General features: G+C 45.2%; 42 protein-coding genes. 24 read left to right on the top strand and 18 right to left on the bottom strand.

All coding sequences use genetic code 11. The annotated features are described in order from the left end of the window. Positions 1-72: 72 nt before the first annotated feature. Together A142_RS19510 and A142_RS19505 are read right to left on the bottom strand one after the other, a co-directional pair. Positions 73-555 carry a hypothetical protein gene (locus tag A142_RS19510; protein WP_019821303.1) on the bottom strand — a complete coding sequence of 161 codons (483 nt, stop codon included), beginning with the start codon at positions 553-555 and terminating at the stop codon, positions 73-75. A gap of 210 nt (positions 556-765) precedes the next feature. Further along, positions 766-1,110, bottom strand: a complete 345-nt coding sequence (locus A142_RS19505) for a DMT family transporter (RefSeq protein WP_017095108.1) — start codon at positions 1,108-1,110, stop codon at positions 766-768. 322 nt (positions 1,111-1,432) lie between these two features. Here A142_RS19505 and A142_RS19500 point away from each other — a divergent pair, with 322 nt between their 5' ends. The 4 genes from A142_RS19500 (at position 1,433) to A142_RS19485 (ending at position 5,316) form a co-directional block, all read left to right on the top strand. Continuing rightward, positions 1,433-2,581: an S-(hydroxymethyl)glutathione dehydrogenase/class III alcohol dehydrogenase gene (locus tag A142_RS19500; RefSeq protein WP_019821301.1), complete on the top strand. Its 1,149-nt coding sequence runs from the start codon at positions 1,433-1,435 to the stop codon at positions 2,579-2,581. Between the two features lie 316 nt (positions 2,582-2,897). Beyond that, positions 2,898-3,737, top strand: coding sequence for an S-formylglutathione hydrolase (fghA, locus tag A142_RS19495; protein WP_019821300.1), 840 nt, complete (start codon positions 2,898-2,900; stop codon positions 3,735-3,737). A gap of 222 nt (positions 3,738-3,959) precedes the next feature. Continuing rightward, positions 3,960-4,361 (top strand): hypothetical protein, encoded by a 402-nt coding sequence (locus A142_RS19490; protein WP_019821298.1) that lies wholly within the window; start codon positions 3,960-3,962, stop codon positions 4,359-4,361. A gap of 217 nt (positions 4,362-4,578) precedes the next feature. Continuing rightward, positions 4,579-5,316, top strand: a complete 738-nt coding sequence (locus A142_RS19485; RefSeq protein WP_019821296.1) for an NUDIX domain-containing protein — start codon at positions 4,579-4,581, stop codon at positions 5,314-5,316. A 160-nt stretch (positions 5,317-5,476) separates the two neighbouring features. Here the strand turns inward: A142_RS19485 and exaC are convergent, their stop codons facing one another. Next, a complete protein-coding gene (gene exaC, locus A142_RS19480) occupies positions 5,477-6,997 on the bottom strand; it encodes an acetaldehyde dehydrogenase ExaC (RefSeq protein ID WP_019821295.1) in 1,521 nt (506 codons plus the stop codon). A 355-nt stretch (positions 6,998-7,352) separates the two neighbouring features. Here exaC and A142_RS19475 point away from each other — a divergent pair, with 355 nt between their 5' ends. Together A142_RS19475 and A142_RS19470 are read left to right on the top strand one after the other, a co-directional pair. Next, positions 7,353-9,143, top strand: coding sequence for a sigma-54-dependent Fis family transcriptional regulator (locus A142_RS19475; protein ID WP_019821294.1), 1,791 nt, complete (start codon positions 7,353-7,355; stop codon positions 9,141-9,143). Positions 9,144-9,252: 109 nt separating this feature from the next. Further along, a complete protein-coding gene (locus A142_RS19470; protein WP_019821292.1) occupies positions 9,253-10,755 on the top strand; it encodes a cryptochrome/deoxyribodipyrimidine photo-lyase family protein in 1,503 nt (500 codons plus the stop codon). On the opposite strand, the gene A142_RS19465 is transcribed toward A142_RS19470, so the two are convergent. Then, complete coding sequence (locus A142_RS19465; RefSeq protein WP_019821290.1) at positions 10,724-11,575, bottom strand: LysR family transcriptional regulator; 852 nt, start codon at positions 11,573-11,575, stop codon at positions 10,724-10,726. The two genes, A142_RS19470 and A142_RS19465, sit on opposite strands and share 32 nt — an antisense overlap. A gap of 98 nt (positions 11,576-11,673) precedes the next feature. On the opposite strand from A142_RS19465, the gene A142_RS19460 reads away from it, so the two are divergent. Beyond that, positions 11,674-12,321 carry a glutathione S-transferase family protein gene (locus tag A142_RS19460; RefSeq protein WP_019821288.1) on the top strand — a complete coding sequence of 216 codons (648 nt, stop codon included), beginning with the start codon at positions 11,674-11,676 and terminating at the stop codon, positions 12,319-12,321. A 143-nt stretch (positions 12,322-12,464) separates the two neighbouring features. Beyond that, positions 12,465-13,907 carry an N-acylglucosamine 2-epimerase gene (locus tag A142_RS19455; protein ID WP_019821286.1) on the top strand — a complete coding sequence of 481 codons (1,443 nt, stop codon included), beginning with the start codon at positions 12,465-12,467 and terminating at the stop codon, positions 13,905-13,907. A 135-nt stretch (positions 13,908-14,042) separates the two neighbouring features. Here the strand turns inward: A142_RS19455 and A142_RS19450 are convergent, their stop codons facing one another. The 3 genes from A142_RS19450 to A142_RS19440 all read right to left on the bottom strand — a co-directional run bounded on the left by A142_RS19450 (position 14,043) and on the right by A142_RS19440 (position 18,080). Further along, on the bottom strand, positions 14,043-15,488 hold the full coding sequence (locus A142_RS19450; protein ID WP_019821284.1) for a sucrose-6-phosphate hydrolase: 1,446 nt from the start codon (positions 15,486-15,488) through the stop codon (positions 14,043-14,045). Next, entirely contained in the window at positions 15,485-16,444 is a 960-nt protein-coding gene (locus tag A142_RS19445) for an aminoimidazole riboside kinase (RefSeq protein ID WP_019821282.1), read from the bottom strand. The genes A142_RS19450 and A142_RS19445 overlap by 4 nt, the downstream gene beginning before the upstream one ends. 196 nt (positions 16,445-16,640) lie before the next feature. Next, positions 16,641-18,080, bottom strand: a complete 1,440-nt coding sequence (locus A142_RS19440; protein WP_010432806.1) for a sucrose-specific PTS transporter subunit IIBC — start codon at positions 18,078-18,080, stop codon at positions 16,641-16,643. Positions 18,081-18,314: 234 nt separating this feature from the next. Here A142_RS19440 and A142_RS19435 point away from each other — a divergent pair, with 234 nt between their 5' ends. Beyond that, entirely contained in the window at positions 18,315-19,301 is a 987-nt protein-coding gene (locus A142_RS19435; protein WP_019821278.1) for a LacI family DNA-binding transcriptional regulator, read from the top strand. A gap of 134 nt (positions 19,302-19,435) precedes the next feature. On the opposite strand, the gene A142_RS19430 is transcribed toward A142_RS19435, so the two are convergent. The 3 genes from A142_RS19430 to A142_RS19420 form a co-directional block, all read right to left on the bottom strand. Beyond that, entirely contained in the window at positions 19,436-20,809 is a 1,374-nt protein-coding gene (locus A142_RS19430; protein ID WP_019821277.1) for a carbohydrate porin, read from the bottom strand. 465 nt (positions 20,810-21,274) lie between these two features. Next, complete coding sequence (locus A142_RS19425) at positions 21,275-21,682, bottom strand: hypothetical protein (protein ID WP_017061620.1); 408 nt, start codon at positions 21,680-21,682, stop codon at positions 21,275-21,277. A gap of 139 nt (positions 21,683-21,821) precedes the next feature. Continuing rightward, on the bottom strand, positions 21,822-23,153 hold the full coding sequence (locus A142_RS19420; protein ID WP_019821276.1) for a ferredoxin reductase family protein: 1,332 nt from the start codon (positions 23,151-23,153) through the stop codon (positions 21,822-21,824). A 178-nt stretch (positions 23,154-23,331) separates the two neighbouring features. Between A142_RS19420 and A142_RS19415 the strand changes: the two genes are divergently transcribed. The 5 genes from A142_RS19415 (at position 23,332) to A142_RS19395 (ending at position 25,973) form a co-directional block, all read left to right on the top strand. After that, complete coding sequence (locus A142_RS19415; RefSeq protein ID WP_019821275.1) at positions 23,332-24,021, top strand: flavin reductase family protein; 690 nt, start codon at positions 23,332-23,334, stop codon at positions 24,019-24,021. Positions 24,022-24,126: 105 nt separating this feature from the next. Then, positions 24,127-24,918 carry a CLCA_X family protein gene (locus tag A142_RS19410; protein WP_019821274.1) on the top strand — a complete coding sequence of 264 codons (792 nt, stop codon included), beginning with the start codon at positions 24,127-24,129 and terminating at the stop codon, positions 24,916-24,918. Positions 24,919-25,104: 186 nt separating this feature from the next. Continuing rightward, a complete protein-coding gene (locus A142_RS19405; protein WP_017061616.1) occupies positions 25,105-25,362 on the top strand; it encodes a type II toxin-antitoxin system Phd/YefM family antitoxin in 258 nt (85 codons plus the stop codon). Further along, positions 25,352-25,618 carry a Txe/YoeB family addiction module toxin gene (locus A142_RS19400; protein WP_019821272.1) on the top strand — a complete coding sequence of 89 codons (267 nt, stop codon included), beginning with the start codon at positions 25,352-25,354 and terminating at the stop codon, positions 25,616-25,618. Before A142_RS19405 ends, A142_RS19400 begins: the two co-directional genes overlap by 11 nt. 31 nt (positions 25,619-25,649) lie before the next feature. Next, positions 25,650-25,973, top strand: coding sequence for a DUF4144 domain-containing protein (locus A142_RS19395; RefSeq protein ID WP_019821270.1), 324 nt, complete (start codon positions 25,650-25,652; stop codon positions 25,971-25,973). Positions 25,974-26,078: 105 nt separating this feature from the next. On the opposite strand, the gene A142_RS19390 is transcribed toward A142_RS19395, so the two are convergent. After that, positions 26,079-27,467 (bottom strand): MFS transporter, encoded by a 1,389-nt coding sequence (locus A142_RS19390; RefSeq protein ID WP_029405361.1) that lies wholly within the window; start codon positions 27,465-27,467, stop codon positions 26,079-26,081. Positions 27,468-27,537: 70 nt separating this feature from the next. Further along, the gene (locus A142_RS19385) at positions 27,538-28,608 is read right to left on the bottom strand and encodes a cellulase family glycosylhydrolase (protein ID WP_019821267.1); all 1,071 of its coding nucleotides are present in this window, start codon (positions 28,606-28,608) and stop codon (positions 27,538-27,540) included. Positions 28,609-28,820: 212 nt separating this feature from the next. On the opposite strand from A142_RS19385, the gene A142_RS19380 reads away from it, so the two are divergent. Next, entirely contained in the window at positions 28,821-29,846 is a 1,026-nt protein-coding gene (locus A142_RS19380) for a LacI family DNA-binding transcriptional regulator (protein WP_019821266.1), read from the top strand. Between the two features lie 18 nt (positions 29,847-29,864). Here the strand turns inward: A142_RS19380 and galM are convergent, their stop codons facing one another. Both galM and A142_RS19370 read right to left on the bottom strand, forming a co-directional pair. After that, positions 29,865-30,929: a galactose-1-epimerase gene (gene galM / locus A142_RS19375; RefSeq protein ID WP_019821265.1), complete on the bottom strand. Its 1,065-nt coding sequence runs from the start codon at positions 30,927-30,929 to the stop codon at positions 29,865-29,867. A gap of 180 nt (positions 30,930-31,109) precedes the next feature. Next, on the bottom strand, positions 31,110-32,438 hold the full coding sequence (locus tag A142_RS19370; RefSeq protein WP_029405360.1) for an anaerobic C4-dicarboxylate transporter: 1,329 nt from the start codon (positions 32,436-32,438) through the stop codon (positions 31,110-31,112). Between the two features lie 411 nt (positions 32,439-32,849). On the opposite strand from A142_RS19370, the gene A142_RS19365 reads away from it, so the two are divergent. From A142_RS19365 to A142_RS19325, 9 genes are all read left to right on the top strand, one after another. Beyond that, positions 32,850-33,509, top strand: coding sequence for an HAD family hydrolase (locus A142_RS19365; RefSeq protein ID WP_019821262.1), 660 nt, complete (start codon positions 32,850-32,852; stop codon positions 33,507-33,509). A 185-nt stretch (positions 33,510-33,694) separates the two neighbouring features. Beyond that, complete coding sequence (locus A142_RS19360; protein ID WP_019821261.1) at positions 33,695-34,321, top strand: HD domain-containing protein; 627 nt, start codon at positions 33,695-33,697, stop codon at positions 34,319-34,321. A gap of 63 nt (positions 34,322-34,384) precedes the next feature. After that, positions 34,385-35,071 carry a DNA-3-methyladenine glycosylase I gene (locus A142_RS19355; protein WP_019821260.1) on the top strand — a complete coding sequence of 229 codons (687 nt, stop codon included), beginning with the start codon at positions 34,385-34,387 and terminating at the stop codon, positions 35,069-35,071. A 194-nt stretch (positions 35,072-35,265) separates the two neighbouring features. Further along, complete coding sequence (locus A142_RS19350) at positions 35,266-36,000, top strand: GntR family transcriptional regulator (RefSeq protein WP_019821259.1); 735 nt, start codon at positions 35,266-35,268, stop codon at positions 35,998-36,000. A 454-nt stretch (positions 36,001-36,454) separates the two neighbouring features. Beyond that, positions 36,455-37,900, top strand: a complete 1,446-nt coding sequence (gene xdhA, locus A142_RS19345) for a xanthine dehydrogenase small subunit (RefSeq protein ID WP_032545372.1) — start codon at positions 36,455-36,457, stop codon at positions 37,898-37,900. Beyond that, positions 37,893-40,298 (top strand): xanthine dehydrogenase molybdopterin binding subunit, encoded by a 2,406-nt coding sequence (gene xdhB / locus A142_RS19340; RefSeq protein WP_019821256.1) that lies wholly within the window; start codon positions 37,893-37,895, stop codon positions 40,296-40,298. The genes xdhA and xdhB overlap by 8 nt, the downstream gene beginning before the upstream one ends. Positions 40,299-40,347: 49 nt before the next feature. After that, positions 40,348-41,229, top strand: coding sequence for a xanthine dehydrogenase accessory protein XdhC (gene xdhC / locus A142_RS19335; protein WP_019821255.1), 882 nt, complete (start codon positions 40,348-40,350; stop codon positions 41,227-41,229). A 59-nt stretch (positions 41,230-41,288) separates the two neighbouring features. Further along, on the top strand, positions 41,289-42,623 hold the full coding sequence (guaD, locus tag A142_RS19330; RefSeq protein ID WP_019821253.1) for a guanine deaminase: 1,335 nt from the start codon (positions 41,289-41,291) through the stop codon (positions 42,621-42,623). Between the two features lie 286 nt (positions 42,624-42,909). Then, entirely contained in the window at positions 42,910-43,791 is an 882-nt protein-coding gene (locus A142_RS19325) for an AEC family transporter (RefSeq protein WP_019821252.1), read from the top strand. On the opposite strand, the gene A142_RS19320 is transcribed toward A142_RS19325, so the two are convergent. From A142_RS19320 to A142_RS24530, 4 genes are all read right to left on the bottom strand, one after another. After that, positions 43,788-44,312 (bottom strand): hypothetical protein, encoded by a 525-nt coding sequence (locus tag A142_RS19320; protein ID WP_029405359.1) that lies wholly within the window; start codon positions 44,310-44,312, stop codon positions 43,788-43,790. The genes A142_RS19325 and A142_RS19320 overlap by 4 nt on opposite strands. Before the next feature lie 247 nt (positions 44,313-44,559). Beyond that, the gene (locus A142_RS19315) at positions 44,560-45,030 is read right to left on the bottom strand and encodes a GNAT family N-acetyltransferase (protein ID WP_019821249.1); all 471 of its coding nucleotides are present in this window, start codon (positions 45,028-45,030) and stop codon (positions 44,560-44,562) included. Positions 45,031-45,080: 50 nt separating this feature from the next. Beyond that, complete coding sequence (locus tag A142_RS19310) at positions 45,081-46,316, bottom strand: MFS transporter (RefSeq protein ID WP_019821248.1); 1,236 nt, start codon at positions 46,314-46,316, stop codon at positions 45,081-45,083. Between the two features lie 38 nt (positions 46,317-46,354). Beyond that, the coding region (locus tag A142_RS24530) for an RDD family protein (protein WP_050546517.1) at positions 46,355-47,372 on the bottom strand (1,018 nt) is incomplete at its 5' end.

Below are 47,372 nucleotides of genomic sequence, written 5' to 3'. Positions count from 1 at the left end.
TTAGTTCCATTGAATTACGCAACAAAGCCGTTTCCGAGTGTAAAAAATCGTATTGATGCAATTGTTGTTTGCTTAGCTCGCCTTCGGACTTGTAGGTGGAAGAAAGTCTAAAAACATAGCAAATACTCCAAATCCTAGAAGGATAATCCCCCACCCCCAAAAAAAGGTTTCACTTGAGAAATCTATTCCGTACTTAACGACCGTTGACGATACAATAACTACGGCACTACCAATAGAGTAGAAAATACCAGAAATGAGCTGAATTAATAGTAGAAAAACTTTAAAATTTGGAGCCTCTAGCAACCTTGCTTTAATTAATAAGAATGCCAGCATTGGAATAAGATAGAAGAAAGCAAAATACAAGCCATTAAAAGAGCTAAAAAAATTAATACCGAATTCGACTATCGTATTTTTAAATGTTCCATCGCTCTCTACTCCAAACAACAAAAGGCCAAATAGAATCAGAGGACCAAGAATAAGTGATATAATAAAGTTAAAAAACTCTTGCCTATAAACGGAGCCTGAAGATATATAAGCCCAACATTTTTTCAACACAACTAACGTACCTTTTATTATAAAAACCAGTAATTTACCACGAAACACTACTCAGTAGGTAGATGAATTACATATGACGTTTCCAGCATATAAACTGCGCCAGCGTGTTATTACTTTTTAATAATGCGTGTTATCCGAGATGGAGAGTCACACACATAGATTCTGTAGAATATTTAATCCAACTTACAGTGGGACAAAACGAGTTAGCCCCTAATGACTCACCGACGTTGAAAACAGGTTAATGATCACCACACCTGCCAAAATCAAAGCGATGCCGATGATCGCGAAGATATCGAGCTTTTGCCCGTAGACTAGCCAAGACAAAGCTGCGACGAGCACGATACCTGCCCCACACCAAATCGCATACGCCACACCTAAAGACATGGTTTGCACTGTGAGAGACAACAGATAAAAGGCACAGCCGTAGCTAGCCAATACCGCGACAGTGGCCGGTAAAGAAGTAAATTGTTGCGTTTTAGGTAATAGAGAAGTCGCGACAACTTCAAGCACGATGGCAAGTGATAGCATCACTGGAGGTGGAAGAGATAAAAGCATGTTTGAGTCTACAACGAGAAAATAGGCGGAAAGCTTACGTCCCATTTGTTTCTAATAAATGTCTTACCTACATAGTTCCTGTTTACAGTGTCCTTAGATTTTCTGAGTAACTAACCCTCCTTTCGGAACTCTTCTGAATACACCCATTATTACAAATACGTAATAATCATTTTCTATTTAAGGGGATTATCAAAACATGCACTCGCACCTATACTAGCTCCAACAAAACGAGAGAGCGGAAACAATTAAGCTCAACTACTCTTAACGGGTTGAAGCTAATTGCACAGTTATCCGCTGTACTGACATATATAGGAAGCATCCAATGACAATCGAAATTAAACCTGGTCAAACTCATATCAAATCAAAAGCAATGGTTGCATGGGCAGCTGGCGAGCCACTAAAAATGGAAGAAGTTGATGTACAACTTCCTAAAGCTGGTGAGGTTCTAGTTCGCATCGTTGCTACTGGTGTTTGTCACACTGACGCATTCACATTATCAGGTGACGATCCAGAAGGTATCTTCCCTTCTATTCTTGGTCACGAAGGTGGCGGTATCGTTGAGATGATCGGTGAAGGCGTTACCAGTGTTGAAGTTGGCGATCACGTAATCCCACTTTACACAGCAGAATGTGGCGAATGTAAGTTCTGTAAATCTGGTAAAACTAACCTGTGCCAAGCGGTTCGTGAAACGCAAGGTAAAGGCCTAATGCCAGACGGTACAAGCCGCTTCTCTATCAATGGCGAAACAATTTTCCATTACATGGGTTGCTCTACTTTCTCTGAGTACACAGTACTTCCAGAAATCTCTCTAGCGAAAGTAAGCAAAGAAGCACCACTTGAAGAAGTTTGTCTTCTAGGTTGTGGTGTAACAACAGGTATGGGCGCTGTACTAAATACAGCTAAAGTTGAAAAAGGCGACAACGTTGCTGTATTCGGCCTAGGCGGTATCGGCCTTTCTGCAATCATTGGTGCTCGCATGGCTGGTGCTGACCGCATCATCGGTGTTGATATCAACGAGAGTAAATTCGAGCTAGCAAAACAGCTTGGCGCGACTGACTGCATCAACCCAACTAAATTCGACAAGCCAATCCAAGACGTTATCGTTGAGATGACAGACGGCGGTGTTGAGTACTCTTTCGAGTGTATCGGTAACGTAAACGTGATGCGTCAAGCACTTGAGTGCTGCCACAAAGGTTGGGGCGAATCAGTAATCATTGGTGTTGCGGGTGCAGGTCAAGAGATCGCAACTCGTCCATTCCAACTAGTGACTGGTCGTGTATGGCGTGGTTCTGCTTTCGGTGGTGTTAAAGGCCGCTCTGAGCTTCCAGAAATCGTAAACCGTTACATGGCGGGTGAGTTTGGTCTTCAAGAGTTCATCACTCACACTATGGGTCTGCAAGACGTAAACGAAGCATTCGACCTAATGCACAAAGGTGAATCTATCCGTACTGTTCTACACATGGATAAATAATACCAATCGTAGTAAATAACTGGTCATTCTAGCTTGTTAAAACGCTCGATAACGGCGTTAGAAATTTTGATTGTAGAATAACTACTTATCGAAAAATTCTGCCTTGTTCTCAAGCATTTTTCCTGCGCTATTTATGACCATCTACTTACTGTGATTGGTATAACACCTCTTGGTCTCGGCACTTAGGTGTCGAGGCCAAAGTTATAAATGAAAAGCAACAAACTGTCTTCACCACCTCCTGCCCGGTGGGTGGTGAAACTTTAAATAACATAGACAAGTTACTCCCCAAAACCATCAACCTAACGGAGCACAATAGATGACAATCGAAAACATTAGCCAAGCAAAGGTTGCTGGTGGTTGGCACAAACAATACACCCACTTTTCTGCAACGCTTGACTGCAACATGCGTTTTGCGATTTTCTTGCCACCTAACGCAAGCAAAGAAAACCCAGTTCCTGTTTTGTATTGGTTATCAGGCTTAACCTGTACTGATGAAAACTTCATGCAAAAAGCCGGCGCGTTCAAAGCTGCGGCTGAGCAAGGCATCGCTATTGTTGCCCCAGATACAAGCCCGCGCGGCGAAGGCGTTGCAGACAATGAAAATTACGATCTCGGCCAAGGTGCAGGCTTCTATGTGAATGCCACTCAAGCACCATGGGACAGCCATTACCACATGTACGATTACGTGGTAACAGAGCTTCCAGCATTGATTGAATCTTTCTTCCCTGTGACTTCGGTGAAATCGATTTCTGGTCACAGCATGGGCGGACACGGTGCCCTAACGATTGGTATCAAAAACGAAGATAGCTACCGTTCTATCTCTGCATTCAGCCCAATCACCAACCCAATGCAATGCCCTTGGGGACAAAAAGCATTCAACCAATATCTAGGCTTAGATATTGAAGAGTGGAAACACTACGATGCCTCTGAGCTTCTAAAAACCAAAGGCACCAAGCTGCCAATGTTGGTTGACCAAGGTGAAGCCGATAACTTCCTGATTGAGCAGCTAAAGCCTGAGCAATTGGTAGAAGCGGCTAAGGTAACAAATGCCGATTTAGAGCTACGTATGCAGCCAGGTTACGACCATAGCTACTTCTTCATCTCTAGCTTTATTGATGAGCACATTGAGTTCCACGCGGCTTACTTAAACAAGTAGCCAGATGAATTTAGCCCGCACCTTGTAAACGCAAGGTGAACCTTTTTTATGCCTGTTCATTACTCGCACAGATCAATGTAAACCAAGGGTTGTGAACAGTGTGTCAATTCATTCAAACTTCCTAACAGACAGGTATCTCCTTCACTTATTCATACTCTTACAATCAGCAAATCAAACCTGTTATTATAGCAACCTTCAACATCACCTATTTTGAAGGTTGCTATGAAAGCAATTAAGACTCTTTTCTTCCTAATGGTTTTATTAAGCGGTCTATTTACCGCTTGGCTGTTTATCCCGATTCCAGCGACCATGGACAAACAAACGCTCGACGTTCCATTAACGGAACCATTCAAGCTTGTGGCGTATCGCAGCAATCCGAATGACGCGAGCAAGCCGCTGACTTACCACTACTATGTGATTTCTGATGTGGTTGGCGTGGACGACATGGACCCGTTTTTGATTACCACAGACCAGTTCGTGAAGCTTGGCGAATTCGACGAGAACACGTTCAATTTAACGGTTAACGGTAAGATCGAGAGCTACACCAACGATTTGTGGATCAAAAAATCTGACGGCAAGCTTCAGCACTGGTACGTAAGTGTTGATGCAAACTATATTCGTTAGTGTAAACCTTAGATAAGATTTATCTTCAGACTGCGCTTTGGCTTCCAAGCGCAGTTTTTGTTTCAAGCCGCCCGCTTTACACTCTCCCTCACTTTTTACCCACGACTGCCGTACTCTAAAAATGCTACAAGCAGAGCAGGTTTTATAAGCCCTTAAGATACGATAAGCTCCACCTATGCTCGACTCCCAATAAATCAAAAATAATAAAGGATCACCCGTGGAATTTACGCTCGACAAATTTAACGGCATCATCATTGACCCAGCAACAGCCCCTCACGATGCTGCCTCATTCAATGCCGAACTTAGCCAGATCACCGAATTTTCAAAGCAGAATAACAAAGGCATTATTTGGATTAGTTTGCCTATTTCGCTCTCGCACCTTATTCCGGTGGCGACTGAGCTTGGCTTCGTGTTTCACAACTGTCTAGAAGACGAGATTACGCTGATTCATAAATCCGAGATTGTAGAATTTGTGCCTTTCATTCCGACCCACACCTTGGGCGCTGGCGCGTTGATCACCAACGAACACAACCAAGTGCTGATGATTAAAGAACACGGCATGACAGGCTACAAATTACCTGGCGGCCACATTGAACTTGGCGAGGGTATTGAAGAGTCTGTGGTTCGAGAAACATTAGAAGAGACAGGCATCGAAGCCACGTTCGTTTCAGTGGTTGGCATGGCGACAAGGCACCCGTATCAATTTGGTAAATCAAACCTCTACTTTATTTGTCACCTTATCGCTCAAACTCAAGATATCGCGATTCAAGACACCGATGAAATTGCAGAAGCTAAATGGATTGACGTTGAAGAGTATATTAACAACCCTGACAGCTACCCATTTAACCGCCAATTAGTCGGTTCTCTGATAGGGAAGCAAGGCTTGGAACTCATTCAGCTAGAAGACAACTATGGCCCTGTCCACAAGCCAGAGATCTTCTTTTCACAAAGCTAGAACGATTCAGATATAAAAACGCCCAACTCAAATGAATTGGGCGTTTTGGTTTTGCTTTCACTTTTTATTTTTCTTGATTAAGCCGACTGCGTTGTTAGTTATTCTTCACTCCCTCAACTATCTAACACTTAAAGCTAATCCGTCTTAGAACAAACCTGTATTAGAAGAAGCCCAGCGGATTCGTATCGTAGCTGATCAACAGGTTCTTCGTATTTTGGTAGTGATCGAGCATCATCTTATGTGTCTCACGGCCAATGCCCGATTTCTTGTAACCACCAAACGCGGCATGTGCTGGGTACGCGTGGTAACAGTTCACCCAAATACGCCCCGCTTCAATGTTGCGCCCCATGCGATACGCTAGGTTTGCATCACGCGTCCAAACGCCAGCACCCAAGCCATACTCGGTATCATTAGCGATCTCTAGTGCTTCTGCTTCGTCTTTAAACGTCGTTACTGCGATAACTGGGCCGAAGATCTCTTCTTGGAACACACGCATCTTGTTGTGCCCTTCCAGCATGGTTGGCTGAATGTAGTAACCGTTGCCGAGATCATCTGGTTGCTGCGCGATTTCACCACCTGTTAGCACTTTCGCACCTTCTTGACGACCGATTTCTAGGTAGCTCAAGATCTTATCGAACTGCTCTTTAGAAGCTTGTGCACCAACCTGAGTATCGGTATCTAACGGGTTACCTTGTTTAATGGTTTGAGCACGCTCAACTACCTTGGCGATGAACTTGTCGTAGACCGATTCATGAATCAACACACGTGATGGACAGGTACACACTTCACCTTGGTTGAAGAACGCAAGCAGCATGCCTTCGACACACTTATCAAGGTATTCATCTTCATGGTTAAAGATATCTGGGAAGTAGATGTTTGGAGACTTACCGCCAAGTTCAACCGTTGATGGAATCAAGCTTTCTGCGGCACATTTCAGGATGTGGTGGCCGACTTCTGTTGAGCCAGTAAACGCCAACTTCGCCAAACGATCACTGGTTGCTAATGCTTGACCTGCTTCGCTACCAAAACCATTCACAATGTTGACTACGCCTGCAGGCAAAAGATCGGCGATCTTTTCCATCATCACTAAGATCGATGTCGGTGTTTGCTCGGCGGGTTTCATCACCACACAACATCCTGCTGCCAGTGCCGGTGCTAGTTTCCAAGCCGCCATTAAAATCGGGAAGTTCCAAGGAATGATCTGCCCTACGACACCAATCGGTTCAGGGAAGTGGTAGCTTGCTGTGTTTGAATCTAACTCTGCTGCACTGCCTTCTTGCGCTCGAATACAACCTGCAAAATAGCGAAAGTGGTCAACAACCAAAGGAATATCTGCCGCTAGCGTTTCACGAACTGGCTTGCCGTTTTCCCACGTTTCAGCAACTGCAATTTCTTCTAGGTTCGCTTCAATACGATCGGCAATTTTGAGCAGGATGTTCGAACGTTCAGTAACGCTCGTCGCAGCCCAACTAGCACGAGCGGCATGCGCTGCATCGAGTGCCAAGCTGATATCCGCCTCGGTTGAGCGTGCCACTTGGCAATACATCTGACCATTCACTGGGGAAGTGTTATCAAAATACTCGCCGCTAACAGGCTTCACCCACTCGCCACCGATAAAGTTATCGTATTGCGCTTTAAAGTTAACCACTGCGTTATCACTACCCGGCTGTGCGTAAATCATAGTTAGATCCTTCTTTGATTTTTAGTCGTTGTTTATTCTTTATTAAGCTTATGTTGTCGAGCTAGCATGGCGACTTCCCTTGAGAACAGATCTCGTGAGAAGAAAGCTCGTAAGAAGAGAGCCACCATGTTTATGCTTTCTGTTTAAAACACTGATACTTCGTGTTTTCTTCACAACAGTAACAACGCAAATCACACGCCAGAACTTCAAAACTTGTTGTTAATAAATTGTAAAACTATGATTACCAAACGTTTACAACCCAAAGTGAGTTGGCATTGAACGGCCGTATGGAAACCACTCCAGTGTTCAACTGTTCCAAATTGGTACACCCTCACTGTTACGACATGGAACAGTCATGCACCTTCAACAAGCAAACACCTCAGATTGGCTTTCGTCTTCTTGGCACCGCAGCACAGAAGCAGGTCTAAAACAGAGACGACTTCCCGAAGACATTCGCCTGCCACAATCGATACTTAAACAGCGACGTCATCAATCGTCTGACTTGATTAACATCGTCGAACGTAATGCTCTACCTCTGTTTAATCAGATGTTTGCACGCACTGACAGTCGTTTGATTCTGACGGATATTGAGGGTGTAATTCTGGCAAGTTGGGGACAGGAGCGGTTTAAAGAGAAACTGACGTCAATTGCACTCAGCTCTGGGGCATGTTGGCAGGAACAACTGAAAGGCACTAACGCGATTGGCACCGCCATTGTTGAAGCCAAGCCCGTATCCATCATTGGCGAACAGCACTTCATCCACCAGCACCGATTTATCAGTTGCTCAGCAAGCCCTGTGTTCGACCATCAAGGTCAAATGGTTGGCATATTGGACATCACCAGCGAGCAGCAACAACACGACAGCTCAGTGCAATTACTGGTTCAAAATATGGTTCAGCTTGTTGAGAACCAGCTACTGAGTCACATCCCGCAAGGTACCACTCGTATTGACCTCGCGTGTGAGAAATCACTACTGCACAGTGGTTGGCAAGGGATAGTGATAGCCAATGAAGCTGGTGAGGTAGTGGCGCACAATCAAGTTGCCTCTCAGCTGCTGGATCAAACCTCAATCGTCGGCGAGTGCATCGACACTCTCTTCAACCGAACCTCATTAGACACGCCCTTTGTGTTTGAGAAACAGCATCTCAAACGAACTACTACCAAGCGTATGCGTTCCATTTCAGCATCGTGCGATTTGCACCATGGCGAACAACAGATAGAACACGCTTGGCAGCAAGCTAATAAAGTTATCGATAAAGGGGTCAGCCTGTTAATCCTAGGTGAAACGGGCGTTGGAAAAGGCGAATTTGTTAAGGCACTGCACAAGCAAAGCCAGCGTAAATCTTCACCCTTAGTAGCAGTAAATTGCGGTGCACTACCGAAAGATCTTATCGAATCAGAACTGTTTGGCTACGCGCCGGGCGCTTTTACTGGCGCCAGTCACAAAGGTTTCCAAGGCAAGATCCGCCAGGCAGATAAAGGGATCTTATTTCTAGATGAGATAGCCGACATGCCTTTGGAAGCTCAATGCCGATTACTGCATGTTCTGCAAGACAAATCCGTGGTGCCAGTAGGTTCAAATCAGAGTTACCAAGTCGATTGTCAGATCATCGCTGCCACGCATAAAAACCTAGAACAGTTAGTCGCAACCGGAGAGTTTCGACAAGATCTCTTTTACCGCCTGAATGGCTTGGCCTTTACTCTGCCAAGTTTGCAACACCGACAAGACAAGCATGCCTTAATCGAGCACATTCATCGTAAATACGCAGAAGTCGAACAGACAATCTGCCCGAACTTAATGACTTTGCTGTGCGCCTATTCTTGGCCGGGCAACATACGTGAATTAGACAATTTACTTAAGGTCGCCGCCCTACTCGCCAGTGACGAAGCAATACTCACGCTAGAACATGTACCTAGCCATCTTGCTCAACACCTCACGTCATTAGCGCAAGATGATCATCATAAGTTCATCACAACCAATGCTATCGAAGGTAGGCCAAAGTCCGATTTAAGAAGTACCGTTGAAGAAACCTTGCTACAAACCTATCAAGCTAACCAAGGTAATATAAGCAAGACATCGCGGATACTTGGCATCAGCCGTAATACCATTTATCGAAAGCTGAAAAGCTTGGGGATTCTTCAGTAATCACCACTGACGATCTGCGACTGCCCTGCGTTATCAATAAATAAAATTCACTTCCAGTGAGACATTTTGCCCTCTGATTCGTAATGCTTCAAAACAATCGAGGGCTCAGATGAAAACAATCAACATAGTGTGGCTAAAGCGAGATTTAAGACTCACCGACCACGCACCTTTACTACATGCTTTATCTGATAAACACCCAACGATATTGCTCTACATTTTCGAACCCATGCTGTTAAACAATGCCCACTATTCTGAGCGACATTGGCGATTTGTTTGGCAGTCACTCCAGTGTATGAACCTGTCATTGAAAGAATACGGGCATCAGGTTTCAGTACTCCATGGTAACGCTATCGACTGCTTCGAAGCGGTCCAATCTCGTTACCACATCCAAAATGTATTCTCCCATCAAGAGGTAGGCTTAAATTGTACTTTCGATCGTGACAAGCAAATCTCTGAATGGTTTCAAGAACACAACATCCATTGGCAAGAGTCCGCTCAGGGTGCTGTCGTGAGAGGGTCAAAAGACCGAATCGGTTGGGACAAGCACTGGAACAGTGTCATGCGCACGCCCATAGCAAAAAGTCAGTTGACCACGGAATCACTGTATACCCTCGATACTGAAGAGCTTAAGTTAGCTATGGAACCTCCAGAAGCATGGTTAACCAAAGGTAACGGCATACAAACGGGCGGAAGTGCACTGGCATGGGCAACGTTACACGACTTCTTTGAGCGCCGTGGTCGAGATTACTACCGCAGTATCTCAAGCCCAGAAGCCTCGCGACATGCCTGTACACGTCTATCTCCATATTTAGCTTGGGGCAACATATCGCTGCGTGAGGTTTATCAACACCTATTGGAACACTGGCAAGTTGCAGGGTTTCGTCGCAGCCTAATTGCCCTTTCTTCAAGGCTTCACTGGCACTGTCATTTCATGCAGAAGTTTGAATCGGAATGCGAGATGGAATTTCGCTGTATCAATAACGCCTACGAAGCACTATTACAAAAAGAAACGATAAAAGATCCAGCACGTTTGAAGGCATGGAAGATGGGGGTAACGGGCGTGCCATTGGTCGATGCCTGTATGCGCTGCTTGCATCACACGGGTTATATTAATTTCCGCATGCGCTCTATGTTGGTGAGCTTTCTCACGCATCATATGAATATGGACTGGCGTGATGGTGTCACTCACTTAGCTCAACTGTTCCTCGATTTTGAACCCGGTATTCATTACCCGCAGTTTCAAATGCAAGCAGGGGTAACAGGGATAAACACTATCCGAATTTACAATCCGACCAAGCAAGCGCAAGAGCACGATTCAAAAGGAGACTTCATCCGAAAATGGGTGCCAGAGCTTTCAGACATTCCTACCCCACTTCTGTTTGAACCATGGAAGATGACACCCATGGAGGTGATGATGCATGATTTCGAACCTAACTCACCCTACTTAGATCCAGTCGTCGATCTTGAAGCTAGCGCTAAAGAGGCACGAGTGCGTTTATGGTCATGGAGAAAGCTGACGGAAGTGAAACAAGAACGAAGCCGTATTTTGGCTCGCCATGTCAGGCCGTCGAAAAAGAAGCCTAATCAGAATCCAACTCCACAAGTTGATTGAGCACTTCTTTGTCCAACACTGGATGGTGTTTGCTCGCTAAGATCAACACAATATCGACCGAAGGCAACGGCGGCATATCATCAAGAATTTTCAAATCTGAAGTCACGCTCAGCTTACCTATCGCGCCAATGGCTAATCCGGCTTTAACGATCGCACGTTGTGCAGAAGCCGTATTGCTACACGCCAACAACTGATAAGGCGTGCCTTGCTTGGTTAAACCATTCACTGCCGCAGCGTGATACTTACAATCGGTCTGAAACAAGGCTAATGGGACGGGTTTAGACTCATCAAACACATAATCAGGGCTGCTTATCCATACTCCGGTATCGTGAGTCAGCCAGTAACCCTCTTCACTATCGGGCGCTCTAGTGACAATCGCGGCATCTAAACGACCATCATCCAGCCACTCTCTGAGCGTAGTGCTGGGCAGGCTAAATACTTGAATAGAACAGGTAGGCTCTGCTTGCTGTAACAGGCGAATCACTTTCGGCAGAATAGTATCGTTGTAGTCTTCAGGGCAGCCGAGTCGCAGAGGTTGTTTGTCTTCGTAACGCTTTACTTGCTTGAGGGCTGTATTGTGGAGCGCGACCAACTGTTCGGCATGAGAACGCAGCGCCAAACCTGCTTCAGTGAGTATTAAATTACGTCCTTCTTTTTGGAAAAGAGTCACGTTGAGCTCTTCTTCCAACTTACGCATCTGCGCACTGAATGCCGATTGGGTGCGATTTATCTGTTTCGCTGCACGTGTGAAACTACTGGTTTCTACGAACGCGAGAAAACCTCGCAAAGCATCAATATCCATATTGAAATCACCACCCATCGTTTTTATTAATGTATTGCATCAAAATTATCCGTTAGTGCGCCGCAATACAATCCCCTAAGCTCAAATGCATACTCACTAAACGCAAGGAAGCAACGATGCAGCTTTATATTGGAAACCAGAACTACTCAACTTGGTCACTGCGTGCATGGCTAATATTCGACAACTACAACCTCAATGCAGAAGTCATCAAACTCAAGCTATTCACCTCTGATTTTTACGACACTCTGGCGAAAGTGACGCCAACGGCTAAGGTTCCAACCCTAGTTGATGGTGACGTTGCAGTGTGGGATTCATTGGCCATTCTCGAATACGTTAACGACGCCCACTTGAACGGCGCAGCATGGCCCAGTTCAGTGAAAGAACGCGCCCATGCCCGAGCAATTTCCGCAGAAATGCACTCTGGATTTTTTGCCATCAGAAATGAAATGCCGATGAACTGCCGCGCGCAACGAAAGCTCACACTCAGTGAAGAAGCACTAAAAGACATCGCTCGTATTGATGCAATATGGTCAGCACAAATGGAACAATACCCTGAAGGATGGTTGTTTGGTGAATGGTCGATTGCCGATGCGATGTTTGCACCTGTGGCGTTGCGTGTAGAAACTTATGGAATAGAGCTTTCAGAAAAAGCAAAACAATACCAGCAACGCGTACTCAACAGCCCATCAATACAAAAATGGTTAACAGAGGCAAGCTTAGAAACCGATGTAGTTGAAGAAGATGAGGCGGGTGAGCCAGTATAAAATACAAGACACCCTTCCAAGGCTCACTAGTCTGTGAGCTTTTATCTAAACCTTATTAATTTGGTCGATTGTGATCGCCTAATCACAATGTGCAGATGTGATTGTTTATATTCAAAGAAATTCAAATAGTTAAGATAAACATCATGTTACGAGCAACGATCGCATTACTCAGTATTACTAGCTTCGCCGTATCTGCCAACGCCCATCTTCCCTCTGGAGAAGACTGGATCAATCATGCTTCTGAAGGGCTGGCACCTTACTGGCTAATGCCTAGTGCTCAGGGAGAACCGATAGGCAACTTCCCGACATTTCGTTGTGATGACGGTACCTTGCTCGATGTTTCTGATGTGTGTCCTGAATTAGACAGAGGCTGGATCACTCCCCACTTCGGCAAAGAGTTTACGCGCATGAAATCACGTCAAACTTATGCCTATGGCGTGCTCTACCACCTTACCGGAGACAAGCAGGCTTTAGCGCTTGCCAAACAAGGCGCCTACTACCTCATTGATCAACTAGAAGATAAGCAAAATGGTGGCTTTATTGGCTACATAAAAGAGGGCAAAGCAGGTCAGAATTGGCAGCAACGTACCTCTCAAGATCAAGCGTATGCGTTGGTTGGACTCGCGATGTATTACTACCTAACCCAAGACAAAAAGGTAGAAGAAGCACTCATCGCCCAACAAGCTTTTATCTTTGATAAGTATCGACTTAGCGACAACAGTGGTCTTGCTTGGGTACTTGCCGACGGTGAAGATGGAAAAGCCACACGACGTGAATTGGTCGCGCAACTTGATCAAATTAACGGTTACATGCTGTTAGTCGCCCCTTTGCTGAAAGAGCCCACAAAATCAAAATGGCTTGATGACCTAAATTGGCTAACACAAGCTATGATCGACCACTATCACTCTGAAGATGAACAACGCTTCTACGGTGCCATTCACAGCAAAGCAGCCAAGATGCCGAATGCCAATCACAACGATTTTGGACACACCATCAAAGCGTATTGGATGACTTATCTTACGGGCCAAGCATTGGATAATTCCGAATGGAAAGAGTTTGGCATCACAGGGATGAAGCACACCTTAGCCCAAGCTCAATATCAGAAAGAGTTCGTCAGCATATCTCAATACTTTGGCGAAGAACTTCAACAAGCGTGGAAAGGACAAGAGATCACTGGATGGCAAAGCAGGCCCAACACAAACTGGGCTTCATCATGGGAGTGGGCAGAGCTCGACCAAGCTGCGATGACGGTATCGCTGGTCGATGGTTCAATGAAAGATGTCCTGCAATACACACTACCGACCTTTCATGATGTATGGGTCGACCACAAATACGGCGGCGTAGGGCTTGAACCTAAACGCACCAAAGCTTTCCATTGGGGCAATGGTTATCATCAATTTGAACATGCTTTGATTGGCTATTTATATGCTCGACAAGAGGAAGGTAAGCCCGCTGTACTTCACTACGCAAGGCCAACCAATAGCGAGATGCCAATGGAACCGTATTACTATCAAGGCGATGTGGTGGAGTTGGAGAACACTGGAGATGGTACGCAGACAGTCAGTTTCAATAACATTCGACCTTAGCGTTAGTTGTTTGCTCTGAATGAACTTGAGATGCAGGATAATGGACAAGGTCAAAGAACTAACACAATAGTGATGTCGCAGACCAAACAAAAGCCGCTGTTGATCAGCGGCTTTCTTGATGGAGATAAGCGGAGGTTAGTCGTCCAACCCTTTAATTGGGTTCATCGAGTGATAAACGGTGTTCACGTCACCAGTCATCGACAATGAACTCAAGTCATCAATGAAGAAACGGCTGGTCATTGTGTGCTTACCGCCATTGATAAAGATTTCGATCACTGACTTATCGACATAAACTTCGATGGTTTGCTTGGTGCTCAACCTCGGTGCTTTTCTCACTGAGCCAAACTCTTCCGCGTAAAGTTGAGACATCTGACTGCGATCAAGCATGAACTCCGTTTCTGTAGCACTGAACACGATGTTATCGCCCGCAGCGTTAGCAAGCGTTAACTCAAACTCGTCCGTTTCCGTTTCAAGCTGAACCATGAAGCTGGTTGTACCCAGTACAAGAACGCTCTCAACCGTAACCGCTTCGCCTTGCAGCGCTTTCAATTCAGGTAGAGCCGACTGCACCAGATAGCCATCTTGGATGTGAAGCTCGCGTGGTAGCGACAACATGCCCGCCCACTGATGCTCATTAGATGGTGTATCAATCTCAGGCAGACCAATCCAAGCAATCAGAATGCGGCGACCTTTATCATCTAAGTAAGTCTGTGGTGCATAGAAATCGAAGCCATAATCTGGCTGCGCAATATCTTGATGGTTTTCCAGTTCTACCGAATCTAGATTTAGGCTGTCACCGACAATATAAGCCACCGAGTAAATGTTTTTGAAATCGTATGGGTTTTCGCTAGACACACCTTGTGGAGAAAACAACATCACCGACTGATTGTCTATTTCAAAGAAATCTGGGCATTCCCACATATAGCCAAGATCGTTGTAACGAGTTTGAATTGGACCTTTATGCTGCCAATTGATCAGGTCTCGGCTGCGATATAGCGCCATTGAGCCAGTCTCTAGAGGCGTTTGAGCACCCACAACCATCAGATAATCGTCGCCCTGTTTCCACACTTTTGGGTCGCGGAAATGTTCGGTGTAGTGATCGTTTTCGATAACCACGCCGTGCTTTTCTATTTTGCCGTCGACAGACATCTTGGCAAAACATTGAGTTGGCACTCGCAACCAATTTTCATCACGCTTGTTGCCCGTAAAGAACAACAATGCATTGTCGTTTTCAACCAATGCACCACCAGAGTAAACACCGTGAGAGTCGTAATCTTGGTCTGGGTGCAAGCCAATGCCGAGGTCTTCGAAATGAACGAAGTCTTTGGTAGAAAGGTGGTACCAGTACTTCATACCATGGACTGGGCCAACTGGCGTCCATTGGTAAAATAGGTGGTGTTCACCATTAAAAAAACACAGACCATTCGGGTCATTAAGCAGACCAAACTTAGGCGCAATATGGTAGCTCGGATATCCAGCATCTTGTTTGCGAAGCTTTACCATCGCATCAATGCTGTCTTGTGAAATCTCTTCTATACGACGATATCTTTGCTCTACCGTCCAGTTCGAGTTCAAACTCATACACTCTCCTCGACGGCATTCGTATTTGAAGAGTCTTTTTGAATAAACTGAGTTAGAGCCTCTTGCGTTGGAAGTGCAGTCATCGCACCTTTTTGCGTGGTTGCCAATGCACCACAGCCATTTGCCCACTGGATTGCAGAGTCAACGACTTGTTGATTATTCCACTCTTCATGTTGAGAAAGCTTTGCAAGTAAGCCGCCAACAAAAGCATCGCCTGCGCCTGTAGTATCCACTGGCGTCACTGAGCGACCTGAAATCAACACACCTTGGTTTTCAAATACTCGCCAAACCCCTTTCGCGCCCTGCGTAACCAAAACAAGCGTGTTGTTAAGATCTGCAATGTTAGCCAAACCTTGTTCCACCGAAGTTGAATCGGTTAAGAAATCCAGTTCTTCTTCTGAGAATTTAACCACATCAGCCAATTCAACCGCTTTCATGACCACAGACTTAATTTCAGATGGGTTTTGCCACACTTCATCACGAAGGTTTGGATCGAAGCTGATGTAACCGCCCGCGGCTTTCATACGTCGGATCGCTTCGAAGGTACTGCTTCGGCTTGGTTCATTAGCCAAAGAGATTGAGCAGACGTGTAGCCACTCGTTTTTCTTAAATTCGGGAATGTCTTCAACAGACATAAACTGGTCGGCACTTGGCTTAACCATAAACGTAAAACTGCGCTCGCCTTGGTCATCAAGATCAACCACCACGGTTGATGTGCGTTGTTCAGGGTCCTTCACCAAACGCTCGGTATCCACACCTTCCTTTTGCAGAGTCACTTCCATAAAAGTGCCAAACGGATCGTTACCCACTCGGCCGAAAAATGCGCTTTTGCCTAAAAGGCGAGAAATCGCTACCGCGACATTGGCAGGAGCACCGCCCGGACATTTCAATAATGTCGCGTCAGTCTCCGGAATGAGGTCGACGACGGCGTCTCCAGTTACCCAAACTTGATTCATCTTTCTTACCTTAAAACTGAAAATCATGACAACCGAAAGCGATAGCAATCGAAAGCAGTAGCAACCGAAAGCAAGGTGACACTTCACGCTGTCATATGAAAATATAAAAAAGGCTAGCTAAGCCAAATCACCTAGCTAGCACCCCAAAGCTTAGGAAATGAAGTGAAAAGGGGGGCTTCACTTCTAGGGAGAAACGTTAAGCTGTTGCTTTAATGTTTTGCTTGCTGCGCTCACGCAGACCTAAAACAACGGTCAGAGCAAAGGCAGTCACGAACGCGATAATCATACCTACCACGTAGTAGCCAATTTTTTCTGGTGATATTGAGATGATGCCAGGAATACCCGCCGCACCCAGTGCTTGTGCTTTCACATTGAACATCGTGATAAACGCGCTTGAAACCGCAGCTGCACAAACCGCAGCAATGAATGGGTAGCGAAGCTTCAAGTTCACGCCGAACATTGCAGGTTCAGTAATACCAAGCAAGCCAGTCACACCAGAAGGAATCGCGATACCTTTCATTTTCTTATCTTTACTCATGAAACCAACCGCCAGTGCCGCTGCACCTTGTGACACGTTAGACATCGCCGCGATAGGGAAGATGAACGTACCGCCAGTCGTTGCGATATCCGCAAGCAGCTGAGTTTCAATAGCAATAAAGCTATGGTGCATACCAGTAATAACGAACGGCGCATAAATCAAACCAAACACCGCACCACCAATAAAGCCAGCGCTATTGTATAGCCAGTTAAGACCGTCACCCAGTAAGAAGCCGATGTCACGTGTAAATGGCCCCACAACCGTGAATGTCAGTAAGCCAGTCACGAAAATAGCCAGTAGCGGCGTTAGCAAGTTATCCAGAACCGAAGGAATAACTTTACGTAGGCCAAGCTCAACTTTCGCTAGAATAAAAGCAGAAACAAGAACGGGTAGTACTGAACCTTGATAGCCCACTTTCTCGATTTCGAAACCTAAAATGTTCCAAACTGGAATACTGCCCGAAACCGATGCGCCACCGAAGCCCCAGCCGTTAAGCAAGTCTGGGTGAACCATCAACATACCTAAAGCCGCGCCAAGGTATGGGTTACCACCAAACTTCTTACTCGCTGAAAATGCTAATAAAATAGGTAAGTACACAAAAGGAGCATTAGCAAATGTATTGATCATGTTTGCTAAGTCGGTCAACCCCGGATTAGCGTCGATTAAAGATTTGCCATCAATGAATAAACCTTGAGCCGTCAATAGGTTGTAGATACCCATCAACAAACCACCAGCAACAATCGCCGGAATGATTGGTACAAAAATATCAGACAGGCCTTTCACTGCGCGTTGCAGAATATTTTGGTTGTCAGCACCTGCAGACGCCACATCGTTGGTCGACATTTCCGTCATTTCAGTCAGCTTAGCCAGCTCAGCATAAACTTGGTTTACGATGCCTGAGCCAAAGATGATCTGATATTGACCTGCCACTTTAAACTGGCCCTTAACCCCTTCTAGGTTATCAATCGCCTGTTCATCAATTTTATCTTGGTCTGCAACCGCAAGACGCAGACGAGTCGCGCAGTGTGCGAGTGCGGTGATATTACTTTTACCACCTAATAGAGAAAGCAGCTCTTTTGCTATTTTTGGATAATTCATTACATACCCCATTGGATTATCATTTGAGCTTTTGAATTTTCGGGAACGTTTGCAAAACAAATCTTTGCCTAGAAATAACAAATGATCAAAGATAACTGCTCAATAGTGTGAGAATGATCTTCAAATTATCTCCCTAGGATAAGAATACAGGGTTAAAATCCCCTAGTAACAGGTAAATTTGATGCTCTGTTTGCAAACAATCCCAAAACCAAAATTACAATTGGATAATGAATAATGGCTAGTCTTCATGATGTCGCTCGTCTCGCTGGAGTTTCCAAGTCGACGGTTTCTAGAGTAATCAACGATGAGTATGGCGTAAAAGACGCGACCAAGGTGAAGGTGCGTAAAGCGGTCGAAGAGTGTGGCTATCTCCCAAACCAAGTCGCTAAAGACTTGAAATCTCAGAAAACCAATCTCGTTGGTGTGATTGTCCCTAGGGTTTCTTCCCACGCTACCTCTCAAGGTGTCGACGGTTTAACCGCAGTCTTAGAGCAAGCGGGCAAGCATGTTTTATTAGCGAGCACACACCAAACACACCACAAAGAACTTGAATATATTCAGATATTTAACCAAAAGCGCGTTGAAGGCATCATCCTGTACGCGACCCACCTCGACAACCAATTGGTCAAAGCGATTCAAAGCTCTGCTGTGCCGGTGGTATTGGTGGGTCAAGACGGGTCAATGTTTAACATCCCAAGTATTGTGCACGACGACACTCGCGTAGGGTTTGAAGCGGGTAATCGCCTCATAGCGAAAGCTTGTAAACATATGGGATTCATCGGTGTGCAAGGTGATGATATTGCGGTTGATAAGATGAGATCGGAAGGCTTCGCTCAATCGCTTCAATTTAACGACCTCACACTGCAATTTCACGCCCGTGGCGACTTCACCATAGAGTCAGGTTACCAACTGGCTAAACAGTCTCTAAAAGAGCACACCAAGCTCGATGGCCTGTTCTGCGCAACTGACCGTATCGCAATCGGTGCGATCAGAGCAATTCAAGAAGCGGGCCTCGTTCCAGGAAAGGATGTCTTGGTACTCGGCGTGGGTGATGATGAACTTGCTTCAGTATGCACACCAACGCTGTCTACGTTTAACTATGCGTTTGATAAAGCGGGAGAAAATGGAGCCAAACTGTTGCTCGACCGTATTGAGAAAAAAGGCTTTGAAATGAGTAAAATGGTGCTGACCTTCACCACTATTGACCGAGAGTCTTGCTAGCGATTTATTTCAGAGATCAGGTTATCCCAAGATAAAAAATGCCAACCTTCGAGTTGAAACGATAAGGTTGGCATTTGGTGATGCGACTATCACATCATGAGTAACACTCTCTATCTCAACGATATATCAAGCAATTAGAACCAAGTTTCCATCTGCAGTGCAAACAGAACCTCGCCGCCCTCTCCCATCGTTGCAGCATCTGCTTCAGTGCTGATCGAGTAACCATTCAGGTCTTCACTCCAATCTACATAGCTTACAGCGAAACGCAGTTCTGGTCGGTCAAAAAAACCAGTGCTGGTTGAAAGCTTCAGTGTTGGTGCAACTGTCGCTTTGTAGAAACCTCCGCTCGCTTGCTCTGTCGAGTTGTCTAAATCCATGTACTGCAATGAACCTTCGTAAACCATCTCAAAGTTTTCTGAGAACTCTTGAGCTAATCGAACGTTTAAAGAAGCCCATGTGAACTCGTCATTCTTCTTCAGACGGTCTTGGCTATGCTCTGCCATCAATGCAGGCGCTAAACGCCAGTTGTCGCCAATACGAGTGACGCCGTAGCTAAACAGGCGAACGGCTTTTGCGTCATCCAGCAGGTCACCATTGGAACCGATGCCTTTTAGCTCTGCACCTAGGCCGCTACCCACTAACATGCCCGTTTTAGAGAAGCCTTCGCTCAGACCAAAGAAGTTATCTCCATGGTACGCAAACATTGCGTGTACACCGCTTTCAGCTGCGCCATTTAAGCGGCTATCGTTGTCTGATGAGGTCATGCCGCTCAACATCACTTGCCATTGGCCAATACGGTTATTCATGGTTGCAATGTAGTTTTCTACATCTGTTGATGAGCTATCAATCTCACCAAAATCTCGGCCATAAATAGAAAAATTCGCTTTCCAGTTGTCGCTCATCTGAACATCGTAAACGCCCGCACCAGTACCTGATAAGAAGACAATATCCGAATCGAAAAAGTGAATATCAAAGTTGTCGCGATCGAATCGTTTACCCGCCCAAAACGTTGCTTCAGAAAACGCTTCGGATTCAGAGAACATGCTCAGACCGTTCAGTTCTGAATACACTTGTCGTACATTCAACTGGCTTTCACTGGCTGTCCATTCGTTATTTGTTTCAGTACTGTCGGCTAACATGATACGAAACAAGGCACTAGAGCCATCATCCGCAAAGCGCTTATGAATCAAGTTCGCTTCAACGTAATGATCATCTTCCACACCAAGTCGTCCAACTGGTGCACCAATCGCACCCGCCGCTGTCATGTAAGGACCAGTACCTGTCGCGCCGTTTAGGTCGTCGTTGATCAATAACCCAGAGCGTGCATAGCCGTGAAACTCAAACGAAGAAGCCTTTTCATTGGCTTCGGTAGAAACCTGCTCCGTTTGTGCAACTCTTTGTTCTAATTCATTAATACGTTGCTCTAATGCTGCAACGTCTTCACTTGCTAATACCGATGTAGTCATTAGCCCCATTGTTACAGCAACCGCTAAAGTGTGTAGTTTCATTCTTATGTTCTCACGTTAATTGTTTGGATTGTTTGCAAACGTTCCCAAAATAATTCGTAAGCACATTTCGGCTTATACTTTTGATGTACAAGCTCTATATCGAAGAAAAAATAGAAATCAGTCGTGTTGATTACTTCACTTTTGTATCTGGATGGATGATAGATCGATACTTTCGGGAACGTTACCGAAAATGCATAATTCTGATAACTTTGTCACAAGTGAAATTGATTAATGGGCGAAAAATAGTGTATCGCGCACATTAGATCTCTCAGAAAATAGAGACAAAATCCAGTACGATAAATAAGAAATGCGCTAAAAATGCAACGGGTTGGCTATAAAAATTAATGCCTGAGAAGCGGTTTTTCAGGCTTTAAAAGGCGTTCGTTGGTAACAATAGGTCGTTTTTCGAAAAGTGTATGACACTAACTAACGTGACAGTTTTAGAAAAGTAAAGCGTTTAAAAGACTACTTTCTCTTCCCTTGCTCCACCAACTTTTCATTCCATGCTGTATTGCCGTCACGCTTAGTCACGTCATACTCTGAACAGAACTGAGAGATGGTCATGTTGTTGTCGCCAGTCGCCAATTTCAACGCCAACTGGACTTGTTGAAGTTTGCTTTGCAGACGCAGAATCTGACCAGCATTTGGGCTCTTCTCTTTGGCATACTTTAAGGCTGCATGCTTACGCTCGGCCGCGCCCGCTCGGCGATCGGCTTCTGATAACAGATACTTGAGTTGAGCAACACTCTTGCCTTTCTTGAAGGCAGGATCAAGCAACTCAACGCATTCATCAAACGATGGATCGATAACGTAGGGGTCAACTTTATGAGCTTGTTGGCGCATCCATTCGAGTGCGAGTTTTTCATCTGACATAATTACATCTTTACCAAAGAAACAGCCTTATATGGTATCGCTCAATAGCAAACCGCTGCAATAACAAATTGAGTGACTTTACGCCTTTTTACACTGTGCCGATTGACTAATTTAACAATCACAGCTCCAATAGTTGGCTTTAACGCATCACAAACAGCTCTTCGTGGTAGTGCTTTTCAATATCAAATTGATAGGTGTCTAATTCTTTTTTCAGTGATGTAGAGAACAACTCCGGCCCGCAGAAATACATCTCGTATTCGTTGAGGTCGCCACATTGATTGACAATTCTTCCGGCGTTCAGTTGAGGTGAATGTAAGGTGTCTATCACGGTCAACTTCACACCAACCGCGTGTGCAAGGTGCCACAACTCATCGATTAATTGCTTATCAACACCGCGAGTACAATAAAACAGTTCAATACGAGGATGATCTCGTTCTGTTTTGAGCGCTTCAAGTGTTGCAAAAAACGACGCTATCCCGACACCACCAGCAATCCAAATTTGTGGCTTGCTTAGGTCAAAATCAAGTCGACCATAGGGTCCTTCAACCGTAACCGCATCGCCCGCTTTCATTCGTTCATATAGGCCATTAGTAAAATCACCCAGCTCTTTGATCAAAAAGCGTAGCTCTGAGTCTTTACTGCCAGAAACAATGGTAAACGGATGCGGGTCTTCATTACCGAAACGCAAGTACGCAAACTGCCCTGCTTTGTGGCCTCGCCATGATGTACTTGGCTTTAACACTAACTCCATCACTTCTGCTTTTGGAAAGTAGCGAGTGGATACAACGGAAGTAGAATGCAGATTACGACGCCCAACCAAACCCAACAAACTGTAAATCGCTGCAATAGACCCAACTAAAGCAAATGCCACCGTTAGGTAATAAATAGGCTGTCCCCAATAGGCATGTTTGAGCAGTATTACCGAGTGAAAAGCGATAAACAGGTACGCGACCGACATCAGGCGATGTGACAATTTGAACGGTTTGTATTTCATTGCCGCCCATAGTGACGCCACAAGTAGAACGAGTAATAAGTAAAAACCCCACTCGCCGATGCTTTGCGCAATACCGCGCAGTTCATTGACCCACAATTCCCAGCCAGTCAGCACCGCTTGTGTCCCTGAACCATCGTGTCGAACAGGCTTATCGAATACGCCAGACGTCACCAGTGACTTAGGGATTTGGTACCACAACCAGTGTGTGACACCCAGCGCCACACCACCGATACCGAGCCATTTATGCACTCGATAGGCTTTATCCATACCCTTGATCCAATTCTCAACCATAGGCAAACGCATCGCCAAGATCATGGTGATGGACATTAACATCAGAGACAACATACCCGAGTACTGAATCATGGCAGAGCGCCATTCAAAGACATTGTTTGAAGCGAAAAGTTGCGGTTCCATCGCAAACCAAAAGGCTGACATTGTGGCAATCATTGCCCAGATGATATTGCGGACTGTTTTCATTTTTTAACACTCATAAAGACGACATCATTACTTTAGCTTGCGTGATGTAAAGGGACGTCAACATACGTAAATCTATGCAAAGGCACACGCTCAGCTGATCGTTAGAGGGGGCTTCCGCGTAAATATCATCTGGTTAGTGAACAAGTCGTCGACAACAAAAATGAGAAGAAGAAAAGATATGAAGGATATGACCCTTTCTAAACAAGATATCCAAACAATGGACCCGCGCCACCGCATTCGTTTAGTTAATTCCTTGTCTGGATTTAAAAGCGCCAACCTAATTGGCACTTGTGATAAGCAGGGGTTTGAAAACCTTGCGATAGTAAGCTCTGTCATTCACCTAGGGTCTGATCCGGCACTGCTTGGTTTTATTGTTCGCCCAGATAAAAGCCGCCGTCATACGCTAGAAAACATTCTAGAAACAAAGTACTTCACCGTTAACAGCATTGGTGCTGACTTTGTTAAAAAGGCCCATCAAACCTCGGCTCGCTACCCTAAACCAGTCTCAGAATTCAACGCGGTCGGCTTAACGGCCTATTATGACGACAAATTCCCCGCTCCCTTCGTCTTGGAGAGCAGTTTAAAGATAGGGTTAGCGTTCAAAGAACAGATCACAATCGAAAGCAATCAAACGCAAATGTTGATCGGTGAAGTTATAACGATTCACGCACCCAAACGCGCCGTGATGCCGGATGGCTACCTTGATTTAGAAGCGTTGGATTTGGTCACGGTATCAGGGCTTGATAGCTACCACGTAACTCAAAGACTGCACCGATTAAGCTATGCAAAACCACAACAGCCACTCTTTCCACTCACTCGCGAAGGTAACCCAACCTCATGGGAAGCGTTCGAACTTAATCTAGACTAATTTTGTTCGGCAATTTGCTATCAAAAGTGCTAACGTCCTTTAATTCCAAGAGATGCATCTCGCTGAGCACCCCATTCATTCTTACGTCTGTTTCCAAGGACCCTTTTGAAGTTAACTCACTTTAAATACAAAACGCGCGAAGGCCCAGACTACCGGCACGGCGACCAGGTGTCTTTTATGGACATCAAACAGACCTTCGGTATGGGCAGCATTCGTGTGGGGGCTTGGGTCACGAAAGAAGAAAAAGAGTTGGCCGCAAATCTGATATTCGACTCGCTAGCCGACTTGGCTTACATCTTGGCTTTGCCACCAGAGGCAATTGGCCTTCGTGGCACATTAGGCTTAGCGTTTGGCAGTGGTGGCAGAAAAGGCGTACAAGCACACTACGCCCCAAACCAGAGAGAATTAGCCCTCGCCAAGAACGCTGGAGCTGGCGCGCTCGCACACGAGTTTTGGCATGCGTTTGACCACTATATCGCAGAGAAAGCGTTTGAAATCGGCGATACCTCTGGCCCTCGCAAGCAGATCCTGTTCGCCAGCGACTGTTGGTTGCACGATAGAAAGGTGCGACCTCATCCATTAAACGAAAGTTTGATGTCTCTGTTTGATGCCACACTGCTTAGCGACAATAACTTGGACAAACACGATTATGTGGCGCGAAGTGTTATTGCCGACAAAGCGATGTCTGCCCGTTACTTCTCACTACCCACAGAGATGATGGCGCGCGCTTTTGAATCCGTGATTGAATCGTGTTCCGATATCAAGAACGCTTATCTAGTGGATGGCACAACCAAGCCTGATATGTACCCCGTGTATCCTGATATGGCGCATCGCAAACAGATATACCAAGCCCTGCAAGGTTACTTCGCACCATTAGGGCGATCTTTGAGTAAATAACATTTTGAGTCAGTAACTCTCTGCATATTTACAATGAATGACATGTACCATAAGTTGATCATGTGTAACCTCTGATATAACATGTACAACAAGCGGAACATGTAGAATAGTTAATTCATGAATGATTAACTATTCTGTGTATATAGAAAGATTAAACATATCCAAAAACAACAGGGTAAATAAGTGATGAATATTGTTTCTTTTACTGAGGCCAGAAATAGCCTTAAGTCTGTGCTCGATAGAGTGGTAGACGATTCTGATGTTACGGTAATAACCAGACGAGATTCAGAAGATGCAGTTGTCATGTCTCTTGATCATTTTAATTCAATGCAAGAAACCTTGTACCTAATGAGCTCGCCTAAAAACGCTGAAAGATTGGCTGAATCCATTGCTCAACTCGAAGCCGGAAATACAACCGTTCGAGAATTGAATAATGACGAATGATCGAAAAATTGTATTTACAGATAATGCTTGGGAAGATTACCTATACTGGCAAACCCAAGACAAGAAAACGCTCAAGAAACTAAATAAGTTGATCGAAGCCGCCAAAAGAATGCCCTTTGAAGGGATTGGAAAGCCGGAGCCACTAGTCGGCAACCTGTCTGGCTTTTGGTCAAGACGAATCGATGACAAGAATCGATTAGTGTATAAAGCAGATGACGATAACTTTTACATAATTGCTTGTCGTCACCACTATTAAAAGCAGTAAGCAGCACATAGAAAGGGCAGTGATGATCAGTTGGCCATCTTTGGTAAAACTCGACGGTGACGATGAGCTTATTTACGTCGCGTCCGAACAAGATTTTCAAGCGGAATGCTCAGAGATGATCTTAGGTGAAGATGATTACCTGATTGATTCCGTTGGCGACAGCTATTCGCTTCAATCGAGTTCTAACCAACTGTCTCTAGCTAAACGAGCCAACCAGTATTCGGTTGAAAGCGTGACCAAACTGATTCGAAATCACGAGTTCCAAAAAGCAGAAGTGTGCCTGATGAAGATCCACTTCCTGACGATTGAAGAAGCAATTCAATCTTTGGCGTTTGAGCCTCGTTAATATTGGTTATCAATTCGAAACCAATATTCGAATCAGAACAAACAAAAACAGCGCCAATTTAGGCGCTGTTTTCTAGGGTGCAATGAGTGGTAATAACCTCAACAACTAAGACGTCGCTTTGTGCGTAATTCCTGACTTATCAACAACCCCTTCAGCAAACTCACCACGCTCAAGTTTTTCGCGTAAAATTGCATGCTGGTCTTCAGTAAAGGTATAACGAGACATAATAAATATACGTACCAAAGCCCCTAAAGCCGGCAGTAAAGCAATACAAAAGAACATGCCATTCAATGCTGTTTCTGTTTGGTCCGCATTTGGAACATAACCAATAGTTGTCAGGATCAGACCTGTTAAACCACCTGCTACCGCAACGGATAATTTACCTGTAAATGTTTGACCAGAGAAAGTTATCGCTGCTGTACGCTTACCACTATGGTAGTAAGAGTATTCAACAGTATCTGCAATCATCGCTGAAATAAGCGGGTTAGTCATCATAAAGAGCCCCGTTACTACTGCCAGCCACATCATCACCACCGTTGTGTTGTCATAACCTGTTAGATAAAAACCAACACGTGCGATAACTTCCAACACACATAGAGCAATAAAGATATCTCTCTTCTTGAAACGTTTAGTTAGGATTGGCGTCGCTAAACACGCGATAGCACTGACTAAAGTGATAGTACCAACCAATGAAACTAAACCTGCATCGCCCATGTTGTAGGTGAAAAAGAAAATGTATAAACCATTAACTAGATTGAAGAACACATTCATAAAGAATGCAGCCAAGATGAAGAATAATGGCTTGTTTTTACGTACCGCTTGAAAAGTATCTTTCAGTGTTACTTTTTCACAGCTCGCCGTCGAAATACGCTCTTTGGTATTGTAGAAACCGTTCAGCATAAACAGCAGACCTGCCACCATCAATACGATAACAGCAGGTAAGTAACCTTGATCAGCACGACCATCAGCAAAAAATGCGCTTAATTTAGGAAAAATAACCAGCGTTGCGCCAATACCAGCATTAACACCTAACATGGCACACGTTGCTGCTTTGGCACGCTCTTGAGGCTCATCAGTCATCACCGACGACATTGACCAAAATGGCACATCAGAGATGGTATAAAGGGTACCCCACAGAATATAAGTGATACCTGCATACATCACTTTAGTCGACATGTCCGCATCGATATTATAGAAGGCAACGATGGTCACCAATACAATCAAAAACGGAGTAAACAACATGTAGGGACGGAACTTACCGAAGCGAAATTCTAACGTATCCATATAGCCAGCAATCAACGGATCATTAACAGCATCCCACACTCGTGCAATAAGAAATATGGTACTCGCAGCAATCGGCGAAATACCGAGAATATCGGTGTAGAAGTATAAGATGAACGAGCCAACCAAGCCAAAACTAAAGCATTGGCCCACGCCATAGCCGAAATAAGAAATCAGCTCTCTATTGTTCAATCTATTTTTTATAGTAGTCATTGTTCACGTCTCGGTTGATTTGATTCTAGTTTAGAAGCCGACCTTTTTCTCTAGGCCGGCTAAATGACAGTTATTCCACCTCTGCGAGTGTTTGAATCAACTGTACTTCGCTTGCATCATATGGCTGTCCTTGCTCATCAAGCAGATCGTGGAACCACTGACTGGCATAGTTAACGTCATTGCGTTTAATTTCAGGCCAAGGAAGGTGCGTTTGTGTTTTACCTTTCACTAATCCCCATTGATAGCAGCCAATATTCTTATCTTTAAAAATTGGCAGCTGTTCATGTAAGGAAGATTGTGCATGACGTGCTAACCACTCGGTACACATCATCGGGCGATTGTGCGCTTGCACAACTTTCAGCGCTTCATGGAACAAATCCAACGGAAGATAAGCATGGAAAGTGATAATGTCCGATAGCTCCATCGCTCGGCGATCGGTTGGATGCTCAAAAATAGGCAAACTACGGTCGAGAATACTAGGGCAATGCCATGCACCCACCGTTAGGGGCTGAGTCGGGTTCACATCGCGCGCCCACTCAAACGCTTTTTCCATCAACTCGTGGCTGAACATCTCCATTTCTTCATCGTAAGCTAGCTCACCAGTGGTGGTAAAAATCATACGGTTGGTTGGCTCGTTGTACAGATCCCAAATCGCAATACGCGGGTCGTTTTTATAAGTCGAGATAATGTCACGGATGTAAGTTTCAACGTCACCCCACTGTGACTTATCCATTACAACATTACGACCTGGGCTGGCCGCAGCTTGGCTATTATGCAGGTCAGGGACAGGGGCTTTTTGTTGACCTAGATACGGATGGTCACCGGAGAATCCACAATCATCCATTGGGGTCATCATCACCTTAATCTGGTTTCGTTCACAAATATCTAAGAAATGATCAATGCGCTCATGCAGTCCTTGGCGGTCGACTTGCCACACAATGAAAGGCAAATTGGTACGCAGTGTGTTGTAGCCAACCTCTCTCGCCCAAGCCAACTCTTGTTCCATTATTTCTGGTGAAAATGAGTCGGCTTGCCACATTTCGTTCCAGTTTACAGCCGTCCTTGGTAAGTAATTAAATCCACGTAACCATCCATGTTGTTGTTGCCATTGCCACGCTTTGTCTTCAGACCATCTTTTCATCTTACTCACCTAGAAACTAAATTATTAACTAATAATATTAGCTAATATAATGAGCTGCATTTTTATCGCTACTATCTAAGATTAAAAACGAGTGAGCAATCACAACTATCAGACTGCTCGGACAACTTTTTGTGATCCCCATCTTTAACAGGTGATCGAAAGCTGATAATTAGCTAATATCTTTAGCTAACTAAGTTGGGTTGAAATTTACGATGGCTAAAAAAATCACTATGAGTGACATTGCTGCAGCGGCAGGTGTGTCTCAATCAACGGTATCACTGGTACTTAATGGTTCAACGTCTGTAAAAATTGCAGACACCACAAAAAGTAAAGTGCTCGATACCGCCGAATCACTTGGCTACAAAAATAAGAAAGTCGCTCATGCGCTGGGTCGACCTAATAAAATAGCACTGGTTGTCAACGGGTTATCGAGTTATGACCCTTTTATTGATGCTATAAACTCAGCGCGTGAAGAGGCTTGGGCGAACGACTTTATTTTAGTGATCTTCAATTACAGCCACGATGAAGTGCTAGCGAGCAAAATTGAAGTGGAAATCAACAGCGGAGATTATGCAGGCTTGGTGTACGCATCGAGCATGACTCGTGAACTTGAACAACAACGGGTCAATATGCCTCTGCCAACCGTGCTCCTAAACTGCACAAACGAAAGCAATAGCGATGCACCAAGCATTTTACCTGCCGATATGATCGGTGCTTACAAAGCGGTCTCTCACCTTATCCAACAAGGCTATTGTCGTATTGCTATGCTCACGGGCGAAAACTGGATGCTTGCGAGCCAACAACGCAGTGAAGGCTACCGTCAGGCACTAATTGATGCCGATATTGTCCCGAACAGCAATTACTTAGCAGAGGCCAACTGGTCATTAAAAGAAGCACATCAGCAGACATTAGCTTTGTTTAAGTTAGCTCAACCACCAGAAGCTATCTTTTGTGGCAGTGATTACATGGCGATGGGGTGCTATCAAGCACTGTCTGAACTAGGGCTTAAGATCCCTCAAGATGTCGCGGTCGTTGGCTACGATAACCAACAAATCGCATCGGAAAGTTTTCCTGCGTTAACATCCGTTGAATTACCTTACTCAGATATGGGCAAGCTAGCGATTGAGTCCTTAATGGCGCAAATTGAGGCTCAGCCTTTGTTATCCAGTAGACGAAAAGTGGAAGGAGAATTGATTATTCGTACATCCTCAACACCATCGGATAAGGTGGGCACATAGCCCACCAATAGTTAGGGCCTAAAACTTAAACTGATAAACCGTCTGATGTTGATAAAGCTCTCCAGACTTCAGGAGCCCGCGGTTAGGTCCCCATTCTGGCTTATTAGGACCATCTGGAAAATATTGGGTTTCTAAGCAAAGACCATCGTACAACTCATAATTTTTACTCTTACCAGGCGTCCCTGCTAGAAAGTTACCCGAATAAAACTGAATAGCAGGCTTCGTCGTTTTTACCTTCATCACGACTTCTTTTGCAGGTGCAACCAGAACCGCTGCAACCGACTCTCCATCGGTCACTTCAGGCTGAAACACAAAAGCATGATCATAGCCACCAGCCATTTTCTGGTCCGACTCAGTCAGAAAATCCCGCCCAATGAGCTTTGCGTGTGAAAAATCAAAACTCGTATCCTTAACCGCCTTTATTTCTCCCGTTGGTATTAAGCCTTGATCTGTCGGTAAATAATGGCCTGAACTCAACTGCAATACATGATCCAAGCTTTTCGAACCAGAAGCCTCACCAGCCAAATTAAAGTAAGCATGATTGGTTAAGTTAACGGGGCAAGTCTTATCAGTATTGGCTTCATAAGAAATAAATACTTGGTTGTCATCCGTTAGAGAATAGGTAACTTTGACACCAAGATTACCCGGATACCCTTGATCACCATCTTTGGTATGAAGAGTAAACACTACCTTTTGTGCACTTTGTTCAACAATGCTCCAACGCTTTTTATCAAAGCCCTCTACTCCACCATGTAATGAGTTTTCACCATTATTAACCCCGAGTTGGTAGCGCTTCCCTTCAAGTTCGAATTGGCCTTTAGCGATACGGTTTGCAAAACGCCCAACAATCGCACCAAAATAAGAGCTCTGATCCATATGTTCAGCCATATTGGGTGAGCGAAGTAACACCTCTCGAGCTACTTCATTCACTGGCATAGAACAACTCAGCCAAGTAGCTCCAATATCCATGAAGGATACACTCATTCCATTGCTGTTCTTGAGGTGGACCAGTTTAGCTAACTGACCATCAAACGATGGAGTGGATGCCATGTCTTGCTCTAATTGCTCAAAGTTAGTAATCATTAGTGCCTCTTCGTCTCACAAAAATAGCGTTATATCACCACTACCCCACTTACAACTAATAATATTAGCTAATATTTTGATCTAAATTGCCTTTTACTTAATTCACATACCTTTTCAAGCGTCAGAAACAAAAACAACGCCAATTCAGGCGCTGTTTTTGTTTGTTATTTAGCTAATACATTAAGCGATAAAAATCTGTGCTAGCGCATAACCCAAACAACATGCACCTACTACACCGATTAAACCCACCGACATGAATGAGTGGTTGAAGTACCACTTACCAATCTTGGTGGTGCCAGAAACATCGAAGTTTACTGTTGCGATATCTGATGGGTAGTTCGGGATGAAGAAGTAGCCGTAAACCGCTGGCATCAAGCCGATAAGCAGGGCTGGGTCTAATCCTAAGCCAAGGCCAACCGGTAGCATCATACGTGCAGTTGCTGCTTGAGAGTTCACCACAACCGATACGATGAATAACGCTAGTGCGAACGTCCATGGGTAGTTGGTCACCATTTCCACGATGCCAGATTTGAACTGAGGCATTGCGTATTGGAAGTAAGTATCCGACATCCATGCGATACCGAAGATAGCAATTGCTGCCACCATACCTGATTTAAATACCACACCATTTGGCACGTCACGCGGATCAGTTTTAGTTGCCAGCAAGATGATACCGCCGAAGCAGAGCATCATCATTTGGATGATCACCGACATCTTGATTGGTTTGTCGCCGTCTACGATGGTTCTGATCTCAGGCACCATCGCCACGATAACGATCACGACAATCGACAACAGGAAAATCAATACTGCATTACGAGCCGAAGTTGGCAGCACTTCATCCAAAGACGTCGCCGTGGTGCTTTCGATGCGCTTTTTCCACTCAGGATCTTTTAGGCGCGCTTGGTATTCAGGATCATCGTTCAGCTCTTTACCACGTTTCAAACTATACAGAGAAAGTAAAAGTGTGCCGAACAGCGTTGCAGGAACCGTCACCATCAAAATGGAAAGCAGAGTAATGGAGTGTTGGACATCGGAAAGTTGCGCGAGGTAATACACCACTGCAGCCGAGATTGGAGAAGCCGTAATCGCTAGCTGAGACGCCACTGATGCCGCTGCCATTGGACGCTCAGGACGAATACCATTCTTCAACGCAACATCGCCAATGATTGGCATGATTGAGTAAACCGCGTGGCCAGTACCCAATAGGAAAGTCATCGAGTAAGTCACGAACGGTGCTATCAAGGTGACGCGTTTCGGGTTCTTTCTCAGCACCCTTTCCGCGACTTGCAACATGTATTTCAAACCACCAGCCGCTTCTAAAATCGAAGCACAAGTCACAACGGCGAGAATGATCAACATTACGGTGACAGGTGGCGATGTTGGTGGCATCTTGAAGACAAACACCTCGATGACCAAACCAATACCAGAAACAACACCTAAGCCAATACCGCCATACCGAGACCCGATATAAAGGACGACTAATAAAAATAGAAATTCAAAATACAACATAAGCAACCCTGCTAAAAATGTGGACTAATGTTATTTTCTCCCTAAGCTCAGCCATTTACTTATTGATTGGTCACACTATGGTTGCAGGCTCCCGTTAATTGTTTTTTATAAGATTATGGTCACGCAAACCGACCTGTAAGTTTATGAAATGTAATAAGAAGCAAGACACACAAGCTCGGTTTGTTATGTGGAATAATCATAATTGTTTCTGTTAGATCTAGATGGCCTATAAAATATCAGGCTCATAACTGGACGATATTATTCCAACCACAACCAATCACATTTCAAGTCATTCAGAAGCATATTACCGAGCCGATTGGATACATTCTTACTGAACGCTGACTCGCCTATCACTAGACACTATGTCAAAATACCCTCCCTCACGACGACAACACAGAAAGAACCACGTATATGAATTTTCAAGCTGCTATTTTTGATATGGATGGACTGCTGCTCGACACCGAGCGACTTTGTATGCAGGTTTTTGAAGAAGCATGTCACGCGCAAGGTGTTCCGTTTTTGCAAGATGTCTACCTAGGCATCATTGGCTGTAACGCAAAAACCATCGAACAGATTTTTCGAAATGGCTACGGTGAAAACCTAGACTACCCAGCGCTGAATAACGAATGGCGCACGCGCTACAGTGCAATCGTTAAAAACCAAGCAATCCCGGTAAAAGACGGCGTGATTGAGTTGCTTGAATGGCTAAAATCAAACAGCATTCCAATTGCGGTCGCGACCTCCACTCAGCTTGATATCGCAAAGAAGAAACTTGAGCTGGCTGGCCTAGATTCGTACTTCACCTCGTTAAGCACAGGCTGCGAAGTGACTCACGGAAAGCCTCACCCAGAGATCTACCTGCTAGCGGCAGAACGCTTAGGTGTTGCACCTGAAACCTGCCTAGCGTTTGAAGACTCAAACAACGGTATTCGTGCATCAATGGCAGCGAACATGATCAGCTTCCAAATTCCAGATTTGGTTGAACCTTGCGAAGAAGTAAAAGCGCTTGGCCACACGATCAGCCCATCGCTGCATCATGTATTGGCGCAGCTACAACAGGCCGCCGCATAAGCTCTGATTACCGTTGATAACGCTTTAATCAACACAGAATAACCTTTCTATTAAGCCGACTCACAGAGTCGGTTTTTTTGTGGGTATTCCTTTTATAAAAGATAAAAACTCGCGCTTGAAACTGTTAAAGTCGATGTGAAACGATGGAAATCGAGAAGCAATATTGATAATGGAGAAAGAGACGCGTGATAGAAAAATTTGAAAGCCAACTGCTTGATTTTGCACAGCAAGAGATGACACAAGATGCAGCGCACGACATCAGCCATATTAAGCGCGTAGTCAAAACTGCCAAGGCTTTATGTACTCAAGAACAAGCTAAGCTTGAAGTCGTTCTGCCTGCCGCTTATCTTCATGACTGCTTCACCTTTCCTAAGAATCACCCAGACAGAGCCAAAAGCTCGCAAATGGCAGCAGACAAGGCGATCTCTTACCTCAAATCTATCGAGTATCCGGCGTCTTATCTCGACGAGATCCATCATGCGATTGTCACGCACAGCTACAGCGCCAACATCACACCAGAAACCTTGGAAGCACAGATTGTTCAAGATGCTGACCGCCTAGATTCTCTCGGTGCGATTGGCATTGCTCGCTGCCTATACGTTGGTCAAAGCTTTAACGCAGAGCTTTATAACCACGAAGACCCGTTCGCCAAGCAGCGTGACTTGAATGACAAGAATTACAGTGTCGACCATTTCTACGTGAAACTGTTCAAGCTGGCTGAAACCATGAATACAGAATCCGCCAAATTAGAAGCTAACAAGCGCACCGACTACATGCGTGGTTTTCTCGCTCAATTAGCGACAGAAGCTTAAGCTCCTTTTCATATAGAAATTAGTCCCCATATCATAAAGAATTGCTTTAGTTTGGAACCTCCAATGACCCAAGAAAAATTCGACACTATTTATCAACGTGCGGCTCACCGTAAAGGCGGAGCAGCAGAACTCGAAAAGATTGTTCGTGCGCCCCTTTCACAAGCTGAGCTATCGCAAATCACCGACGATCGTTGGCTAGCCGCCTTTACCGAAAAGGTATTCCAATGTGGTATTTCGTGGAATGTGGTGAGAAAGAAATGGCCGCAATTCGAAGAAGTGTTCTTTGAATTCGACATCGAAAAAATGCTAATGCTACCGAACGAGATGTGGGAGCAGAAAGCGCAAGACCCGCGCATTATTCGTCACCTTACTAAGGTGATGACTATCCCTGCCAATGCCACCATGATTCATAATGCCAAGCGCGAAGCCGATTCATTCTCACAAATGGTTGCCGACTGGCCATCAGAACGCATCACCGAACTTTGGGATTACCTAAAAAAACACGGCAAGCGATTAGGTGGTAATACTGGCGCTTACACCTTACGCCAAATGGGCAAAGATACCTTCATCTTGTCATCGGACGTTGAAGCGCACCTACGCAGCACCGATGTGGTAGATAGCGGTCGTAACACCAAGCGAGCACAAGTCGCGGCGAGTAAGGCTTTCAACGAATGGCAGCAGCAATCAGGTCGTAGCCTCAGCGAAATCAGCCAGATCGTGGCATACAGCTGCGGCGATAATCGCGTCTAGTTTTAGGGAGAATGACTTAAAGCTCTAGATCGCACACAGTTCCCTGCAAACTAAATGTTATAAGTCATTAACAAATAAGCGTGCATCGCACTTTCATCTAGTGGCATTGTATAGATAAATGTATACAATATAGAGTAATACTCATGAATTATTCTCGACCAAGCCAACTCGACTAAACAAGGGTCCTTATCTCTATGACAGTTCTCAAAAACTCTGTCTCCAAAGGTGTAAAAACGAAAGTAACAGGCCAGACTCAAGACGATGTTGTTTACTGCCATATCTTCGACGCGATACTAGAACAAAGGCTGCCACCAGCCACGAAATTAAGCGAAGAAGCACTAGCAGAAATCTTTGGCGTTAGCCGTACTATTATCCGCCGTGCCTTGCTGCGCCTCTCCTTAGAACAAGTTGTGGTGATCCGTCCTAACCGAGGTGCTGTGATTGCAGCCCCAACAGTAGACGAAGCCAAGCAGATATTTAAAGCACGTGAAGTGATGGAAATTGCTATCACTGAGCTAGCGGTTAAAAACGCAACCAAAGCCCAAATCGACGAGTGTAGAAAACTGGTCGCGAAAGAGAACTGCGCCTTTGACCAAGGTGACTATGGTTCTGGCTTACGTTTATCTGGTGAGTTCCACATCAAACTGGCTGAAATGGCTGAGAACGCGCCACTGCTGGCTTTCCAACGCAGCTTGGTATCGCAAACCTCTCTGCTTATTGCCCAGTATGAAACCGGTAGCCACTCAAACTGCTCTTTGGATGAGCATGAAGGATTGCTGGATGCGATAGAGTCTGGCGATGAAGAGCAAGCCGTTGACCTAATGCGAGAGCATTTAAGCCACATTCGTTCGAAGCTCAACCTAGACAGCAGCACAGCTTCTAGTGATCTGCATGTCGTGTTCTCAGATCTGCTTAAGAGCAAGTCATAGACGATTCAACAAGCGCTTAATAACCATCCGTTAACAACTTTTTGTTAACAGAATTGGAGAGAAGTAAGCCTCTGCGTTTACTTCTCTTTTTTGTGCCCTCTCCTCTAAAAACAAATACGACGATCGACTCACATCCATCTAAAAATACTGTCTATTCTGCCCTCAACAACGATCTTAGCCTCTACAGAATTACTTCCAACAGTGCCATAAACCCTGCCTTTATCTTGTATACATAGCTATCAATTCATTCACACCAAAAAACTATTCACCTTCAACTCAACTCCTTATAAAACAGACAACTATAGTCAAAATTAAATTGTACACAATCATCCGACGAGACTATTTGTTGCATTTTTGTAAATAAATAGTTGACCACAGGGTCAGGATGGATAATTATTGACCTAGAAGTCAAAAAGAATACACATGGAAATATGTCGATTTACAAGGAGGTCTCTTGATTACTTTTTTGCTCAATCAGGAAATAAGACGTGAAGATAATCTGTCGCCAAATATGACAGTGCTCAACTACCTTCGTACTAAGGTTAATAAAACGGGTACAAAAGAAGGTTGTGGGTCGGGTGACTGTGGTGCATGTACGGTAGTTCTCGGTGAAGTGGTTGATGGACAGTTGCAATACCGCTCGGTGAACTCTTGCCTTACGTTCGTTTCAGCGCTGCACGGAAAACAGCTAATCACAGTAGAAGATCTACAAAACCGAGATAAGTCACTGCACCCTGTACAGAAAGCTGTGGTTGATTTTCACGGTTCACAATGTGGTTACTGCACGCCGGGCTTCATCATGTCAATGTTCGCGCTAGGCAAGAACAAACCCGATGCGAGCAAAGAAGATGTCATGGAATCACTGGCGGGTAACCTATGTCGCTGTACAGGCTACCGACCTATTGTTGATGCCGCGATGTCGCTTTCAACAGATCAACCTTTGATCGACCAATTTGCTGAACTTGAACGCAACACCATCAAGAAGCTAGAAGATATTCAAGACACCGAAGCCAACCTACGCCTTGGTCACCTCACCGCTTTTTCCCCGAAAAGTACGGATGAGTTGGCCAAGCTTTTTCAAGCGCATCCCAACGCTAAGCTGGTAGCTGGCGGCACGGATTTAGCACTGGAAGTGACGCAGTTCCACCGCGAGATAGAAACACTGATCAGCGTAAACCTTGTTGAAGACATGAAGGTATGTGAAGAGACAGACACCGACTTAATCATTGGTGCCAACCTTCCAATCAGTGACTCTTACTCACTACTGAAAAAACACTACCCAGATTTTGGTGAACTGTTACACCGCTTTGCTTCGCTGCAAGTACGTAACCAAGGCACCATCGGCGGTAATGTTGCCAACGCCTCACCTATCGGTGATACGCCTCCCTTACTGATTGCTCTTAATGCGAAAATCAAACTACGCTGTGGTGATGAGTCACGCATCATGCCGATCGAAGATTATTTCATCAGCTACAAGGTGACGGCGCAGAAAGAGAGTGAGTTCATTGAACAAATCATCATCCCTAAACCAACCAACGACAGCTTCCGCGCTTACAAACTGTCTAAACGTTTAGACGATGACATCTCTGCAGTATGTGGTGCGTTCGATATTCAAATTGAAGATGGCAAGGTAACACACGCTCGTATCGCCTTTGGTGGTATGGCTGCAACGCCTAAGCGCGCAACCCGTTGTGAAAATACGTTATTAGGCAAACCATGGACAGACGCTAATATTAAGTTAGCGATGCAAGAACTGTATAACGACTTTGAACCGCTATCTGATTTCCGTGCAAGCCAAGAATACCGTTCATTGTCGGCGGCAAATATGTTGCGTCGTTACTTCATTGAACAACAGAACAAAAACAACCAAATCGAAACAAGGGTAACGTCTTATGTCTAAATCAAATTCCTCTGTTCACAAGAGCAATGCGATGACTCACGAAGAGATGGTTACCATTGCAAAACAAGACCTAAAAACTGGCGTAGGTAAAAGCGTTAAACACGACAGTGCAGCCAAACAAGTAACGGGCGAAGCGGTATACATTGATGACCGCCTAGAGTTTCCCAATCAACTGCACGTGTACGCACGCCTGAGTACTCAAGCACATGCGAAGATCACTAAGATCGACGTTTCACCGTGTTACGAATTTGATGGTGTAGCCATTGCTATCCAAGCCAAAGACGTTCCGGGTGAGCTGGATATCGGTGCAATCCTACCGGGTGACCCACTGCTTGCCGATGGCAAAGTAGAATATTACGGCCAACCTGTAATTGCCGTGGCAGCCAACGATTTAGAGACGGCACGCAAAGCCGCACATGCAGCCATTATTGAATACGAAGAGCTACCCGCGATTCTTGATGTAAAAGAAGCGCTAGAGAAAGAACACTTCGTAACAGAAAGCCACACTCAACAACGTGGTGACTCAAAAGCCGCACTGGCAAAAGCGAAACACGTGATCTCTGGTGACCTAGAGATCGGCGGACAAGAACACTTCTACCTAGAAACTCAAATCAGTAGTGTAATGCCAACCGAAGATGGCGGCATGATCGTCTACACCTCGACACAAAACCCGACCGAAGTTCAAAAACTGGTTGCGGAAGTGATTGGCGTACCGATGCACAAAGTCGTGATTGATATGCGTCGTATGGGTGGTGGTTTCGGTGGTAAAGAGACTCAAGCAGCCTCTCCAGCATGTATGGCTGCGGTTATTGCCCACCTTACAGGCCGACCAACCAAAATGCGTTTGCTGCGCAATGAAGACATGCAGCAAACCGGTAAACGCCACCCGTTCTACAATCAATACACAGTCGGTTTTGACGACAATGGTGTGATTCAAGGTGCCGACATTACCGTTGCAGGTAACTGTGGTTACTCGCCAGATTTATCAAGTTCTATCGTCGACCGAGCGATGTTCCACTCAGACAACGCCTATTATCTAGGTGATGCAACTGTAGTGGGTCATCGATGCAAAACCAACACCGCATCGAATACCGCTTACCGTGGCTTTGGTGGCCCGCAAGGCATGATGACCATTGAACACATCATGGACGAGATTGCGCGTTACCTGAAAAAAGATCCTTTGGAAGTACGTAAGGCGAACTACTACGGCGAAGAAGGCCGTAACGTGACCCATTACTACCAAACCGTTGAAGACAACTTTTTACCTGAGATAACCGAACAGCTTGAACGCAGCAGTGACTATCACGCACGTCGTAAAGACATTGCCGAGTTCAACAAGCAGAGCCCTATTTTGAAGAAAGGCCTTGCGATCACACCAGTGAAATTCGGTATCTCGTTTACTGCGACTTTCTTGAACCAAGCAGGTGCGCTCATCCATATCTACACCGATGGCAGTATTCATTTGAATCACGGTGGTACGGAAATGGGGCAAGGCTTGAACATCAAAGTGGCACAAATCGTTGCACAGGAGTTCCAAGTCGATGTCGAACGTATCCAGATCACCGCTACAAACACAGACAAAGTTCCTAACACATCACCAACCGCAGCCTCATCGGGCACCGACCTCAACGGTAAGGCCGCGCAAAACGCCGCAATGACCATTAAGCAGCGCCTGATTGACTTCGCTTCTTCGCACTTCAAAGTGTGGCCTGAAGAGGTGATATTTAAGAACGGTATGGTGCAGATCCGCGATGAGATCATGACCTTCAACTCGTTTGTTGAGCTGGCTTGGTTTAACCAGATTTCACTATCGAGCACTGGCTTCTACCGCACTCCGAAGATCTATTACGATCACGAGAAAGCGCGCGGTCGCCCGTTCTACTACTACGCGTATGGCGCTTCTTGTTCAGAAGTCATCATCGATATCCTAACCGGTGAAAACAAGATTCTGCGTGTTGATATTCTGCATGACGTGGGCGCTTCACTGAACCCTGCGATTGATATCGGCCAAGTCGAAGGTGGCTTTGTACAAGGTGTCGGTTGGTTAACAACGGAAGAGTTGGTGTGGAACCAGCAAGGCCGCTTAATGACCAACAGCCCTGCAAGCTACAAAATCCCTGCGATTGCTGATATGCCAATTGATTTCAGAACGCACCTTTTGGAAAACCGCAGCAACCCAGAAGACACAGTATTCAACTCGAAAGCCGTGGGTGAGCCACCTTTCATGTTAGGTATGTCGGTATGGAGCGCACTAAAAGATGCGATTAGCTATGTCGCTGTCGATGGCGCGATACCTAAGCTCAACACACCTGCAACGCCAGAGCGTATTCTGATGGCTATTCAGGAAGTCTCTGAAACAGCCCCGACCTCGGTCGATGCTCAATCAGAAACGGCTTAATAAGACTGATATAGAGCTTAGGAAGCATAGAAGGGATTTAGGAGGACATATGTTTAAGGATAATTGGATTCACGAACTGGCAAAACTGGAAGAGAACTACGAACCATGTGTCATGGTGACAGTGCTTGAAGACAGAGGCTCAGTGCCACGTGATGCGGGTACCAAGATGCTTGTCACTCGTGACCGAATCATCGCTACGATTGGTGGTGGTCACCTTGAACATGTGGCCACTAAAATGGCGCGTGAGATGCTGATTGCCAGTGAAAAGTCGCTCAAAGTGGAACGTTTTAACCTAGGCGCTCGCTTGGGCCAGTGTTGTGGCGGAATGGCAACATTAAGCTTTGAACCGATTGGCACTCAACAGAACCACCTTGTGCTGTTTGGCGCTGGTCATGTGGCAAAAGCGCTGCTGCACATTGTCGCGACCCTGCCCTTCCGTGTGACCTGGATTGATGAACGTGAAGAAGTGTTCCCTGACACGCTTCCTCACGGCGTCAAAAAGCTAGTCACAGACGATCCAGTTGGCGAAGTTAAACACATGCCACCGAACAGCTACTACCTAGTAATGACCCACAACCACCAGCTTGATTTCGATTTAACGAAAGCCATTATCGACCGTGAAGACAGCCGTTACTTCGGCATGATCGGCTCGCTGACCAAGCGTAAGAAGTTTGACTTCCGCTTAGAGCAACGTGGCTATAGCCAAGAGCAAATTGAAACTATGATTTGCCCAATTGGCATTAGTGCTGTTAATGGCAAACATCCCGCTGAAATCGCGGTATCGGTTGCGGGTGAACTGATCGCACACTATCAGGGCCAAGCACTTGAACAAAAGCGCCCAACCAAACAATATCAAAATCAGGATTTGACCGATCAACACAGTCAACCAAGCGATATAGGCGAACCACCATTGGAAGAGAAGATCGCCTAATAAAAGTCGCAAAGCTTTAGCGGCCATAAAGTCGCTGAAGTCATTAAAAGGAAGTAAACATGACAACCCAACGCAAAGCTTATCGCGCCAGCATTTTACACAGCGTCGCCGACCCAAAAGACGTCGGTATCGATGAGTCTTACGACTATTTTGAAGACGGTGTTTTAGTGGTTGAGAACGGCCACATCGTCGATTTAGGCCATGCCGATGAAGTATTGGCTCGCCAGCCTAAAACACTCGAAGTAAAAGAATACAAAGACAAGCTGATCACCTCTGGCTTTATTGATACGCACATCCACTACCCTCAAACGGGGATGATCGCGTCTTACGGTGAGCAGCTACTTGATTGGTTAGAGAACTACACCTTCCCTGAAGAAAAACGCTTCAAAAACCCAGTCTATGCACACAAAGTGGCGAAGCTATTCCTAGACGAATTAGCAAGCAACGGCACCACCACGGCACTGGTATTTGGCACTGTACACAAAGAGTCGGTTAACGTGTTCTTTGAAGAAGCTGAGAAACGTAACCTACGCATGATCGCGGGTAAGGTGCTGATGGATCGCAATGCTCCTGATTACCTGACTGACACACCAGAATCTGGCTATACAGACTCAAAAGAGCTGATCGAAAAGTGGCATAACCGCGGCCGTTTGCTTTACGCGGTGACACCTCGTTTTGCACCAACCAGCACACCAGAACAACTTGCTACTGTAGGTAAACTGCTAGAAGAATACCCAGACGTGTACATGCATACTCACCTTTCTGAAAACGAGAAAGAGATCGAGTGGGTGAAATCGCTGTTCCCAGAGCGCGACAGCTACTTAGATGTGTATGACCACTATGGTCTGCTGCACAAACGCTCCGTATTCGCCCATGGCATTCACTTGTCTGACTGCGAATGTAAGCGCCTAGCGGACACCGAATCCGCCATCGCTTTCTGTCCGACCTCTAACCTGTTCTTAGGCTCAGGTTTATTCCGATTACCCGAAATGGAAGAGCACGGCATTCGTGTTGGTATGGGTACTGATGTAGGCGCAGGCACTAGCTTCTCAATCCTGCAAACCATGAGCGAAGCCTACAAGATCATGCAGCTACAACATAAGAAGCTGCACCCAGCCAAATCACTGTTCTTGGCAACATTAGGTGGCGCACGTTCTCTGCATTTAGAAGACAAAATTGGTAACTTGGAAGTAGGAAAAGAAGCCGATTTCGTGGTGCTCGACTTACACGCCACACAATTGATGCGCTTTAGAATGGAACAAGCGACCAAGCTTGAAGAAAAACTATTTGTACTAATGAGTTTGGGTGACGACAGAACCGTCAGCGAGACTTACATCTACGGTGAGAAAGCCTACGATGTGAATTTCAAAGACTACAAGAAGCTCGTTAGCTAGACTTAAAACCGAGTAACAATCGCTAGACAGCGGCAGCCGTCGTTAATTAAAAATCCGTCCAGATTTATCTAGCCTTTAAAGATCAGTTGCTGATGCCACTGGTCTTTTTTGTGCTTCATTCAAAGAAATATAAATTAACCGTTCACAAACAGCGATCTTCGGTGACGCCAAGTCATTATATTGATAGGTTAATGTTTATACATATCGACTTTATGCTTCGTTTGGCCTCTCTTTAAAACATTCGTTTCTCAGCTAAATGGAAGCACCCAATCTAGAAAGGAATTCTATGTTCGAACAGGTCGTCAGCATTCTGTTTCCCGTTTTTGCTTTAGCCAGTGCTGGCTTTGCGGTCGGTCGTTGGCTTAAGCCCGATTTCAAACCGATCAATCGCATCAATATGGATGTTTGTATTCCTGCTTTGGTGTTTGCATCGCTGACCACCATGCCCCTCGACACTGAACAGCTGCCACTTATCTCAGCCTCTTTGGTGGCGGTGTTGGTGCCTGCTTTGTTGATGATTCCAATCTGTAAGATTTTTAAGCTCAACTTCAAAGCCTGGGCTCCGCCACACATGTTTCGTAACAGTGGCAACCTCGCGATTCCTCTGTTCACGTATACCTTTGGCGAGAGCGCATTAGCCCCTGCGGTACTGCTGTTTGTGGTGTCGGCGTGTGTGCACATTAGTGTTGGTTTGGCGCTATTAAGCGATGGCAATCCGATCAAGCAGATCCTCAAGATGCCGATCTTCTTAGCCGCCGCATTAGCGATGACGCTCAACTTATCTGGCATTGCAGTATGGAATCCAATCTACGAAGCCACATCGCTACTTGGCCAAGCTGCCGTGCCAATCATGCTATTGTCGCTGGGCTCGCAAATGGTTAACTTGAGGCTAAGTGGGTTAAAGGTTGGCTTGCTGTGTACGGCCCAATCGCTGTTTACTGGCGCCATCGCCTTTACCATCATCTACTTCTTTATTCCGCTACCAACACTGCACCTGCAAATGATGGTGCTGTTCACCATGCTGCCACCCGCCGTGATGAACTACCTGTTCGCAGAACGCTTCAATGTCGAGCCACCCAAGGTCGCGTCTATGGTGTTGTTCGGTAACTTCCTGAGCGTGGTTACCTTGCCTATCTTGCTGTCTTTCGCGCTGTCTTTATCGAACTAATTATTTGCACATTTATCCAATTTGAGCTCTGCGGTCACTTTCGTCAAACGCAACGCAATTGCGAAGCAGACTAAGTAAGGACTCACATACCAGAAGATGCTTTCTAGTGGCTGCTTCACCTGCGCTTCTCTGGTTTTAATGTATTGGTTCTTCTGTTTTTCATACTGACTCAGCATGCCACTCACCCACACGGCGTCGCTTTCCACCAGCGATACGCTAGGCGCAGGAACCGTGAAATCGGCGGCGTTGGGCAACAGAGTGAAATCGACATCTTTAAAAGTGATAGCTGTATTCAAATACCACAAGCACGCCTCGTGGTGCTGTCCGTGAGAGTCTAGAGATGGCTGACCTGTGCAGATGTCGCTTCTGAGTTTGTCCAAAGAGAACTTCTGAATCGACTCTAAAATAGTGACCGCTCTGGTTTGTTCAGTCTCGACCCAATCACCAGCTACCGATGCCCGAATTTCAGACACCGCACCTAGCATCCCGATACCCGCCAAGAACGGCCATAAATAATCCATAAGCTTCCACTTTCGTCGGCTCAAGTTGAACCCACACCAAATCGGAAGATGAAAAAGGAGCGTTAGCCCAAGCGATAGCAAAACGAAATTCAAGGAGCTAGAGAGCATGAGTTCGCTATCGAAGAAGTTCTTCATAATGAGAGACTTGCCTGTATAACAAAGAGAAATTTGATACTAGGTTCGATGTTAGAAAAGAGTGTAAGGGGAAAGTAAAAACAGCACCAAGATTGGTGTTGGCGCTGTTTATTTAAGCAACCACCGGCTTTTCCATAGGGATGCAATCGAGGCTAATACCTCTAGGCGAGTGATAAGTGGAAAGTTCATCGCCAATAAAGCCACACGAACGATAAAACGTAGCGGCATTCAGGGTCGATTCTAACTTCATTAATGGCAAGTTGTGTTGAATCGCGAGCTCCTCTAAGAACTGCAACATCTGCTTCGCTGCGCCTTTTCCCGCAAAGTCAGGGTCAACAAAAATAGCATCAACCATACCGGTTTCGATGTTGATCTTACCGCTGCCAATCACTCGACCATCAACTTCTGATACGTGGAAGGTTTCAACTACATCACTGATGAATCCATCAGACATTCCACCCTGCGTCCATATTGACAGCTGTTCTTCTGAGTAATAAGCCGAGCACTTCTCGACAATGGCACGGCTTCGGATATCGAAAATATCCTGAGCATCAGACTCAACCGCTTTTCTAATTGTAATCATAAGCCTACCTCTGGTGACTAAAAGATACTACTTGCTAGTAAATCGAATAACTACTCGGTGACTAACGCTGGAGATTGCTTCCCCTTAGCTGACATAAGATAAAAACCAACGGCACCAACAACTGAAATTAATATCACACTAAACCAAGTGAAAGTGTACCCATAATCATCGATAAAGTAGCCAATCACGATAAAACTAGGCATGACGAAAACCGTTCGCAAGGTAATGAGCACGCCTTGAATGCGTCCACGATGACTCGACGGGGAGTTATTTGCTAAATATATGCCCTCTTTTGTCAAAAGAAGAACCTCGCCCGCAGATAGAAATAGCCAAGCAAAGAAATGAACAGGAATGTTGGGAAACAACATGACGAGCATATAACCAAAGGCAAACATAAAGCCTGCATAAGCAAGGCTTACGGTTTCAGCCTTACCTGACGTGAACTTCATTAAGATTGGCGTAATCAGCACCACTACAACACAAGCGTAAGTCATAAGTTGCCCGAAAATAATTGGGCCTTGCTCTCCAAACACATGACTCAAATACAATGGACTCGCCATAGTCATTTGATTTAGCGAATACCACAGTAATCCACATAGAAAAGTGAACAACAAAAGCCGTGGCCTTGATTTTAAAACTGACCAAACCGAACCAGAAACGGGCTGCTCCAGTTCACTCTTGCTGGTCGATTCCATTCCAGGTTGCAACTTCACAAATGCAGCCACAATAAAAACACAAAAAAGAGCCGCAAAACCGTTGCCGAAAAATATCCAGTCAGTGTGATTCCAGAACAAGTACCCAGCCATAACAGGACCAAGAGCTGAACCAAAGTTATAGGCTAGATAACTCAGTGACATAACTGCATCACGATTCTGAGGGGTAGAAAGGTCAGCAACTAAAGCATTACTCGCGGGCAACGCTAAGCCGCCAAAGAAATAGGCACAAAACAAAAACACAGGTACGACGACCGGAGCATCGGCGAAGAAACCACAAATAATCAATAATACAGCACACATAAACTCGCCAAACACCATGACCCGTTTATGTCCCAACCTATCCGCTAATCTCCCACCTAAAAAGCTCCCTAAAAGGTAAGAGCCCGTCACACCCATGGCAAGGGAACCTGCGACTGTTGCGGAATAACCCAACTTATCGGTTAACAGTAAGACTAAAAATGGAACGATAAAGTTACCCATTCCCAGAATCATTCTAGCCAGTGCTAAATAATAGATGCTATTCGGTAAATACCTGTAAATAGAAATGGCTGAGAAAAGCTTATGAATCATGAAATGCCTAAAGTATGTAAGTGCTTAATTATGAATCTCTATTCGATAGTACTGAAATCTAGGTTTCTAGGTACCGCAACACTAACAACCTGACTTCCCGCGATTAAGTCATGCAAGCAGCGTCTGTTTTTACGTAAAGCAAACAGATAGTTTAGCAACGCAATAAATTGACCAATAACAGGAATATAAACAAAGATGTTCATAGGTAAAATTCGTTTGATCATTATGTCGAATAACCCTAGTTGCTTGCCATCCATATCGACAATCGCGATTTCCATTATATTTTTGCCTATAGTCTGCCCTTTCTTATGCAGCAAATAGCCATTCAACAAAAGGAACACGAGCCAACCGTAAACAGTGACTGCGATTAGTTCTGCTGTATCAGCTGTCCCTGTTTCAAATATTTTTTGGAAATAATCGGTATAGAGATAAATTGGCATGACAATAGCCACAGCAATTAAGACGTCAATAAAAACGGCCCAAAAGCGTAGCCATCTAGACGCGAGTTTTACTTCAGGTACATTTTCAACTGTCAATGACAGGCTTTCTAATGATTCGTGCTCATTTTTTCCCAAATTGTTGGCTGACACACTAACAACTTGAGTGCCTGCGATTAAGTCATGCAAGCAACGTCTGTTTTTTCGGAAAATGAAAAGAGAATCCAACATGGATATTAAATGGCCAGTGAGAGGTATAATAGTAAAGGGAATCATAGGTATCATTCGTTTACCCACTATTTTATATAACCCTATAGGTTTACCTTCCATATCGACAATCGCAATTTCCATTAGATGTTTGCCAATCGTCTGCCCCTTCTTATTCAGTAAATACCCATGTACCAACAAAAACATCAGCCCTAAATAGGCATAGACAGCAGCGACTTCTCTAAAGTCTATCACCCCTGTATCGAGTGTTTTTTGGAAACAATCTGTATACATAAAGATTGGCGCAATGATGACAGCAGTAATTACACCATCAATAAAAAACGCTAAAAAACGAGGCCATCGAGATGCAGGGACAACTTCGGTGCGTATTTCGGTGATTGCGATCGGCTGT

Origin of the sequence: Vibrio splendidus 12E03 (assembly GCF_000272105.2) — a bacterium.
GTDB classification, from domain to species: Bacteria; Pseudomonadota; Gammaproteobacteria; order Enterobacterales; family Vibrionaceae; genus Vibrio; species Vibrio splendidus_I.
This window is presented reverse-complemented; position numbering and strand designations above follow the sequence as displayed.

Excerpts from the sequence above, each read along its gene's own strand:
- A142_RS19390 (WP_029405361.1), bottom strand. The coding sequence starts at position 27,467 with ATGACTACTATAAAAAATAGATTGAACAATAGAGAGCTGATTTCTTAT.
- A142_RS19450 (WP_019821284.1), bottom strand. The coding sequence starts at position 15,488 with ATGAGTTTGAACTCGAACTGGACGGTAGAGCAAAGATATCGTCGTATA.
- A142_RS19395 (WP_019821270.1), top strand. The coding sequence starts at position 25,650 with ATGATCAGTTGGCCATCTTTGGTAAAACTCGACGGTGACGATGAGCTT.
- A142_RS19455 (WP_019821286.1), top strand. The coding sequence starts at position 12,465 with ATGTTACGAGCAACGATCGCATTACTCAGTATTACTAGCTTCGCCGTA.
- A142_RS19505 (WP_017095108.1), bottom strand. The coding sequence starts at position 1,110 with ATGCTTTTATCTCTTCCACCTCCAGTGATGCTATCACTTGCCATCGTG.
- A142_RS19465 (WP_019821290.1), bottom strand. The coding sequence starts at position 11,575 with ATGGGTGGTGATTTCAATATGGATATTGATGCTTTGCGAGGTTTTCTC.
- A142_RS19470 (WP_019821292.1), top strand. The coding sequence starts at position 9,253 with ATGAAAACAATCAACATAGTGTGGCTAAAGCGAGATTTAAGACTCACC.
- A142_RS19400 (WP_019821272.1), top strand. The coding sequence starts at position 25,352 with ATGACGAATGATCGAAAAATTGTATTTACAGATAATGCTTGGGAAGAT.
- A142_RS19500 (WP_019821301.1), top strand. The coding sequence starts at position 1,433 with ATGACAATCGAAATTAAACCTGGTCAAACTCATATCAAATCAAAAGCA.
- A142_RS19445 (WP_019821282.1), bottom strand. The coding sequence starts at position 16,444 with ATGAATCAAGTTTGGGTAACTGGAGACGCCGTCGTCGACCTCATTCCG.
- A142_RS19320 (WP_029405359.1), bottom strand. The coding sequence starts at position 44,312 with ATGGATTATTTATGGCCGTTCTTGGCGGGTATCGGGATGCTAGGTGCG.
- xdhB (WP_019821256.1), top strand. The coding sequence starts at position 37,893 with ATGTCTAAATCAAATTCCTCTGTTCACAAGAGCAATGCGATGACTCAC.
- A142_RS19460 (WP_019821288.1), top strand. The coding sequence starts at position 11,674 with ATGCAGCTTTATATTGGAAACCAGAACTACTCAACTTGGTCACTGCGT.
- A142_RS19435 (WP_019821278.1), top strand. The coding sequence starts at position 18,315 with ATGGCTAGTCTTCATGATGTCGCTCGTCTCGCTGGAGTTTCCAAGTCG.
- A142_RS19415 (WP_019821275.1), top strand. The coding sequence starts at position 23,332 with ATGAAGGATATGACCCTTTCTAAACAAGATATCCAAACAATGGACCCG.
- A142_RS19475 (WP_019821294.1), top strand. The coding sequence starts at position 7,353 with ATGCACCTTCAACAAGCAAACACCTCAGATTGGCTTTCGTCTTCTTGG.
- A142_RS19315 (WP_019821249.1), bottom strand. The coding sequence starts at position 45,030 with ATGATTACAATTAGAAAAGCGGTTGAGTCTGATGCTCAGGATATTTTC.
- A142_RS19405 (WP_017061616.1), top strand. The coding sequence starts at position 25,105 with ATGAATATTGTTTCTTTTACTGAGGCCAGAAATAGCCTTAAGTCTGTG.
- fghA (WP_019821300.1), top strand. The coding sequence starts at position 2,898 with ATGACAATCGAAAACATTAGCCAAGCAAAGGTTGCTGGTGGTTGGCAC.
- A142_RS19365 (WP_019821262.1), top strand. The coding sequence starts at position 32,850 with ATGAATTTTCAAGCTGCTATTTTTGATATGGATGGACTGCTGCTCGAC.
- galM (WP_019821265.1), bottom strand. The coding sequence starts at position 30,929 with ATGATTACTAACTTTGAGCAATTAGAGCAAGACATGGCATCCACTCCA.
- A142_RS19355 (WP_019821260.1), top strand. The coding sequence starts at position 34,385 with ATGACCCAAGAAAAATTCGACACTATTTATCAACGTGCGGCTCACCGT.
- xdhC (WP_019821255.1), top strand. The coding sequence starts at position 40,348 with ATGTTTAAGGATAATTGGATTCACGAACTGGCAAAACTGGAAGAGAAC.
- A142_RS19440 (WP_010432806.1), bottom strand. The coding sequence starts at position 18,080 with ATGAATTATCCAAAAATAGCAAAAGAGCTGCTTTCTCTATTAGGTGGT.
- A142_RS19310 (WP_019821248.1), bottom strand. The coding sequence starts at position 46,316 with ATGATTCATAAGCTTTTCTCAGCCATTTCTATTTACAGGTATTTACCG.
- guaD (WP_019821253.1), top strand. The coding sequence starts at position 41,289 with ATGACAACCCAACGCAAAGCTTATCGCGCCAGCATTTTACACAGCGTC.
- A142_RS19350 (WP_019821259.1), top strand. The coding sequence starts at position 35,266 with ATGACAGTTCTCAAAAACTCTGTCTCCAAAGGTGTAAAAACGAAAGTA.
- A142_RS19370 (WP_029405360.1), bottom strand. The coding sequence starts at position 32,438 with ATGTTGTATTTTGAATTTCTATTTTTATTAGTCGTCCTTTATATCGGG.
- A142_RS19325 (WP_019821252.1), top strand. The coding sequence starts at position 42,910 with ATGTTCGAACAGGTCGTCAGCATTCTGTTTCCCGTTTTTGCTTTAGCC.
- exaC (WP_019821295.1), bottom strand. The coding sequence starts at position 6,997 with ATGATTTACGCACAGCCGGGTAGTGATAACGCAGTGGTTAACTTTAAA.
- A142_RS19380 (WP_019821266.1), top strand. The coding sequence starts at position 28,821 with ATGGCTAAAAAAATCACTATGAGTGACATTGCTGCAGCGGCAGGTGTG.
- A142_RS19425 (WP_017061620.1), bottom strand. The coding sequence starts at position 21,682 with ATGTCAGATGAAAAACTCGCACTCGAATGGATGCGCCAACAAGCTCAT.
- A142_RS19385 (WP_019821267.1), bottom strand. The coding sequence starts at position 28,608 with ATGAAAAGATGGTCTGAAGACAAAGCGTGGCAATGGCAACAACAACAT.
- A142_RS19420 (WP_019821276.1), bottom strand. The coding sequence starts at position 23,153 with ATGAAAACAGTCCGCAATATCATCTGGGCAATGATTGCCACAATGTCA.
- A142_RS19430 (WP_019821277.1), bottom strand. The coding sequence starts at position 20,809 with ATGAAACTACACACTTTAGCGGTTGCTGTAACAATGGGGCTAATGACT.
- A142_RS19490 (WP_019821298.1), top strand. The coding sequence starts at position 3,960 with ATGAAAGCAATTAAGACTCTTTTCTTCCTAATGGTTTTATTAAGCGGT.